This window comes from Ruegeria sp. HKCCA0370, from assembly GCF_013033705.1.
Classification (GTDB): domain Bacteria; phylum Pseudomonadota; class Alphaproteobacteria; order Rhodobacterales; family Rhodobacteraceae; genus Ruegeria.
In genome coordinates this window covers 57,672-104,651 of the sequence record NZ_WQEP01000012.1, presented here as the reverse complement: position 1 = coordinate 104,651, position 46,980 = coordinate 57,672, and the positions used below count along the sequence as shown (strand labels likewise).

General features: G+C 56.8%; 37 protein-coding genes and 3 pseudogenes (1 of these 40 cut by a window edge). 22 read left to right on the top strand and 18 right to left on the bottom strand.

What is annotated here, in order from left to right:
• Nucleotides 1–502 (top strand): annotated as a pseudogene (locus tag GOW31_RS21910) (hypothetical protein); the annotation flags it as partial.
• Between the two features lie 192 nt (nt 503–694).
• Here GOW31_RS21910 and GOW31_RS19715 read toward each other — a convergent pair.
• The 3 genes and pseudogenes from GOW31_RS19715 to GOW31_RS19705 form a co-directional block, all read right to left on the bottom strand.
• On the bottom strand, nt 695–1,837 hold the full coding sequence (locus GOW31_RS19715; RefSeq protein WP_171120520.1) for a cyclopropane-fatty-acyl-phospholipid synthase family protein: 1,143 nt from the start codon (nt 1,835–1,837) through the stop codon (nt 695–697).
• 21 nt (nt 1,838–1,858) lie between these two features.
• On the bottom strand, nt 1,859–3,391 hold the full coding sequence (locus tag GOW31_RS19710; RefSeq protein ID WP_171120518.1) for a glycosyltransferase: 1,533 nt from the start codon (nt 3,389–3,391) through the stop codon (nt 1,859–1,861).
• A 233-nt stretch (nt 3,392–3,624) separates the two neighbouring features.
• Nucleotides 3,625–3,757, bottom strand: a pseudogene (locus GOW31_RS19705) (IS5/IS1182 family transposase); the annotation flags it as partial.
• Between the two features lie 1,043 nt (nt 3,758–4,800).
• Between GOW31_RS19705 and GOW31_RS19700 the strand changes: the two are divergent.
• Entirely contained in the window at nt 4,801–5,367 is a 567-nt protein-coding gene (locus tag GOW31_RS19700; RefSeq protein WP_171120516.1) for a VPLPA-CTERM sorting domain-containing protein, read from the top strand.
• 59 nt (nt 5,368–5,426) lie between these two features.
• Here the strand turns inward: GOW31_RS19700 and GOW31_RS19695 are convergent, their stop codons facing one another.
• The 4 genes from GOW31_RS19695 to GOW31_RS19680 are packed head-to-tail and all read right to left on the bottom strand — an operon-like array spanning nt 5,427 to nt 9,551.
• Nucleotides 5,427–6,311 carry a glycosyltransferase family 2 protein gene (locus GOW31_RS19695; RefSeq protein WP_171120513.1) on the bottom strand — a complete coding sequence of 295 codons (885 nt, stop codon included), beginning with the start codon at nt 6,309–6,311 and terminating at the stop codon, nt 5,427–5,429.
• Nucleotides 6,292–7,119, bottom strand: coding sequence for a CpsD/CapB family tyrosine-protein kinase (locus GOW31_RS19690; RefSeq protein WP_171172442.1), 828 nt, complete (start codon nt 7,117–7,119; stop codon nt 6,292–6,294). Before GOW31_RS19690 ends, GOW31_RS19695 begins: the two co-directional genes overlap by 20 nt.
• Before the next feature lie 31 nt (nt 7,120–7,150).
• Entirely contained in the window at nt 7,151–8,692 is a 1,542-nt protein-coding gene (locus GOW31_RS19685) for a lipopolysaccharide biosynthesis (RefSeq protein ID WP_171120508.1), read from the bottom strand.
• 1 nt (nt 8,693) lies between these two features.
• Nucleotides 8,694–9,551: an ExeA family protein gene (locus tag GOW31_RS19680; RefSeq protein ID WP_171120590.1), complete on the bottom strand. Its 858-nt coding sequence runs from the start codon at nt 9,549–9,551 to the stop codon at nt 8,694–8,696.
• Between the two features lie 655 nt (nt 9,552–10,206).
• Here GOW31_RS19680 and GOW31_RS19675 point away from each other — a divergent pair.
• The 7 genes from GOW31_RS19675 (at nt 10,207) to GOW31_RS19645 (ending at nt 20,354) form a co-directional block, all read left to right on the top strand.
• On the top strand, nt 10,207–10,896 hold the full coding sequence (locus tag GOW31_RS19675) for a sugar transferase (protein WP_371807922.1): 690 nt from the start codon (nt 10,207–10,209) through the stop codon (nt 10,894–10,896).
• A 69-nt stretch (nt 10,897–10,965) separates the two neighbouring features.
• Nucleotides 10,966–13,419 carry a tetratricopeptide repeat protein gene (locus GOW31_RS19670; protein WP_171120506.1) on the top strand — a complete coding sequence of 818 codons (2,454 nt, stop codon included), beginning with the start codon at nt 10,966–10,968 and terminating at the stop codon, nt 13,417–13,419.
• Between the two features lie 122 nt (nt 13,420–13,541).
• Complete coding sequence (locus tag GOW31_RS19665) at nt 13,542–14,153, top strand: polysaccharide biosynthesis/export family protein (RefSeq protein ID WP_170346999.1); 612 nt, start codon at nt 13,542–13,544, stop codon at nt 14,151–14,153.
• 156 nt (nt 14,154–14,309) lie between these two features.
• On the top strand, nt 14,310–15,743 hold the full coding sequence (locus tag GOW31_RS19660) for a hypothetical protein (RefSeq protein WP_171120503.1): 1,434 nt from the start codon (nt 14,310–14,312) through the stop codon (nt 15,741–15,743).
• 201 nt (nt 15,744–15,944) lie between these two features.
• Nucleotides 15,945–17,495, top strand: a complete 1,551-nt coding sequence (gene xrtD, locus GOW31_RS19655; RefSeq protein ID WP_253284308.1) for a VPLPA-CTERM-specific exosortase XrtD — start codon at nt 15,945–15,947, stop codon at nt 17,493–17,495.
• A 168-nt stretch (nt 17,496–17,663) separates the two neighbouring features.
• A complete protein-coding gene (locus GOW31_RS19650) occupies nt 17,664–19,211 on the top strand; it encodes a hypothetical protein (RefSeq protein WP_171172440.1) in 1,548 nt (515 codons plus the stop codon).
• 42 nt (nt 19,212–19,253) lie between these two features.
• Nucleotides 19,254–20,354 carry an acyltransferase gene (locus tag GOW31_RS19645; protein WP_171172438.1) on the top strand — a complete coding sequence of 367 codons (1,101 nt, stop codon included), beginning with the start codon at nt 19,254–19,256 and terminating at the stop codon, nt 20,352–20,354.
• Between the two features lie 6 nt (nt 20,355–20,360).
• Here the strand turns inward: GOW31_RS19645 and GOW31_RS19640 are convergent, their stop codons facing one another.
• Nucleotides 20,361–21,617 carry a glycosyltransferase family 4 protein gene (locus GOW31_RS19640; RefSeq protein ID WP_253284307.1) on the bottom strand — a complete coding sequence of 419 codons (1,257 nt, stop codon included), beginning with the start codon at nt 21,615–21,617 and terminating at the stop codon, nt 20,361–20,363.
• Nucleotides 21,604–22,866, bottom strand: a complete 1,263-nt coding sequence (locus GOW31_RS19635; protein ID WP_171172436.1) for a nucleotide sugar dehydrogenase — start codon at nt 22,864–22,866, stop codon at nt 21,604–21,606. Before GOW31_RS19635 ends, GOW31_RS19640 begins: the two co-directional genes overlap by 14 nt.
• A 375-nt stretch (nt 22,867–23,241) precedes the next feature.
• On the opposite strand from GOW31_RS19635, the gene GOW31_RS19630 reads away from it, so the two are divergent.
• Entirely contained in the window at nt 23,242–24,789 is a 1,548-nt protein-coding gene (locus tag GOW31_RS19630) for an oligosaccharide flippase family protein (RefSeq protein WP_171120482.1), read from the top strand.
• A 7-nt stretch (nt 24,790–24,796) separates the two neighbouring features.
• Here the strand turns inward: GOW31_RS19630 and GOW31_RS19625 are convergent, their stop codons facing one another.
• Genes GOW31_RS19625 through GOW31_RS19615 form a run of 3 tightly spaced genes read right to left on the bottom strand, consistent with a single transcriptional unit; the run spans nt 24,797 to nt 27,654 of the window.
• Nucleotides 24,797–25,960 carry a DegT/DnrJ/EryC1/StrS family aminotransferase gene (locus GOW31_RS19625; RefSeq protein ID WP_171172434.1) on the bottom strand — a complete coding sequence of 388 codons (1,164 nt, stop codon included), beginning with the start codon at nt 25,958–25,960 and terminating at the stop codon, nt 24,797–24,799.
• Between the two features lie 14 nt (nt 25,961–25,974).
• Nucleotides 25,975–26,607 carry a GNAT family N-acetyltransferase gene (locus tag GOW31_RS19620; protein WP_171172432.1) on the bottom strand — a complete coding sequence of 211 codons (633 nt, stop codon included), beginning with the start codon at nt 26,605–26,607 and terminating at the stop codon, nt 25,975–25,977.
• Nucleotides 26,608–26,634: 27 nt separating this feature from the next.
• Nucleotides 26,635–27,654: a GNAT family N-acetyltransferase gene (locus GOW31_RS19615; protein ID WP_171172430.1), complete on the bottom strand. Its 1,020-nt coding sequence runs from the start codon at nt 27,652–27,654 to the stop codon at nt 26,635–26,637.
• 234 nt (nt 27,655–27,888) lie between these two features.
• On the opposite strand from GOW31_RS19615, the gene GOW31_RS19610 reads away from it, so the two are divergent.
• Genes GOW31_RS19610 through GOW31_RS19595 form a run of 4 tightly spaced genes read left to right on the top strand, consistent with a single transcriptional unit; the run spans nt 27,889 to nt 31,775 of the window.
• Nucleotides 27,889–28,848, top strand: a complete 960-nt coding sequence (locus tag GOW31_RS19610) for a glycosyltransferase family 2 protein (RefSeq protein ID WP_171172428.1) — start codon at nt 27,889–27,891, stop codon at nt 28,846–28,848.
• Complete coding sequence (locus tag GOW31_RS22325; RefSeq protein WP_171120470.1) at nt 28,845–30,047, top strand: GNAT family N-acetyltransferase; 1,203 nt, start codon at nt 28,845–28,847, stop codon at nt 30,045–30,047. The genes GOW31_RS19610 and GOW31_RS22325 overlap by 4 nt, the downstream gene beginning before the upstream one ends.
• 7 nt (nt 30,048–30,054) lie before the next feature.
• Nucleotides 30,055–31,098, top strand: a complete 1,044-nt coding sequence (locus tag GOW31_RS19600) for a GNAT family N-acetyltransferase (protein ID WP_171172425.1) — start codon at nt 30,055–30,057, stop codon at nt 31,096–31,098.
• Nucleotides 31,095–31,775 carry a polysaccharide deacetylase family protein gene (locus GOW31_RS19595; protein ID WP_171120466.1) on the top strand — a complete coding sequence of 227 codons (681 nt, stop codon included), beginning with the start codon at nt 31,095–31,097 and terminating at the stop codon, nt 31,773–31,775. Before GOW31_RS19600 ends, GOW31_RS19595 begins: the two co-directional genes overlap by 4 nt.
• On the opposite strand, the gene GOW31_RS19590 is transcribed toward GOW31_RS19595, so the two are convergent.
• On the bottom strand, nt 31,772–33,130 hold the full coding sequence (locus GOW31_RS19590) for an O-antigen ligase (protein ID WP_171172423.1): 1,359 nt from the start codon (nt 33,128–33,130) through the stop codon (nt 31,772–31,774). The genes GOW31_RS19595 and GOW31_RS19590 overlap by 4 nt on opposite strands.
• A gap of 115 nt (nt 33,131–33,245) precedes the next feature.
• Entirely contained in the window at nt 33,246–34,475 is a 1,230-nt protein-coding gene (locus GOW31_RS19585) for a right-handed parallel beta-helix repeat-containing protein (RefSeq protein WP_171172421.1), read from the bottom strand.
• 506 nt (nt 34,476–34,981) lie between these two features.
• On the opposite strand from GOW31_RS19585, the pseudogene GOW31_RS22320 reads away from it, so the two are divergent.
• Nucleotides 34,982–35,824: pseudogene (locus GOW31_RS22320) on the top strand (right-handed parallel beta-helix repeat-containing protein); the annotation flags it as partial.
• Nucleotides 35,825–36,051: 227 nt separating this feature from the next.
• Here the strand turns inward: GOW31_RS22320 and GOW31_RS22315 are convergent.
• Nucleotides 36,052–36,504, bottom strand: coding sequence for a hypothetical protein (locus GOW31_RS22315; RefSeq protein WP_371813790.1), 453 nt, complete (start codon nt 36,502–36,504; stop codon nt 36,052–36,054).
• Between the two features lie 903 nt (nt 36,505–37,407).
• On the opposite strand from GOW31_RS22315, the gene GOW31_RS19575 reads away from it, so the two are divergent.
• From GOW31_RS19575 to GOW31_RS19545, 7 genes are all read left to right on the top strand, one after another.
• Complete coding sequence (locus GOW31_RS19575) at nt 37,408–38,121, top strand: bifunctional 2-polyprenyl-6-hydroxyphenol methylase/3-demethylubiquinol 3-O-methyltransferase UbiG (RefSeq protein WP_171120457.1); 714 nt, start codon at nt 37,408–37,410, stop codon at nt 38,119–38,121.
• Between the two features lie 175 nt (nt 38,122–38,296).
• Complete coding sequence (locus tag GOW31_RS19570; RefSeq protein ID WP_254441766.1) at nt 38,297–39,124, top strand: class I SAM-dependent methyltransferase; 828 nt, start codon at nt 38,297–38,299, stop codon at nt 39,122–39,124.
• 286 nt (nt 39,125–39,410) lie between these two features.
• Complete coding sequence (locus tag GOW31_RS19565) at nt 39,411–39,905, top strand: glucosyltransferase domain-containing protein (RefSeq protein WP_171172416.1); 495 nt, start codon at nt 39,411–39,413, stop codon at nt 39,903–39,905.
• Nucleotides 39,906–40,424, top strand: a complete 519-nt coding sequence (locus GOW31_RS19560) for a hypothetical protein (RefSeq protein ID WP_171172414.1) — start codon at nt 39,906–39,908, stop codon at nt 40,422–40,424.
• A 210-nt stretch (nt 40,425–40,634) separates the two neighbouring features.
• Nucleotides 40,635–40,961, top strand: coding sequence for a hypothetical protein (locus tag GOW31_RS19555; RefSeq protein WP_171120452.1), 327 nt, complete (start codon nt 40,635–40,637; stop codon nt 40,959–40,961).
• Nucleotides 40,962–41,207: 246 nt separating this feature from the next.
• Nucleotides 41,208–42,827, top strand: a complete 1,620-nt coding sequence (locus tag GOW31_RS19550) for a glycosyltransferase family 39 protein (RefSeq protein ID WP_171172412.1) — start codon at nt 41,208–41,210, stop codon at nt 42,825–42,827.
• 52 nt (nt 42,828–42,879) lie between these two features.
• Nucleotides 42,880–43,878, top strand: coding sequence for a glycosyltransferase family 2 protein (locus GOW31_RS19545; protein ID WP_171120446.1), 999 nt, complete (start codon nt 42,880–42,882; stop codon nt 43,876–43,878).
• A gap of 10 nt (nt 43,879–43,888) precedes the next feature.
• Here the strand turns inward: GOW31_RS19545 and GOW31_RS19540 are convergent, their stop codons facing one another.
• From GOW31_RS19540 to GOW31_RS19530, 3 genes are all read right to left on the bottom strand, one after another.
• Nucleotides 43,889–45,352 (bottom strand): glycosyltransferase family 39 protein, encoded by a 1,464-nt coding sequence (locus GOW31_RS19540; protein ID WP_171120444.1) that lies wholly within the window; start codon nt 45,350–45,352, stop codon nt 43,889–43,891.
• Between the two features lie 214 nt (nt 45,353–45,566).
• Complete coding sequence (locus GOW31_RS19535; protein WP_171172410.1) at nt 45,567–46,754, bottom strand: glycosyltransferase family 4 protein; 1,188 nt, start codon at nt 46,752–46,754, stop codon at nt 45,567–45,569.
• Between the two features lie 70 nt (nt 46,755–46,824).
• Nucleotides 46,825–46,980 carry the 3' portion of a hypothetical protein gene (locus tag GOW31_RS19530; RefSeq protein ID WP_171172408.1) on the bottom strand. 36 nt of this gene lie beyond the right edge of the window, so 156 of the gene's 192 nt are visible here — the last part of the coding sequence; its start codon lies beyond the right edge, outside the window; it ends in the stop codon at nt 46,825–46,827.

Here is a 46,980-nt window from a genome sequence, read left to right as displayed (position 1 = left end):
TGCATGGGATCCTCTGCTTTTGGAGGCGGGATACCAATTCGCCTATTTCGACGGATTGAACCGCTACTATGTCGCGGAGGAAAAATCAGAGCTTGCGGAACGCTTCTTCCCGCCCCTGAATGTTGCCATCGACCAATACACGCCGAACAGCACGCGTCAGGCCTTGGCAGAAGTGGAACGGCACCGTCAGGTGCTGAACGACCTTTCGGCGCATTGCCGCGCTGTTGAGCAGCGCTATGAGGTCGTGTCCGACCTGATGAAACGGCGTCCGCGCCCTTGGTGGGAAATGCTGGTTTTTGACCGAACAGGCACACCGAAGAAGATCTTTCGGCGTATTCTGTTTCACACCAGTGGTGCGCCACGTGGCATGTTCCGCAACTGGGTCATGCAGGACGACGCAGTCCCACATTTGGTTTTCTACACATGGATGTGCAGCGAGGCTTATCAGGCGTTGCCAAAAGCCGTGCGCATCAAGGGCGCCCTGAACGGGGGCGCGGAATAGTGAACGGCAGTTGTGCCGGGTAGACGACCCCAAGCCCTGCGGCTGACAGATGGATGGCATGCGCAGACATCGTCATGGCGGCCGGGCTTTTATGGGGTGCAGAGTTGGGGTCAGGATTACGCAATCAATGCATCCTGACCCTGGTACTGCCCGCAGACACTCATGCGATGCCTGCGGGCCACAAGTTCAGGGCTATGCCTTCTTCTGTACGGCAAAGCCGAAGCAGGTTGACGGGAAACCATCAACGCTCGTTTTCAGGTGACCTTCGCGGTAACTGGAATCGTCGGGCTGGTAGTTCATGAATTTATCGAACTCGAAAGGCGGCAGGTCCACAAAGCAATCCAGCGGATCGTGACCTACGTCGAAGTTCAAAGGAGCAACCGTGTGCCCGGCTTCGTTCAGCCGTTTTGCCAGCGCTTCGAAGTCACGGCGGAGGAACAGGACGGTCTGCCAGTTATCCGTGGTGAGATCGATTTCGGTATAGTTGAATTCCGTCGTGTGCAGCGCGATCCCGCCCGGTTTGAGCGTGTTGAGCGATGCTTCGATGAAGTCGAGGCCGTTCTTGATCGAACCGAGGTGTTCCAGCGCGCAAATGGACCAGCAGAAATCGAACTGCCCGTCGTATTTTGCCGGGATGTCGTTCATGTCGACGTAATCAAGCGATACGTGACGGTCGAAGGCCTCGCGCGGGGCCAGTTTTGCCTCATAGATGGCATCCAGGCTCGCGGTGTGCTGGCCGGTTTCGGCCCAGCCGCGACCATGGACTTCCTCGGGGGCGAGATCGGTCGCAACAACGTCGATCCCCAGGTTGGCAAAGTAGGATGGAAATGGCTCTGTGCCACATCCGAACCCTAATGCGCGCTGTCCCGCAGTCAGTTTCCCGTGGCCGTGCAGATTCTGGAGAATCCAGGCGAATTCCCAAAGTTTGCGATGCGGCAGCGGGGCGGATTGCAACTGGTCCATCCAATAGAGGAACCAGGGTGATTGAACATCCGCCTGTGTGGAAGGCTTGCAGTCCAGCGTGAATGCCTCTGGCTTGTCGGGAACGGGCAGTGTCTTGGTATGCTCGAAAACCTGCCGTCCGATCGCGTAACCCTGCTGCTTGACCGACCACTTGATCGCGTTGAGCTCTTTGAGTTCGTGCCACAAGGCGTTGATGTTGGGCTGGCCGTCGGGCTTGACCATGGCCACCAGATCGTGAAGCACGGCATTCACCCTGTCCGGCTGTATGGCTTCGCTTGCAGCTTGTGTCGCCGCCTGCGAGGCTGCCGCGTCGATGGTCTTGTTGAAAGCAGCCTCAATGGCTGCGCGTTTTTTCTTCCGTGATTTAAACATGTCGATCTGCCTTTTTGAGGATTACTGTTGAGAGGGTTGCTGTTGAGGCAGGCGGGCTACCTGCACCTTGTCCGCTTCGACAAACCGCAGCAAGTCATCCGCAACATCGCTCCAACTGCGCAACGTTGCCTCAGAAATCCGCGCTTCGAGCGCTGCCCTATGATCGGCGTCCAGCAGGCGTCTGGCTGCATCGGCGATACTGTCTATGTCTTCGGTGTCGCAATATTCCACGAGATCCCCGCCGACCTCTGGCAAGGAAGAGGCACGCCCCACCAGCGCAGTGCGGCCATAGGCCAGGGATTCGCCCACAGGCAGCCCCCAGCCTTCGGCAAGGCTGACCTGAACGCTGAACAGGCAGTGCTGATACAGCAATTCGAGAAAATCGTCCGACGGTCCGGAAACAATGCGGATGTAGCCGTGGCACCCCCCGGTGCCTTCCATGAATTGCTTGAAATCCTTCGGCATGTGCGAGGTGTTTCCGACGAACACGAGAGTGGGTATTTCCCGTTTGCCGTCGCGCTCTCCTTCCTCGACCAATTGCTTCCAGGCCATGGCGATGCGCCAGATGTTCTTGCGCGCCTCGATGGTGCCGACGCAGATCACAAAGGGTCGGCAGAACAGCTCGGTTTCCTCGTGCCCCTTTCCGTGAAGCCGGCTGGCCAGAGGATACAATTCCGCCATCTGGCGAGAGACAGGATCGTCGTCTTCGTCTTTCGATGTGTTGGGCAAAGGCAGGCGGTCTTGCGCCAGGGGCAGGGTCGTGATGCGCCCGGGGCGTCCGGTCTTCTCCAGATATTCTTTCAACTTCGTATGCGAAAACTCGGAGATGACTAGGAAAGCGTCGACATGGTTTACCGCCTCGTCCAGCCAGGACAGGAAGTTGCGCGCCGCGTCCCCGCTGACCACTTGAGGGACGTCGAGCGGGATCAGATCGTAGATCAGCAGATGTTTCATCACCTCAAGCTGCCCCAGTTCGGCCAGGATTCGCATTTGCCAGTCCTGCACGGCCAGATCCAGTTGCAGCACATGATCGCCGGGGGCGTAGATATCGGCGAAAGGCTGGCCCGATTTGCGCAGATCCGCCGCCTGTTTCATTTTGGCGCGCAATTCTGCCCATTCCTTGAGGGTTGTGCCGCGCTTTTTAAAACTCCGTTCGTCCCCCCTGCGTGCAAGCAGGTCGAGACGCGCGATGTGATACCGCCGCTTGAGAGGGCGCTTGCTGTATTTTCCCAGCAGGGAGTCGAGGTCCTGGACCGCCAATTCCGGAAAGAAGTGCCTGCGCAGGATCGGGGCCGTCAGGATGCCGGTATCCTTCGACAGCGCATCATAACGGAGACAGTGGTACGTTTTCGTCTCTTTGTCGCACCAGGACAGATACAACTGCTCCGGAGGAAGCTTGGTTGCAAGCTGCGCTGCCACCGTCACCACCACTCGTTGAATGCCTGTCAGAAAATCGCTTCGTTTCGAATGTTCAAGGGTGCCGGAAATGTCCACAAAGTACTTTGGGCGCTGGACATTGACCACTTGGCTGTGGTGGGACGAAAGATGTTCCATGCAGCGGCTTTCATAACTTAAAAACAAGATCGCTTCTACTCATTTGTGCCGGGGTTTGCCAGATGCGTTGAAGGAGGTTGTGTTGCAAACTTTTGACCATTGACGCTCGCGCCGCCAGCGGGTGACTGATCTTCTGTTTTTTCAAGTCGAAAGCCAGTTCATGACCTCATTCAAAGGTGCACAATATCCGAGCGGCGTGATCCTGTTCGCAGTCGTCTTCTATGTCCGGTACCAAGCAAGGCAAGCACACCGACATAATCACTGACCTGTCCGGCGGTGATGATGTGGGTTCAGCGGACGCCCTTGGCTGTTGCAGATGGCGTGCAGTTTCGTGCTCATGCCACCCTTGGTGCGGCCTATCAGGCGCGCCATCTTCTCGTTGTGCGGCCAGACATGTTCACCGCTTGTTTTGGACGTGATGAATCATAGACAGCGGCTGAAATCAATGGGTCCTGATCCTAGGACGGCGCAGCACTTTCCCGGATTCTCGGACACTTTGTTACAGTTGATAAGGGAGACGTATGCGCCGCACGTGGCGCGCTGTCCAAAAAACCAGGCGTGAAATCGAGCGCGCTGAAACGCGCAGAAACTTCCATTATGAACTTTAGCGGGGCATGTGACGAACGCTATTCGGGCAACCCATGCGGCGCGTGATTGCCTTGCGCCGGTCCATCGGCACTTACGCCTGCTGGCTAAAAAAGGCGCGAGACCCTTTTTTCGGCCTCCTAGAGCAAAACTGTTCCGAGGACAATTTTAGAAAATACGGATTTCTAAAATCATCCCCGGCGTCCTATTGGAGAGTATGACAGGATAAGGTGGTTGTGTTACAAATTCGATCTACCGTGGGATGTTATAAATCCGTCAATGAGCCGCACCGTCGAAACACCACTTTTTTCTTTCGCTCGCAAGTAGATGCGTTGGTGCATCTGGAGGTTGCTGCGACTCTGTTCGAGGCCTGTCGATGTTGCCGCGGATGATGCGAAGGCATTGACACCCAGCATCTGCGCAAGGAATTTCGTAACGGCAGGCTTGTTGCGGCACGCTCATAGCCGGCAGGTCCTGCAAGCGAAATGCCAAAGGGCCTGCGTGATATTATCAGGGCTCGCATTTCGCCATTTGTCAGTATGACCTAAGTGGGGCTATCAGAACATCTTGGACTCCTTGAATATCCGCGATGTCTTCAAGACGTAGATTCGCCTTATTCGGGTGACTCCGGTTCACGATTGAGAAACAAACTGAATTTCAGCCATTTATTGTGCCCCCGAAAGTGGTCTTTCGCCCAGAAAAAGCCACAATCCAGCGAAAAATCCTTCGCAATCAAATAGAAATGAATTATTAATGATTGCAGTAGGTGCCCTGCCGAGATTTCGAGCGGGTTGTGTGTATAAAAATCAAAGGTGGGACTTTGTATGTTTAGAACTTTTAAAATGATGGCGGCGGGGCTTGCTACTGCTGTGATGATGGCCGGATCGGCCAGCGCTCTGACCTCGGTGTCAGCGGGTGGTGGTCCTCTGCCGGGGGGTGGATATGACATCACCTCCGACACGCTCTTCTCCGGTACCGTTTCCACGATGGGTGGACCCGGGGCTTACATGATCAACTTCCAGTCGCCGATTGATCCTCTTTTTGGTGTTGCGAACGCTTCGATCACCATCAATCTGCTGAGCACGTTCACAGGTCTGACAGTGAGCTGGGTCGACGCCTTGAATCCGGCCAACGTGCTGGCATCGACGTCGGTTCTGGGTGGTGTTCAGACGACACTCAGCACGCTGTTCAGCAGCGTCAGTCCGAACACCTTGAGCCAGAATTTGGTGTTTAGCTGGGCCAACTCTACAGGGGCAACCGATGCCAGTGGCAAGCCGGTGCCGGTTACGTTTGATTTCGACGTCGCACCAGTTCCGCTGCCCGCCGGTGGTCTGCTGCTTCTGACCGCGCTTGGTGGTCTGGCCCTGACGCGTCGCCGCAAGGCCGCCTAAGCGACACACAAACCTGACAAACAGGACAAGGGGCCGTTTCGCGGTCCCTTTTCTTTTGATCAGATGTTGCCACCTGCCGCCTGGCGCAACATCCAGATCATCCGCTGACATCTGAGCCGGAACAATGTGATGACCGCCCGACTGGTTTCGCCCGCCGAGGACAGCTTGTCGCTTCTGAGGATTTTCGGGGTGTGCACAATTGCACTGGCTGGCATGGCCAACCCACGGATCGCCCACCGCATGCGCGCGGCGGCGTTGGTGCCATGCAGCAGATATGCCTCTTGTGTCGTGCGCCGCCACTTGGCCTTGAGCGCGGGCCAATTCTGCCGGGATGGATGGCTGACACGAAAGTTGTCCCGGTAGATCAGGCTATAACCGCGCGCGACCGCGCGCATGGTCCATTCCCGATCTTCCGAGACACCGTTGATGAACCCGCCGATTGCATCGAACACATCGCGTCGGGTCAGCAGGTTGCCGGCGCCGGAAAACCCCTGAACCTCGATATACCTGCGGAAGTTGAATGCAAAAACAGCCTCGAACGCTTCTGCGCCGCTGCGCGGGGGTGGGGTTTCGTCAAAGACATCTACCCGGCCACCAATCAGATCGGCCTGATCCGCGACCTGACGCCCGACGCTCAACCAGTCCGGCGCGGGTACGCAATCGGCGTCAATGAAAAACAGTCGGGGCGCCCTGGTTTCTGCAACTCCGCGATTGCGGGCATGGGCCGCGCCCTTTTGGGTTTCCACCACGAAATGCACCTCGGGAAAGGCCTGGCGCATCGTATCCAGCGAAACCGGAGAGTTGTTGTCAACGACAACGATTTCAGTTGCCGTCAGATCATTCTCTCTCAGGGCAAGAAGACATCGTTCCAGCCGGGGCAAATCGTTGTAATGGGGAATGATCACTGCATCGGCCGGGGCCGTATCAGTAGGATCCGTACTCATTGCCAAACGTCCCGCTGATGTATCGGCATTTGTTCAGCACGATCCCCATGACGCTGGTCAGTTCCGCCAGTTGCTGTTCGGCAACGTCAATATGGTCAATGCTGGTTTCTTCGGCGGCCGCCAGAAGCAGGGCACAATCGACGTTCCTGAGAAAGCCGTGGCTGTCATCGCTCATCATCAGGGGGGGCGTGTCGAACAGAATGACGTCGGGTTTGTAATCCGCCTCAAGCTGTTCGAGAAATTCGATTGCCCGTCGGCTTTGCAAGATCTCCGCCGGATTGCGCGTGGGCGTGTAATTCAGCCCGAAGATCACGTTCTTGCCATACCGCAGCGCATGTTCGTGAAACGGCACCGACCCCTGAATGACGTCGGCCATACTGTGGTTGCCGGTTTGCTTCAGAATCTCGGCCAGCCCCCTGCGCCGCATGTCGAAATCGATCACGATCGTCCGCAGATCTTCCTGCCGCCCCAGGCTGAACGCCAGGTTGGCCGTCGTCGTGCTTTTGCCGCACCCGCTGTACGGGGAGGTCAATGCCACCCTGCGCCATTTGTTGGACAAGATCTGCTGCAGCATCTTGGTCCGCAACATGTCATAGGGGGTGGCGTCTCCGCCGCCAGCAAGCGATGCAAGCCGGTTGCGCACTGCGAGCTTTGGGTCGATCTGTATCTCGGGCACGCTTTGCCACCGGGCGTCACAAGCGTCTTCTGACGGGGCGTGACGGGGCGGTTGTTCCATGACCGGCGGCGGGCTTTCGCGGCTCTGCCGTTCCTCGCGCGCCTTTTGAATCGCTTTCTGAAGACGGTCCATCACACATTCACCAAATCAATCGAAACAATACTCACCAGTATGTCTCCAGTTTATCCATCACTCTCTCGGTAATAAGATCGAGGGGTAGGTAATAGGTATGCACCGCCCAGACCCCGGCTGGCACTCCGATTAGAATAGCCAGTATGATCCCACCCCATACCGCGCGCTGCATCAACACTTCACCGCGTGATGGAGCATAGGGAATAGTGGCGATCGGCCAGACCTCAAGCTTGTTGATCAGGTCTTCGGGCCGACGCACGGACCGATTCAGGACCTCCAGCAAAACCACCAGCCCCAGCCCCAGCAGGATACCAAAGGCCGATCCCCCTCCGGCAATCATCAGGCGGTTGGGTTTCGAAGGCTCGCTTGGCGTAGAGGGATGCTCAATGACGGAAATACGTTGCCCTTGGGACGTGACCTCAATCCGTTCCCCGGTCGAGGCTGCGGCCAGACGGCTGACTGCGGCATTGTACTGGGTTTGGATGTTGTCATGTTCGCGCTGCAGTTCAGACAGTGTGATGGCATTGGCCGGCGTCTGATCGATGGTCAACGTCAGAGCGTTAAGACGGTCTTCCATAACCCGTTTCTGATCCTCTAACGCCGAAATCTGCGAGTCGACCTGGGCCAGTTGCAGATCAAGAGCCGAGTTGCCTGTTTGTACATCAACCGGGGCTGGGTTTGTTGCCTGTTCGGCGGCAACCACTTCCTCGAGCTTTTCGATCCGGGCTTGCAACAGCTTAATCTGAGGGTTGTTTTCGGAATAAATCACACGCTGATTATCCAGTTGATTCCGCAACTGGCTCAGCTGTTGTTGCGCAGGGGACAGGTTCTGCTGGGAGACCCCGACAACCTGACCGGTTGAACTGAAGATATTCACCAGCTTTTCGCGCTGCGCTTTGAGCGAAAAGATCTGTTGGTCTGTTTGTTCAAGATTGGTCTGCAATGCCCCCTGCTGCGCCAGCCGAAATTGCAGGCTGTCGGGCAAGGCGCTGGAGTTTTCATTCTTGAACTCAAGGATACGGGCACTGCGCCGGCTCAACTCGTCGCTCAGCCGTTCTACTTCGAGCTCGAAGAAAGCCAGGGTATCTGTGGCCCGTTCCTTGCGATAGGTGACATCCAGCTTCTGGATTTCCGTCAGGTATCTGTTCAACACACCTGCCGCAATCTGGCCACTGCGCGCCTCGAAGGTGATTGTCATCAGATTGGCCTGATTGAGACCCCCGGTGATCCAGATCGAGGTGCTCTTGCGCATGGCGTTGACGATCTGATCGGGGGTTGCCTCGTCCTGATCAGGCAGAACCTCAAATTCATGGGCGATATCAAGAAGGACCGGCCGGGTCAGCAGGCGCTGTTCGATGATCTGCAGTTGCTCTGCTGCAGGTGTGGTCACAGTACTCGCGGCCAGGCTGCCTGGAATCTGGGGCGATTCCACGATCAGGCGCATCTGAGACAGGTAGGTCGGGGGCAGCGCCCGTGCTATGATGATTGATGCCACAGAGACAATGAGCGCGACGATCAGAAAATACGGAAACCGCCTCAGGAAAATGGAAAAGTAATAGCGAACCGGGCCCATATCAGACTGTCAGCTCCTTCTCGAGTGAGTTTCCGCCAAAGAACACGCCATCTTTGACCACTTGCTCCACAACCTCTTCATCCACTTTCTCGGCCTCATTCGTCCAGGCATAAAGCAGGGCAAAGTCGCAGAACTGATTTACAAGTCGCGGAACACCGCGCGTTTGTGTGAAAATCTGCTTGCAGGCCTCTTCGGTGAACTCATCGCCTGAACCGCCAGCCGTTTTCATCCTATGTCTGATATAGGCTTTGACCGAAGACTCATCCATCCGTTCAAGATGAAAACTTGCGGCAACGCGCTGTGTCAGCTGGCGCATCTTGGGATCAAGAACCATGTCGCGCAATTCAGGCTGACCAACCAGAACAAGCTGAATCAGCTCATCCGTATTCGAGTTGATATTGGTCAGCATCCGGATTTCTTCCAACCCTTCGACGGTCAGGTTCTGCGCTTCGTCAAAGATCAGAACCACCCGCCGGCCCTCGGCATATTCCGCGACCAGGAAATCCTGCAGCGCCCGGAATATCTGTACATAGCTTGCATCCGCCTCGATCGGCAGACCCAGCGCGTGCAGGACCCATTGCAGCAGCTCTCCGCGACCGCCCTGCGCATTCGAAATCAGCCCAACCGTGATCGACTGCTCCATCTCGCTGAGGAGATGCTGTATCAGGGTGGTTTTCCCGGCCCCGATTTCCCCGGTCAGCACGGTGATGGGCGCACAGCTCATGATGCCGAATTGCAGGACCGAGTAACCGCGCTTGTGCAGCGGCGACCAGTACATGAATCCGGGATCCGGAAGCAGCGTGAAGGGCCGTCGGTCAAGCCCGAAATAATCTAGATAAAACCCGTCGCTGGACGCCATTGCACCTCGGTTGCCTTCTGCCTTGTCAAACCTCGTACTGGCCCCCTGGAGATTATCCAAACTCATACTCTGAACCACCAGAAATCCCTTACACAACGAACACATCACATAAACAAAAAGTACTTGGGTACTAGTTTGTCACAAAATCAAGATAGCAGGCACCACTAAACTGCACACGCGGTGAATTGACCTTCCCGCTTTCTCAATCTGAAGTGATCGGTGCGATTGTTTCCGTTGTGTCCTTATTAGGTTGACCAAAAAAGAGGCGACCAGAACCTGATGTGATCACACATTAAAAAAGATTCTAAGGGCGGAAATCAAACCTAAAGGGTGAAATTTTCGCTCATTGTGTCCCGCGGGGAAACGAAAGTTCATGAATTTGCGGCCAATCAGCTGATCGCATCTTCACGATACTGTAAAAAAGCACCTGTATTCAGCGACCAGAGAACACGTTCGCCAGCATTAATGTTTTGCAAGGCAGGTGGAATTTGTTAACAGTTGGATACGGGAAAGCGGCCTCGCAAGTGAGTAAGTGCAGGGTCGAAGTGGTATAAAAATATAAGATTTTAAATATATGTGGTTGAGGTCGAGCGTGTTCGGTTCGTAAGTTTGGTGAGTGGTTCGTGAGTAATTGTGTGTGTTGGGGGTTTAAATAGTGACAAGTCATTCGAAAGAAGTGGCCAACGCTGGCGCGGGCTACTCCGGTATTTCTGTTGTACCCACTCCGTTGCCGTGTCGAGGGGTGTACAGAAGTGTGGGCAAGCGTCTTTTTGACATTGCGTTCGCTTTGCTCGCAGCACCTTTCGTTGTGCCTTTTGTTCTTATGCTGGCCGCATTTCTGGCATTCCAGGGCGTGACACCGTTTTATCGGCAGGAACGGCTGGGCAAGAACGGCAAAGCGTTCAAGATGATCAAGCTACGCACAATGGTGCATGACGCCGAAAACGTGCTGCAAGAACATCTGAAAGAAAACCCTGAAGCCCGTGAGGAATGGAATCGCGACCAGAAACTGCGGAATGATCCGCGCATCATCAAGTTCGGGACATTCCTGCGCAAATCCTCGATGGATGAGTTGCCGCAATTCTGGAATGTTTTCGTTGGCGAAATGTCCGTGGTTGGCCCCCGCCCCATGATGGTTTGCCAGAAAGAGCTTTATCCAAACAACATGTACTACAGAATGCGCCCTGGGATTACCGGCTCATGGCAGGTCTCCAACCGGAACAACTCGACATTCGCCGAGCGCGCGCAGCATGATGTGGAATACTGGAAGGATATGTCGCTCAAGACGGACATGCATATCCTGTTTCGGACAATTTTTGCGGTTCTGCGCGGGACCGGTTGCTGAAACGGTCATTTTGTAGCCTTTTGGGATGGCTGTATCCTTGTTGCGCCCAGATCGTGTGGAAACCTACCCATGAACCAGTCCGTCTTTTCCCATCTCCCACGTCTTGCATCGCTTCTGTGTGCTGCGTTCCTGTTCCTGAGTGCCTGTGACACCGCTGAAGAGCGGGCCGAGAAACATTACCAGGCCGGGCTGGCCTTGCTGGAAGAGGGCGACGTCGAGCGCGCTCTGGTCGAATTCCGCAACGTCTTCAAACTGAACGGCCAGCACAAAGAGGCGCGCCTGACCTATGCCCGGCTTGAGCGTGATCGAGAGAACATCCCAGTCGCATTCGGCCAGTACCTGTTGTTGGTCGAACAATACCCGGACAATTTCGAAAGCCACTTCGCACTGGCCGAGATGGCGTTTGACTTGGGCAACTGGGACGCTGTCAGACGCCATGGTGCGATAGCCGCCGAACTGGAACCCGATAATATAGAGGTCGAGTCCATCAATAACAGCCTGGCCTATACCGACTCGATCCGTAACGGGGATGTGGCCAGAACGGATTCCATCATTCGGACCGCACGCGAAATGATCGACCAAAAACCCGATCTGATGAGCGCGCGGAAAATCGTGATCGACTGGCTTGTCCGCAACGAACTCTGGGATGATGCGGTCAACGAGATTGATGCCGCACTGGCCGTAGTGCCGAAGCAGGACAATTTGTACGCGATCCGACTGCGTGCCCTACAGGCTCAGAACAAACACGAAGAGATAGCTTTGCAGCTCAAAGGCATGCTTCAGCTTTACCCCGAGGATGAGGGCGTCGAGGCGATGCTGGTTCAGCATTACATCGACTGGAACGAGTTGGATGCGGCTGAGGATATTCTGCGCGGGAAGATCGACCCTCAGGCCGAAGATCACATGCCAACTCAACGCCTTATTGCATTCCTGAACGACCATCGCGGTCCCCAAGCCGCTATCAACGAAATTGATGCAATCATCGCGCAGGATAGTACAAACGCCGCAAAGCTCCGCGCATGGCGGGCCACTTTGAAATTTCACAGCGGGGACACGCAAACCGCGCTTTCTGAAATGCGCAATCTTCTGGCAGATGCAGAGCGAACCGCACAAACCCGGGAAAACGAAGTAGAATTTGCCCGGATGCTGTTCAGCGAGGGGGAATCTGAAGAAGCTCGCGCTTTGGTCGAAAAGATTCTTGAAGAAGATCCGAAACAGGTGGGGGCGCTCAAGTTCAAGGCTGCCTGGTTGATTGAGGATAATCAGACCGGTGATGCGATTATCCTGCTGCGCGAAGCCCTGAGCCAGACCCCCCGCGATCCGCAATTGATGACCCTTATGGCCAATGCTCACGAGCGCAACGGCGATCGCGAACTGATGGGCGAAATGCTTGCCCTGGCTGCGGAGATGTCCCAGAACGCAGGAACCGAGGCTGCGCGCTATGGTCAATATCTGCTGTCAAAAAATGACTTGGAAATTGCCCAGAGCGTGTTGCTGGATGCCTTGCGCAAAAGCCCGCAAAATCCGGACCTGCTGTCTCTGCTTGCCCAAACCTATATGCGTCAGCAGGATTGGGACCGCCTTGAAGCTGTTCTGAAGTCGCTCGAAGCGCTGACAGACCCCAACGCGCAACGCCTTTCGAACGAGCTCAGGGCATACATGCTGGCCTCCCAGAACCGCTCTGACGACCTGATGGAATTTCTCAACGAATTGGCCGCAGATCCCCAATTCGGCTTGCCCGCTGATATCGCGGTTATCCGACTGATGCTGGCTCAGGACAAACACGAAGAAGCCTTTGCCCGGATCGATCAGAAACTTACGGAAACCCCGGATTCCCTGCCATTGCGCTTTGTAAAGGCACGTGCGCTGGCGGAAGAAGGGGAACTTGACAAGGCCGAACAGATTTATCGCGCGATCATCGATGAGCGCCCTGACATAACACGGGCATGGGTCGCGCTTCACATGCTGGAAGCCGAGCGTGGCAATATCGAAAAAGCCCAGGATGTCCTGGCCGAGGCACTGATTGCCCTGCCCGAAAATCCCGATCTGCTATTTGTGCAGGCAGCGCTTCACGAACAGGCCGGCGATATGGAGCAGGCCATTGCCGTTTACGAAAAGCTCTACCCCCTCAGTGGCCAGTCGATTTTGGTTGCCAACAACCTTGCCAGCCTGCTGACAACCCAGCGCAACGATGCCGAAAGCCTGCAACGAGCGCATGTTTTGGCGCAGCGTCTGCGGGGCACGCAAGAGCCCGCCTTTCAAGATACCTATGGCTGGGTGGCGTATCAGGTCGGCAATTATGAAGAGGCCGTCCAGTACCTGGAATCTGCGGCACAGGTTTTCTCTGGGCATCCTCTGGTCTTGTACCATCTGGGCAAAACATACGCCGCTCTGGACCGGCACGAAGAAGCTTTGCGCAGTTTTCGTGCAGCTGAAGCGACCGGGGCAGCCTCGGCTGAGATTGCCTCATCCATAGAGGCCGAGATCGAACGGCTGGTCACGATGAGCAACGCAGGTCAGTAAGCGCACAGAGTGCACGCGCGCCGCCGCTGCATTTCTGCCGCATCTTGTATGTATCAGACTCCCTGCTGATTGTTTTGCAGCTTGTGAGAAGGCATAAGTAGGAAAAAGTGAGAGATTTGAATATGCGTACAGTCATCGGGTCCTTGACCGCACTTGTCATTACCATGATCGTGGCCACCGCATCATGGGCGCAATCCTATCAAATCCAACCGGGTGATGCGCTGCAGGTTGAAGTTCTCGAAGATCCCACCCTGAATCGGACCATTCTGGTTCTGCCGGACGGGTCCATCAACTTTCCGCTTGCCGGCTCGATCCGTGCGGCCGGTCAGTCGACCAGCGGATTAAGCGCGTCGCTCTCATCGGCGTTGGCCTCGAATTTCAATACGCCGCCGACAGTCTTTATTTCAGTGGCGTCGCTGGCTCCGCCGCCGCTTCTGGGCGGACAGGCCGCATCCGGACCAACCATCGATGTTTTCATCATGGGTGAGGTCAATGTGCCCGGCAAGCATCTGGCAACCGAAGGCACAACAATTCTCCAGGTTTTGGCTCAGGCCGGTGGCCTGACCAATTTCGCGGCTCGCAAGCGCATCGAATTGCGCCGGGCTGACAGTAAAACAGGCGTGATGAGAAAATACACCTATAACTACAAAGGCTCGGGCGGTGGCATCCAAGGCAATACAGTGCTTAGACCCGGAGACGTTGTTGTCGTACCAGCACGCCGCTTGTTCGAATAGGGGCTGATACAGGTGGGGAAATCCAGGAGCAGGCTGTCCACCATTCTGGGGGGCGGGATCGCTGTCATAAGTTCGTTTACACCAGCTGTCGGGCAGCAGGCCTCGACACAGCAAACGACTGCGCAGCAAACACAAACCTCGACACAGCAAACATCCGTGCAGCAGACAACCGTCGCACCGACGGTTGTGCAGCAGACACCCAGCCAGCAACTGATCGCACAACGGGCACAACGAAACCCGGCCCGAAGGGTCGGCCTGCCGACCGGTCAGCAGATTGGGACCGGGACCGGCCTGAGTGTGACCCTAGATTATCTCTCGTCGCTCAGACATGACAGCAATCTTCGCCTGACCGATCCTTCGCTTGGGTCCACGACCTGGTGGGAGAATACGCTGGCATTGGGTATTCTGAAGCAGACCTCGGATTCGAGATTGGCTCTTGACCTTTCCGGACTGTACCGGATCGCCAATGAGCCGATTATCGGGACGGATTCCAGCTTTGCGGACCCGTCTGCCCGCCTGTCGTATCAGCGGTCGCGCCAGAACAGCCAGCTTGACCTGCTATTGGATTACCGCGAACAGGATCTGGCTTTTAATCGTTCACTGACCGACACCAATCTGGATGGCAGAATTGATGCCGCCGATGTGATCGGAACCATCGGGGATCAGGTCAACTCCTTGGGCAACCTGAATTGGCAAACCGGCCTGAATGATCCAATCGGGTTCCAATTCATCTACAGCTATAGCGAACGCACTTATACAAACACAATCGATCCGAACCTGTTCGACAACAAGTCAAGCAATTACACGGCGATCACGACATTGCGGGTGTCACCGGTTTTTCAGGCCAACTTGCGTCTCGGCTACACTGATTTCTCGGCAGAGGACAACGTGCGAACCGATGAGCAAACAACGGTTGTGACAGTTGGCGGGACCTATGACGTATCCCCTGTCACCACCGTCAGTGCGAATATCGGTTACAGTCAGGTGGATGACACGCAGCGCACAACCAATACCAACACCGTAACCGAGGATTTCGTCTGGGATTTCGCATGGAGCAAAACCCTGCCAGACGGCTCGGCGGATTTTCAGATTGACCAGACATTCGGGGTTAACGGGTCACGGATAAACGCAACGGCCGGCCGCAGTTTTCAGCGCGCCAACGGCGTGTTGAGCTTCAACGTGGGCCTGACCAGAGGACCATTCGACGAAGTCACACCGATCGGGCAGCTCGACTACAGCTATCAGCTGGCCAGTTCCCGGATCGGGGCAACGGTGCAACGCCGGGTCGGCACCAGTACGCAGAGCATAGAAACACGCGAAACACTGGTGTTTCTGACATATGACTATTTCATCAACCCGGTATCGGGGCTGTCTTTCAGTATCGATTACATCGACCAGGAAGACGAGGGAACCGGTCAACCCAACCCGCGCCAGCGCGGTACGTTCAGTGCGTCCTATACACGGGCGGTCACGAAAGACTGGGCCGTAAACGTGGGGTACCAATATGAAATGGACGATCAGAACGGCTTTAAGGCAACTTCAAACTCGGTCTTTCTGACTTTGGGCCGGCGCTTTTCTCTCAAACCCTGACGTTCATTCACGCGGTTCATGATATCGACAATCAGGACATCCCGCGCCCAATGTCCCGAAAACGGATCAAAATAGCGGGAGCTTGAGCCGTCATAATTTCAGGCCGCACCTTATTGTGCATGATGGACCGTGATGCATCACCTCGATTCGAAAAACAGCCGCAGTAGTATCCTTGAAGCGGCCAGAAGAGGCTTGCCGGTCATGAACACCGTCGGGCTGTTCTGGTTTGTCCTGCTGCTGCTTGGATCGGTACCCGTCTTCTGGATCGGGATCGTGTCTCTGGGCGCCGCCTGGAGCACCCCCGAATACAGCCATGGCCCGCTGATCCCGATCATCTCGCTGTATCTGTTCCTGCGTGAATTGCGGGATATGCCGCCCCCCAACCCGGTTGTGCATGATCGCTGGCCGGGCGTGCTTGTGATTGCCGCGGCCCTGCTCATTGCCATTCTGGGCAACCTGGCCCGTATTCCCGATATCGTCACCTATGCCATGATCATCTGGGTGGGCGGCGTCATGCTGACCGTGTTCGGCTGGCAGCGGGGCAAATACCACCAGCTTCCCGTGCTGCATCTGGTGTTTATGCTGCCACTGCCGCAGTTCGTCTATTGGAAGCTCACGATCTTCCTGCAATGGATTTCGTCCGAGCTGGGCGTCTGGTTCGTGCAGATGGCCGGTGTTTCGGTTTTCATCGAAGGCAACATCATCGATCTGGGGGTCTACAAACTGCAGGTGGCCGAGGCCTGTTCCGGGCTGCGCTATCTGTTCCCGATCCTGAGCTTCTCGTATCTCTTTGCCCTGCTTTACCGTGGCCCGATCTGGCACAAGGTGGTTTTGCTGGTTTCGGCCGCCCCTCTGACCGTGCTGATGAACTCGATCCGCATTGGCGTGATCGGCGTGCTGGTCAATCAGCACGGCATAGAGCAGGCTGAAGGCTTCATGCATTTCTTTGAAGGCTGGATCATCTTCCTGCTCTGCGTCGCCATTCTGTTCCTGATGGCCATCGGCTTGCAGCGCCTGGCGCCGAATCCGCAACCCTTTGCCGAGACCATTGATCTGGATACCCAGGGGCTGGGTTCTGTTGCCTTGCGTATCTTTGGCATTCGCGCATCGGTGGCGCTGGCGGTTGCGGCCCTTCTGACGCTTGCGGTTTCAACCGCCTGGACCCTGCGGCCCGCTTCCGAAGTGCGGCCTGTGGAACGTGACCCGTTTGTTCTCTATCCACGGCAGCTTGGCCCCTGGTCCGGGTCGCCCACCACGTTGGATCCACAGGTTGAACAGGTTCTGGGGGCCAGCGATTACCTCAATGCCACCTATATCAATACCGGATCGGGCGACTTCGTGAACATGTTCGTGGCCTTTTACGACAAGCAGACCGACGGCGACGGCATCCATTCGCCCGAAGTGTGCCTGCCGGTGGGCGGCTGGGAAATCTTCAGCCTTGAACCTTATGAGATCAACCCGGGCAACACGCCTTATGGCAGCTTTACGGTCAACCGCGCCGTGATCCAGAAAGAGCTGTCAAAACAGCTGGTCTATTACTGGTTCGAGCAGCGCGGCAAGCGTATGGTCAATGATTTCCGCGCCAAGATGAGCGTCATTCAGGACGGCTTCACCATGGGGCGCACCGATGGCGCTCTGGTCCGGTTTGTGACCCCCATCCTGCCCGGTGAAACCGAAGCGGATGCGGATGCAAGGTTGCAGAGGTTCATGGAACCAAGCCTGAACCGTCTGCCGCGTTTTGTACCATTTTAAGAAGGGAGGTCAGTGTTTGGGCTTCCAAGCCTTTGACGCCAGATCGTCGTGGACGGGTTCCGAGGGACTGCGGCAAGAAAAATAGATTGCATAATGATGTGTTATTGATACCTGATGAAACAGTTTTTTAGTTTTTAGTGTATGGTTGGAAAAGTGCCTGCGGCAGAAATGATTACGACATCCCAAAGCCGTTCTCTGCGACCAGTTCTGGCACTGACTCTGCTTGCCAGCCTCATTCCTCTATGCGTGACACCCGTTCTGCCATTGACGGATTTCTACGCCCATATCGCCCGCTATTACATTCTGGCCAATCTTCCGGACTCGGCCATACTGCAACAGAACTATGAGGCCGCCTGGCAATTGCTGCCCAATCTCGGGCTGGATGTTCTGGGTACAGGTGTCATGAAAGTGCTGCCCCCGCTTTTGGGTGCTAAGCTGATCGCCGGTCTGATCATTGCGGCCCCGTTTGCGGGTATCCTGTATTTGTCACGTGTTCTGCATGGGCATCTCTCGGTGCTGACCGTGTTTCTGGCCGGTCTGGTCGCGTATAACCACATCCTGATCTGGGGGTTTTCGAATTTTCTGCTTGGATTGGGGGTTCTGCTGGGCGCAACCGGCTATTGGATTGCGGCACAGGACCGGCCCGTCCGGCAACTGACCATTACAGCCTGTCTGGGGCTGCTTCTTTTCTTTATTCACGGTCTGGCCTTTGCGCTGTGGGGGCTGCTGCTGGGCATGGTCGAACTGTCGCTTGCGCTCAGATCAGGCTATCCGGGGCTGTCGGTTTTGATGCGCAAAGCCGCAAGGCTTGTATTGATCGCCGTCGCACCGGCCGTGATCTTCCTGCAAACGAAAACCGCAAGTGGAGGCGTCGCCACGCCTGTCTCGAACCTACTGGCTCATGCCGAGCAAGGAACATTATGGGCGCGTCTGAGCACCGAGGCCTATCTGCGCGTCGACGGGTTCCTGCGCGTGGCTGAATCCACATGGCGCACATTCGACTGGGGTTTTGGCCTCCTGTTATGGGGTGTGCTGATCGGTGGCCTTATCACCGGGATATGGCGGATCGACCGGCGTATGAAGCTTGCCGTGGCGCTGTGCGGTTTGCTGATCTTGATAATCCCTCCGAACTTGTTCGGCGTCGGACATCTGAGTGAACGGATCCCGCTTCTGATGCTGGCCCTTCTGGCCGCCAGCTTGTCGCTGAATCCCAGTGCCAGGCTGCGATCACAACAAACAGCTGTTGCGGTGATCGCCGGACTGTTTCTGTTGCGCAATCTAATGTTGACCGTCGGGTGGTATCAGGATGGCAAAATTTACGCCTCTTATCTTGAGGCGTTGAATCTCCACGACACGCGCAGCCTGGGCGCCGGGGCTTATGTGGAAGATGCCAAGGACTCGTGGGTTTTCAAGCCCAGTTGCAGACCCTTGTCCTTTCTTATGATCTTCAACGGTACGGCAGTTCCGACCTTTGCCAACCCCACACAGCAACCGCTGCGCATAGTTGGTTCGTTAGCCGGCGTGCAAGGCGCAGTTCAACAGATTGCACTGGAAACCAATCATACATTACCATCCGCTGCGGCCGTGCTATCAAAGGCCAAAGCCGATACAATCGTCGTTTGTTCGAAGGAATCGTTTCCACCCGAAATTCAAGGTTTCAATATACTTGCGTCAACTGCGCCGTGGGCCTTGTATCAAAGATCAGCCTCTAAATAATTGCGTGTAGTATGAATATGCCATCAGCCCAAGGACCCGCAGATGAAAGAACATGATGCGCGTGCAACCTCGGGGAAGCCTGCGCCGCTTATCGCGGACCGGTCAGACGGGCGCGACAACAATTTCAACCTGATCCGCATCCTGGCTGCTGGTGGGGTGCTGGTATCACATGCCTATCCGCTGAGCTGGGGCGGCGCGGTCGGCCAGCCATTCGAATCCACGCTGCACGGATTGTCGCTTGGCATGGTCTGCGTCTGGATATTCTTTGCGATCTCGGGCTTTTTCATCACGCGCAGCTTCGATCGGAAACGATCCGCGACCTCGTTTTTGACCGCACGCGCGCTGCGCCTGTTTCCCGCCCTTGCGATGGTGACCGTGATTACCCTTCTGGTTGCCGGTTTTCTGCTGACACAGGCGCCACCTGCCGTTTTCTGGTCGCAGGCGGGGGAGTTCTTCGTTCGCAACATGCTGCTGTTCAGAATCCAGTACGTGCTGCCTGGTGTTTTTGAATCCAACCCCTACGGACCCGCAGTCAACGGTTCACTCTGGTCGCTGTCTTACGAGGTCACCTGCTATACCGGCGTCCTGATCTGCGGGGTTCTTGGCCTGCTGGGCCGGAAGAAGATATTCGCCACAATGGCGCTGCTGTTCCTGGCTGTCTATGCGGTGGCGATGGTTGTCGAGCTGAACCCGCGCATCGAGCAGCTCACACGGCTTGGACTGCCGTTCCTGACAGGGATGGTGTTCTATATCTGGCGCCAGTACATCCCGCTGTCCTGGACCCTGCTGGCCGCCTCTGCAGCGCTGGCCGTTATGGCCTGGTTCACGCCGCTGTTTCTGCCGGTCTTCGCCGTCAGCTTGTCTTATGCAACGTTCTTTGCAGGCTACGCCGAAACCCCGCTGCTTTTGCGCTATAACAAACTGGGCGACTATTCCTATGGCGTCTACATCTACGCCTTTCCGATCCAGCAGCTGGTGGCGCAGGCGGGGGTCACGACACCTGTTGTCAACATGGCGATATCGCTTCCTTTCACGCTGATTTGCGCTGTGCTGTCATGGCATTTCATTGAAGCTCCGGCCATGCGCTTGCGTCGCCGGACCAAAGTGCCAAAACCCATCGAAACCAAGCAAGCTGCCGAATAACGAACCTCAGCCCTTCCAGATCCGCTTATAAGCCGCGATCAGTGCAGGCACCTGATGGGGCCAGGCCATTTCCGCCTCGACCCGGGCGCGGCCATAGCGGCCCATGGCGGCACGACGTTCGTCATCGGCCAGCAAGTCGGTGATCTTGTCGGCCATATCCACCGGATCGTTGGCCTTGGCGTAAAGCGAGGCCTCCTGCGCCGAGAACCGCCCTTCGGTCACGTCGAACTGAACGATGGGTTTTTCGAAGGCCATGTATTCGAGGATCTTGTTCATGGTGGATTTGTCGTTCATCTCGTTCACCCGATCCGGGTTCACGCAGACATCGGCGGTTGACAGGATCTCGAACAGATCCCGATCCGGGGCACGGCCGGTGAAGGTGACATAGTCCGACAGGCCCATTTCAGCAGATTGTTCGCGCAGCTTGTCCAGGCTGGGACCCCCGCCCACAAGGCAGAACTGGATATCGTCGCGGCCCTGAACCTTGACCAGATGCGCCACGGATTCCAGCAGCAGGTCGATCCCTTCCTGATCACCCATGACGCCGACATAACCCACCATGTATTTCCGCCCGTTGCGCCAGGCCGGGTTCGGCGGCAGGTGCTGCAGCCGACTCAGATCAGGGCCGGACCGGACGATAAACACATCCTCGGGCGCCATGCCGCCGCGTTCGATGGCGATCTTGCGATAGCTTTCATTGGTGGCAATCGACACCCGGGCCGAGGCGAAGGTCAGCCGCTCGAACGTCTTCATCAGCTTCCAGAAAAAGCCGCGCTTGTCGAACTTGGCCTCGTAAAGCTCGGGGTTGATGTCGTGGTGATCGAACAGATAGCGCACGCCAAACAGCTTGAAGGGCAGCGCCACCAGAAAGATCAGATCGGGCGGGTTGCAGCCATGGATGACGTGAAAGCCACGGGTGAATTTGATCTTCAGCGACAGCCAGCTTTCCCAGAACAGCGCCGCGCCATATTCCAGTAGATACCCCAGCGCCCCGCTGGCATCCAGCGGCAGCGGGTGGCGATAGACCTTGATGCCTTCATCTTCCCACACGCGTTCCTCATGGCCCTTGCCGGTGGGGCAGATGACCGAGACCAACGCGCCGGCCGCGGCCAGCGTGCGCGCCTCCATCCAGACGCGGCGGTCAAAGGGGACGGGCAGGTTTTCCACCACGATCAGAACCTTGAGGCCCTTCAGGGGCTGGCTCTGGCGCAGCTCTTCGAACGAAATCGGCTGAACGGCGGGCACAGGGCTAGTCATATTCATAGGTTCTTACCACCTCTGCATCACCCAGGTTCAGATCATTCACGATCCGGTTTGAACCGACCACCAGATCCCAGGGCCCGGCCTCGGCCGTGGCGCGGTCCACCAGCAGGCTGCCCACGTTGGGCAGGTGGGTAAAGGCATAACCAAGGTTCTGCCCCCGCAGATCGGCCGGTTTGATCGCAGGATCATAGACCGACAGCTGATAGCCCGCCTGCAACAGCCGCCGGGCGATATCGACATTGGGGCTTTCCCGCAGATCATCGGTTCCGGCCTTGAAGGCCAGCCCCGCCATCAGCACCCGGCCCCCATCAGGCAGCCGCGCCATGATGTCCTGCGCCTGATAGGTCTTGTGCGCCTGATTGGTCTGCAACAGGCTGTCGATCAGATGGGTGTGCGCGCCCACCTCGCCCGCGATATGCTGCAGCGCGCGGACATCCTTGGGCAGGCATGACCCCCCAAACGCGCCCCCCGGACGGGTGTAATAGGCCGAGATGTTCAGCTTGGTGTCCGAGACGAAAATCTCGTGCATGGTTTTGGCCGACACGCCCATGCTGTGACAGATGCGGCCGATCTCATTGGCGAAGGCCACCTTGGTGGCGTGCCAGGTGTTGTCGACGAATTTGGTGATCTCGGCCTCTTCAAAAGCGGTGTAGAACACCGGCGCATCCAGCCCCTCGTGCATTTCATCCATCACTGCGGATCGGTTTCCATCGACCGTGCCCACAACGATCTTGGGCGGGTTGAAGAAATCATCCACCGCCGAAGCCTCGCGCAGGAATTCGGGGTTATAGACGATCTCGACCGCCTGACCCGTCCGATCGCCCAGATAGCTGTGAAAGATCGGCTCGATCAGCTGCCGCACCGTGCCCGGCCGGAAGGTGGATCGGTACGCCACGGTCAGCGGTCGCGCGCGGTCGGGCGAAATGGCCTTGGCAATCTGCCGCGTCACCTCGGCCACGAAATTCATGTTGTGCGAGCCGTCAGTGGAACTGGGCGTGCCGACGCAAACGATGGCCAGATCCACATCCGACAGGTCGGGGATTTCAACCGTGGCGCGGATCAGGTTCTTTGCAAGTGCCTCGGTCAGCAGCTCGGCCACCTTGGGTTCCTTGATCGGAGGCTGCCCGGCATTGATTTCCGAGACCTTGTCGGCATTCACATCGACGCCGATCACCTCATGCCCCTCACGGGTCAGACAGCATGCTGCCGTGAACCCCACATAACCCAGACCAAAAATCGCAATCTTCATACCATTACACCGTTTTGAACCCCGGCTTCTGGGCACTGGCCGCCACCGGACACATATCAGGCATCACATACTTGACGCGCTTGCCCATGAGGAGCCTGATCTGAGACACTGGGCCAGAAATTCTCCTTGAAACAGCAGATAACTTTCGGACACTAGACCCGCAGGTATCACCGAGTATGAAACAACCTTCTGACATTGAAAGAAAATCATGTGATTTCGACATAAAAAAGTGCGGTTTTCCTTGAGTAACAGCGACCCCGCCCAATTGCCAGAACGGCACTTCTCTATCCGGTTGGAATACTTGATAGAGGAGATAAAAAGGAAACACTAACCCGGTATTCTGTTGTTTGTTTTGAATGTGGAAAGACAAAGCTGTTGAAGCCTTCGCCTAAATCCGAACCGACCGGTGCCGCAGTCCCGCGCGGCTCACCCCTTGTCGTCGGGGCCGCAGCACTGTTTGCGTCGGGTGTTTTCAGCCAGATTCTTGGCCTGCTGACACTTATCGTCACTGCCCGCCTGCTGACCCCGACGGATTTCGGTGTAATCGCCTATTTCGTCATCGCAGTGGCCTTGCTTGAAATCGCGCAGCGGGCGATTTCCATGACCCTGATCCGGCAACCCGAGGTAACCGAAGCGCACCTCAATACAGTTTTCACGATGCAGCTGCTGCTGGGTACTTCCGCCGCTGGTCTGATCTGGATCAGTGCACCCCTGATGGGGTTTCTGGGCTTGCCTGCCCTGACCGAGCTGATACCCGCCTTATGTCTGATCGCCATCGTCAGTTCGCTCAAAAGCACACGGTTTCCCTTGCTGGAAAGGGATCTCAGGTTTGGATTCGTGGCTGGTGAAGAAGCCATCAGCCGCATCACATATACGTTGTTCGCAGTATGCCTTGCCTGGTTCTGGCGCGATTTCTGGGCCATTGTGGCAGCCAATTTCCTGACCCAGGTCGCACGCGTCATCTGGTCCTTTTCCGTCGCGCCGATGCGGCCCCGGCTGACGCTCAGATGCTGGCATGACTGTATCGACGTATCATCATGGTCACTGGGCGCACAGATCACGCAATTCCTGACGACCAACATGCCGCAAATCATTATCGGAGCCACGTTGGGGCTGGCGGATGCGGGTATTTTCAGAATCGGCTTTCGCCTTGTGTCACTGTTCACCAGCCAGGTCATCGGGCCACTTGAGCGGGTGATCTATCCCGGGCTTGCCAGCATCTCCAGAACTCAGGGCAACGACCGCGAAGCCTTTGAACAGGCCAATGCCATTCTGCTGGGCATCATCATTCCCGTCAGTGTCGGAATGGCGCTGGTTGCAAATCACCTGATCGTCGTGGTGGCCGGATATGAATGGCTGGCAGCCTCTCAGGTCATCTGGGTGCTCGCCCCGCTCAAGGCCATTGAAACGCTACAGGCCAATGTCCGTTCGGCAAGCTATGTGCAGGGCGACACGAAACGGCTGTTCCTGCGCAACAGTATCCTGCTGGTCGTAACAACCATACTGGTGCTGCTGGGATCCAACTATGGATTTGTGGGCGCGATCCTCGGATCCGGCGCTGCCAGCCTGTTCGCGATTGGGCTGGCGCTGGTCATGGCCAAGGATTTTGGAACCGGGGGGCTTCTTACACCCATTCTCATGGCCTGGCGCACCTTCGCCGCGGCCATCGCAATGGTCACCGCGGTTCTCATCGTCAGCAGCGCCTATGGCAGTGGCGACGCAATCGGCTGGGCTTACGATTCAGCCGAAGACCTGCCCCTGCTGCGCATCCGCTTTGCCGTCAAGGTCATCGTCGGCGTGTTCACCTATATCGCGACCCATCTGTTGCTTTGGCAGCTGTCGGGGCGCCCAAAAGGATTTGAAAGCCTGACGCTCGAACTCGCATCGAAACTGCGCAACAGGATTGTCGCCAGGGTGTCCTGAGTCACACTCACCCCTGCAATGCCCGCTTCAGTTCCGAGACGATGTAATCGACATGCGCCTCGGAAAGATACTGGTGCAGCGGCAGTGACACGGCGTCATTCTTAAGCGCCATCGCTTCGGCCTGTCCGGTCCAGTCGAGATTACGGTTGAATCCCGCCCACCAAGGTGTTGCCCCGATCCCGCCGTGTTGCAAAGCCTGCACGACACGGTCGCGCTCCTCCACCAACACCGGCATGTTCAGCGGGCAGGTGTCGACCGTCAGCTCGGGCACAAGCATGCGCACACCCGCGACATCAGTCAGAAGTTCACGGTACCTTTCCCAGTTTGCCCGGCGCGTTGCGATGGCCTCGGATACGGAAAACGCCCGCAAGGGGCGGGCCGCAAACGCGCTCATGCGAGTGCTGCGCAGAGCCGGATCAAAGTAGTAATGGCTTGGAATATCTTCCAGTTCTCTCTCAGGGCACATGTCCACGGGGATTTGTCCACCGCCCCGCAACGCCTGCACCAGCCCTTTCAGGCGCGCTGTACCAAGCACATTGCCCAGCCCGGCCCGCAGCAGCATCTTGGTGACCATCTTGCGGGGGGGCGGGCGTGTAAACGGATGCTCAGCATGCAGATCCGGCGCGTTGATCACCAAGGCGCCGCCGCCCAAAACCGGAACAAACTTGTAAAAACAGAAGACCGAAACGTCACCCACCCGGCCTTCGGCGGGGGTCTGACCACTCAGCAGGCTCAGCGCGCAATCCTCGATCAACCGCAACCCGTGCCGGTCACACAGCGCCCGCAGCCCGGTCAGTGAGGGTTGGATCACGCCGAAGTAATGCGTCACGTAAATCGCCCGCGTGCGCTCCGTGATAAGCGGTGCAATGCGATCCGGATCAGCCAGTAAATTGTCCGAGACAGGATACAGCCGGACCGAAAGACCCGCGTCAATCAGCGGGTCAACCTCTGAGCCGCAATTATAGGCTGGCACCAAAACCTCGTCCCCGGGCTGCAAGGCCAAAAGATCACATGCCGCCCGGATCGCCACGCGGGTATTGAAACTCCAGAAAACCGGGCGTTTCCGAAACAGGGCCGTATATCCGCCTGCCGGGTCCCGGCGAAACAGATTGGCAAACTGCATGGGTGGGTCGCCGCAATAAAGCGCGGTCTCATGTGTGTCGCTGCTCATGCCACCCCCGCATTTCAGTACTGCCGCCAAGTCCGATGATGTGTCAGGCGGTATTCATTGCAGTGCCCAACCGGTGAAAACCCCGTTTTCAGGATATTGAGCCTAGAAGGTAAATTGTAATCCCGGCAATTGGTATAAAACCCGTCGATTCCCGCGGATATTTTGTTGGCAACAATCGTGTCCCAAAGCCGGCCCTGCAAATTTCTGCCGCGGTATTCTGGCAGGACATAAACATGCCAGAACAGCTCTTCTGTGTCGGTGAGGGGCACAAAGAAATCGCGGCTATGCGCGGCATCCCTAACCCAGGCCACCGCCTGGATGCGCCCCTCTTCCGTCAGCACCCAAAGCTGCCACCCGGCGTCCAGCCATTCCAGCATTCCCCAGTCATGCGCCGCCTCAGGGTCCATCAGGCTGGCCAGTTCGACACTGGTAAGGTCTTCGCGTGATCGGATTTCCCGCACCTGTTGCGCGTCCTGCCCGGCTTGTGATTGGGCAGCACAACTGGTCGCGCCCAGCCGGAATACCAGATGGCGTTTGCGCACAAAGCTGTCCATCAGGGCCAGCCAAAGCTGCCGGACAAGAACAACCGGCCCACGTCGCGCGGCCCCCCGGATCAGTTGCAATTTGCCTTTCTTAGCCAGATTCATACTTCGCCTTACCAATCGTTCAGGGACCTAACCCGCAGCTGCCCTCTTGAGCTTTTTCAACTGCCCCCGGATCAGATCACGCGCATTTCCCGTCAGGTACACAGACCGGTTCAACACCTTTTCACGTGCTGAAATCCGCTGCACGACGCGCGGATTGAACTCTGACTTGTACTTGTGAATGTTGAACTTCTTCTCGCCCGAAACCGGTACGTGATAGCCCTCGACATCCAAGGTGCTACAGCCCTTGCCCTTGGCCCATCTCATGGCCTCCAACCACAAGGCCGGGGCGATACGCAGATTGCCCGCCGCCCGCAGATGATCCGGCTCGGTGGTGAAATGCCGGCCGTGCACAATGTCCCTGCTGCGATACACCAAAAGCCCGGCAAGAAAGGCCTCTTGCTGCCAGGCCATGATCACGGTGCCAATCTCATCGGGCCGCAATACATCTTCAAACATCGCCTCATATGCAGGAAGGCTCAGCTCGGGCAGCCTGCGCGAAACGCGCAACCGGTTCATGCTCTCGAGAAAAATGCGGAACTCTTCCGGGGTCTGCGCGCTTCGGAACGTCACGCCCTGCCGTTCGGCGCGCCTGACCTCGCGACGGGCGCTTTTGGAAAACGCCGCCATGATCTCTTCGCTCGTGACCGATATGTCGACCCATCCGGTTTCACGAAACTGATCTTCTTCAGCCACGCGCCAACCCGCACAAGACAGAGCGGCATCCAGTGTGTCGGCCTCTTCTTCGGTCCAGAACGGGGTGACAGTCAGGCTGCCGACCCTTGAAAACCCCGGCTGTCGGCACAGGCCATCCAGAAACGCCACCATGTCGGCGGCATCGTCGCAAACCGGGCCGCTCAGGCAGTGGGCCCGGGCCCAGGCGCCGGGCAGATACGGGTGCGGTTCAAGTGAGATCAGAGCGACACCCACAAGCGCCCCATCCCGGCGCGCCGAGGCATAAATCACCTTGCGATTCAATCTTTGTTCCGAATTCGTAAACAACGGAGATTGCCGCGGATGCTGATGCCGGGCCGCATTCAGAAACGTCATCCATTCGGCATTCCGGTCTGCGGTCAGGGTTTCAGTGCATTCAATCGCAACACTATCTTGCCCTTCAAGTTCCTGCACAGCCAAACTAATACCTCAATATACCGGTTTATTCGCTCTGAATTTCACAGCTACTATTTAACAACAGCCGTCGCTTAATGACGTTGAGTGTATTCATAGATCAGAACAATGGCTAAACAATTTGAAAATGTAAGTGAGTAACGAGAACAGGGTTTCATGACTTCACCGTCACACGGCACGCAGAGCGAATGCGCTGTTTCCATTGTCATCGTGAACTGGAATACCCGGGACATTCTTCGGGACTGCCTGATGTCCATTTCCCGGCAGACCCGGAAGCCGCATGAGGTCATCGTCGTCGATAATGCATCAAGCGACGGATCCGTCGATCTTGTCCGTGACGAATTCCCTGATGTTCGGTTGATCGCCAATGACACGAACCGGGGATTTTCCGCCGCCAACAATCAGGGTCTGGAAATCGCACGGGGTGACAATCTGCTGTTGCTCAATCCCGATACCATCATTCTGGATGATGCGATCGATACCATGCTGGACTGGCTGGATCAGCACCCGGATGTCGGCTGCGCTGGATGTCAGGTCCTGGAAGATGAAACCACCATTCAGCGCACCTGTTTTGCCGACCCGGGTCCGGGAAACCTGGCGCTGATCGAGTTTGGGTTGCACCGCCTGTCTCGGCGCAATCCGCTTCTGGCCCGCGCCGAGTACGGAGACTGGGATCGGCGTTCGCAACGCGAGGTCGACGTCGTCTCGGGCATGTTCATGCTTGTGCCCCGTCATGTCTTCGAGGCCGTGGGTCTTCTGGACGAGGCATTCTTCGTCTACTCGGAAGAGGCCGACTGGTGCCGTCGCATCCGCGATGCAGGCTGGAAATGCGTGTTCACCCCCACAGCGCGCATCCTGCACCTTGAGGGAGGCGGCAAAAGCACCGCCCAGATCCGCTCGCGGATGTACGTACAGATGCAGAAAAGCAAGATGATCTATCTGCGCAAACATTATGGCCTTTGGGGTCTGTTCCGCGGCCGGATGGTATTTGTGGGGTCATCCGTATTGCGCTTTGTCATGTCGGTCGCAAATCAGCGGGAAGAAGCTGCCGCGCGGCGGCGTCTGGCCCGGGCCTCGCTGCGCTATCACCTGACCAGCCAGGAGCCGACAGAGTGACCGACACAGACGTCCGGCTGACATTCAAATGGGTTGATGGGGTCAAGGGCCTTGAACACATGACCGATGCGTGGGCCGCACTGGCCCGACAGACCGGCGCGGACATCTATGCCGCTCCGGTCTGGGTCCTGACCTGGTGGGCTCATTTCGGGCGCGGTAAAACGCTCCGGACCCTTGTGGCATATGACGCCCAGGGGCAGTTGGTCGCTTTGCTGCCGTTCATGATCTATCCGGTTTGGCTGGGGCCTGTGAGGATCCGTATCGCCAAATTGGCCGCAACCGATCCCAACACGGTGATTTTCCAACTGGCCGCCACGGAAACCGCGCTAAAGAACAGCTGCGCCGAGGCCCTGAACGGCCTTCTCGACGATGGCCGGGCGCATCTGGTCAGTTTCACCCCCGCCTCGGAACACGGCACCATGCTGGCAGCCGTCCGCAATGGGGTGGCACCGGGGCTGGCGCTGATCGACACGCCGGCTGGCACCCATACGGTTTTTGAACTGCCCGATACGTTTGAGGGCTATCTTGCCAACCTGTCCAAGAAACGGCGGGGTCAGTATCGGCGGGATCTGAAACACCTACAGAATGACCACGGCCTGACAACACGGATGGTCCATCCTGATGCGCATCAATTCGGGGATTTCGTCGACTTCCACAACCGGCAATGGCAGGAGGTTGGAAAAGGAGGCCATTTCGTGGATTGGCCTGGCAGCGCCGCCTTCTACTGCGATCTGGCAGACGCCACCCAGCAGGGGCAGGAAACCTGGTTTGTCGAACAGCAGGGCCAGGACGGCCCCCTTGCCACCCAATTCTGCCTGGTCAAGGGGCAGACCTGCCATTGGCGGTTGCCCGCCAGATCGACCGACCCGGAACTGGAACGCCTCAGCCTTGGGAAAATCGGCCTGGTTCAGATGATCGAACAGCTGATCGCCGCAGGCGTGACGCGGATCGAAGCCGGGGTTGGCGCATATGGTTACAAGCTGGTCTATGGCGGTGAATCGGTGCCCACTCATCGCCTGATCGTCTCAAGGCGATCAGGAATATCCCCTGTCTTGCTGAAGCTCTGCCTTGGTTGGGCGCGTGTGTTGCACCTGGTCTATTACAGGCTCTGGTTCGGGCGGGTTGCACCCCGGCTGAGGGCCGTGATCCCGCTGAAAAACAAATCGCTGTGGTCCAGCTGGATCAAAACAAGAATATGAGGCGGATATGATCGCATATCAGCTCTCCGCACGGGTTCTGCCTGAAGAAAAGTGGCCCGCCCTCAGCGCGTCGTTCCGCGACCTGACCCTTGAACACAGCCTGACCTATGCCCGCGCGGCGGCCCGCCGGATCGGGGCAGACGTACAGTTCCTGATGCTCACCACCCCGGACGGGCAGCCTGTTGCCGCCGCATGTCTGCGCATCAAACATGTTCCCGGCCTGCGGCGTGGCATTGCATGGCTTGCCGCCGGACCGCTGGTGCAGCATGTCGATCGGCCTGATCCCGACGCTGCAACACTGCGTGCCGTGCTGGCCGCACTGCGTACGTATGCTCAGGAGAGCGGGCATATCCTGCGCCTGCGGTTTCCGGCCACACCCTGGCATGATGTTGCATTGCTGGATCAGCTGGCCCGTAGCGAAGCGTTTTTGCCCACCGATCGATCCCCGACCTATCGAACCGTGGTCGTGGATTGTACCCAGGACGAAGACACGCTGATGCGTGCTCTGCACGGAAAATGGCGCAACCCCCTGCGCAATGCGCTGAAAGCCGGTCTTGATCTGGATATCGTGCCGATTGCACAGGCAGCCGACCGGTTTCATCCAATGTACACCGAGGTTCAGGCAGCCAAAGGCTTTCGGCCGGATATCCCGCCAGAATTCTACTATGCCCTTGAGGGGGCTGATTTTGCCCATGAGGTTCTGTTTGCCCGCAAGGACGGGACCGACATTGCCGCGATGACGCTGGGACGGGCTGGGTCCAATGCCGTCTATCTGTTCGGGGCCACTCTGGACACCGGGCGGCGCCTGAATGCCGGGCATTATCTGATGTGGCATTCCATGCTGCGCTGTCGCGACCTGGGCCTGAAGTATTTCGACCTGGGCGGGATAGATCCTGAAGCCAACCCTTCCGTCACACGTTACAAGCTGCGCACGGGCGGCACAGAGCTGCGCGCAGCGGGCCCGTACGAGTTCCGCCCTGCCGGCGCCAGCTCTGCCCTGATCAGCATCGCCGAAACCATTCACGCCCGCCTGAAGAAACTGCGCTCATGACAAAGCCCATCGGTATCAACTTTCACGGCATCGGAACACCAAAACGCCCTCTGGAACCGGGCGAGGCCCCCTATTGGCTTTCGGTTGAGCAATTCGAACGGGTTCTGGACCGGATCGCCGCAGACCCTGATCCGAACCGGTTCACCATCACCTTCGATGACAGCAATCTTTCGGATCATGACATCGCCCTGCCAGCGCTGTCGGCCCGGGGGCTTCGGGCACGGTTCTTTGTCCTGACCGGGCGGATCGGACAGGCCGGATCACTGAATGCAGACCATCTGCATCGCTTGCAGGATGCGGATATGACAATCGGCAGCCATGGGATTGACCATCTTGCCTGGCCGACACTGGATGACGCCGCACTGGTCCGAGAACTCAGCGAATCCCGCGCGCAGTTGGAAATGATATGCGCACTCCCGGTAACCGAGGCAGGCATACCCTTTGGACGGTATGATGCTCGTGTACTGCGCGCCCTGCGCATGGCCGGATACACGGCCGCCTGGTCAAGCGATGGCGGAACCTGGCAAAAGAACGCTTTCCTGCGCCCCCGAACATCCTTGCGCGAGGATATGACTGATCACCAGATACAAGCGGTCCTGTCTGGCAGGGTCGCGCCCTTACGCCGCCTTCGGCGTGCATTGGGAATGGCCAGACGGCGCTGGACGACGACCGGCTAGCGGGTGCGTGCAACGCGCCCGATAGACAGTTCTCCGGGCAGGGCCCTGGGAAACCGGGTATACCGCATCTTTCGCCCTCCTTCCTCGGCCTGGGCCTGGTCCCCATCCTGACCGGACCCGTCATCTGCATCCAGAAACCAAACCCCTGCCCCCAGCAGAAACATCAAAAAACAGAACGTGGCATCCCAAAGGTGGACGGTGACGGCCGACACGCAAAGGCCCAGCAGCGAAATCAGGTATCCAAGGCGCGCATCTGCCGTTGCCCCGGTCAAATTTCTGCTGCCCAGTTGAAAGAACGTGACGATGACGGCCCCCACCAGCAGAAACAAGGCTGGAAAGCCGTGCCGCAATGTGACCACGAGCCAGAAATTGTCGACGCTGCTCAGCAGCACCATCCAGTGGGGGCGGGTCCAGTCATGCAGGCCGATCCCGAATATCGGGTTCCGTAAAATATCGTCAGACGCAAAGTTGAATGTGTGGATTCGCGCCCATGCCGTACCGGGGGTCAGCGTGAAATGGGTTGCAAAGATCTGGAACATACTCCGGTTCGAACCGATTTCGGCAATGAAATACAGGACGCAAAATATGCTCAGCAGAACTTTCCATTTTTTCCTGAGGAACTGAAAGACCCAATTCCATCCCATCAGCGCCAACTGAATGACGACATTCAGAAACGCACCCGATGAAAGGGAAAAGAACACCGCCCCCCCTACTACCGAGGTCAGGCCAACCTTCTTGAAGAACGATTTATGCCATCCCAGCACATACCAGGTCAGCGCGAAGGCCGGCGCACAGAACACGCCGAACAGGATAGGATGCGGCATCGTTGTCTGCGCCCGCAGCAATCCAAGCCGAGGTTCGAAAATCCACTTCTGATAGACGCTTAAAACCTTGCCGAACAGGTTCAACAGCGGGGTCTTGCCCGTAAAGGATTCGAACAGAGCAAAAGGCAGAAGAATAAGGATGAGCAGGAACAGGCATTTCACAAAATACCGAAACGATTCCAGATTGCGGATATAGGTGCGGGCAATGAAATAAGGCACCAGAGTTTCGATCATGAACATTCCGATGAACTGCCACATCGATGCCAAACCATGATTGACTGAAAAGGACAGAGCCGACCAGAAGCTGAATGAAATCACCAAAATATCAATCGGCCTGATCTTTCCAGCCTTGCCGCTCAGCCATCCGATAATCGCAGGAAACATGAACAACAGCAGGATCACCCGATACCCGCTGAGCTTGAGCCCCCCCAAGTGGAAATAAAACGGCATCGCAAAGGAGAAAATGAGCAAGGCGAGAACGATCGGCTTGGTCGCCGGGGCGCTGGCTTTCGCTGACAAAACGGCTGTCATCTAAAATTCCTGCCTTTAAACGGATAACACATTACAGATTGCACTAACATATTGTCAGTATTCTGGCCGTGCGCTCGAAGCCAATCACTTTTCCACAACATTGCCCGCAATGTCCTCATCGCGAGGGGTAGGATTGCGACAAGCTGGACCCCGCATTCAGGCGATCAATCTGGCTGCCGGGGCGCACGCCGTATTCGTTGTATCCGTCTTTCCTGCCTTGCGCGTAATAGATGAACTGGCTGTCATAATGCCCACCCTGAGAGGGGGTCTGATCCTGAATCAACGCATTGTTGAGCACAACCCAATCGCGCTGGTTCTCGTGCCCGATGATATTGGCCACCGCATTCTGCTCAATGACCACCGAGGTCGAATCCGGAGAAATGTTGATGACCGGAACCGAATGACCGCCGGGCACATGGATCACCGAGTTCTTTCTGATCGAGATATTGTCCGAGCCATGGATCGAAATGCCGTGAATATGACCATTGTAGATCATGTTGTTTTCAACCAGCACATTGCGGTGTCGCATGACTGGGTTGCCGAGGTCCTTGCCGTCTCCGCCAGCCCAGATGGTCTGGGTGAAATCGCCACCGGCCATGTCGAATATATTGTCACGGATAACTATGTCCGAAGACCCCCGGGGCGATACCCGCATAATCTGGATCATGTCGCGGTGATCCTGGGATCCAGCCGCACCGCCAAAATCGTGAAACCGGTTCCGCTCGATTGTCAGGCCATCTGCGGCATCCACATCAACCCCATCGGACCGAATCGTGTGAATGTTGTTGCCCGTAAAGACAAACTGCCGCGATTGCACGGACAGAACTGCTGTCCACCATCTGCGAAACTCGTTGCCTGAAAGGGTCAGGTTCCCGCCCCGCTCGATTTTCAGGCCGATCCCGATACTGTACCCGTCCGCCTCGGACCCTGTTCCCCTTGCAGTCCCACCGTCGAACACGGAATTCGATATCACAATGTCCGTACTGTTCAGGATGACGAAATAGGCAATGAAATGCGGGTCGCCCGCATTGTAGGTGTAATCGAAATAGACACCATCCAGATGCACATTCCTGGCTCCTTCCAGAACCAGACGGGTAAAACAGGCCGGCGCGGCAGGATCGGCGGACCGGATCACCACGGGTGACCGGTATGCTGTGTTCATCCTAAGGGTTCCATAATTCCCCGGCGCCAGAAGAAAGATTTCCCCGCCCTGGGCATTTTGCAGGGCTGCGCCAAGATCGGCGGCATTTGCGACCGGCTGCCCCTTGGTCTGAGTTGCGGGAAGGTGCGTTCGCACGTCTCGCCCCTGACAGGGGGTCTGGGCCGCCACATCAAAACCCAACATGAGCAGTAGCGCCCCTGCCAAGACGAGAATCCGGGACCCGGCCATAACGCACCTTTCTGATAACCACACTTGCAGGAAAGTGTAGGCAAGGCGGGTTCCACTGTCTATCGCGCCTGCTTGCCCGTCTGGCGCCATGGCACGTCCGAATGGCCCTTGCAACGCCCAGGTTTCCCTTACGGCACCGGGCAATTCATTGCCGATGCCTATCGCCCATACGCAAGGACACGCCTGAATGATGGCTATTTTGTGGCCATTGTTGCCCTGGAGGAATCAATTCGCCAAACCCTAGGCAACCGCTAAGGGAAGTGGAACAATTCCCGGTATCGAGTATCGAGTTCACTCGGAAATGACTGCAAAAGGGCAAAATTGTCCTCATACAGGCAACAGTTTCCAAACATAGCCATATTCCGGCCAATCTGTCGCCCTTGTGCGACTGTTCCATACCCCTTGGGTGAGCGGGATCTTCAGCGCTTTGGGATAAGCGCATTTGGAAACACAGGTGAAAGATGTCGACGACTATCATTGTAACTTCCGCCGCAGAGCTGAACCAGGCTTTGTCACAGGCCAGCGGTGGTGAGACGATCCTCCTTACTGCAGGTGACTACGGGTCACTGAACCTCCACAATACCAATTTCGCATCGAACGTGACGATCCAGTCCGCGGATCCGAATGCGAAAGCCAGCTTCTCGGATGTGCACCTCAAGCAATCTTCGAACATCACGTTCGACAGCATCAAGTTTGACTACAGCTTCAGTGGTGGCGACCACCACTTTCAAAGCAAATTCGGCGTCTACGACAGCCAGAACATTACGTTCAACAACTCGATCTTCGACGGCGATGTTGCCAGCGGCACCGGAACATCGGCAGACGGTACCGGCTATGGCACAGGTCTGAACATCGCCGGCTCGACCAATATCAACATCAACAACACCGAATTCTCACAATGGTGGAAGGCTGTCATTGCGGTGAATTCCGACGGGATCAATGTCACCGGCAACGACATCCACACGATCCGCTCCGATGGTCTGGTCTTTGACAATGTCGACAACATCCTGGTCGAGAACAACCACCTGCACGATTTCGGCGGCGCGGCTGGCTCGGGCGATCACCGTGACATGATCCAGATTCAGCGCGCCTATGGCAGCGGCAGCGACAACATCACCATCCGCAACAACCTCTTTGACATGGCCAACGGGGATTTCACTCAGACCATCTGGGCTGGCGGTGACGGCAAGAACATCGACGATCCCAGCGTGATCCACCACAACGTGTTGATCGAAGGGAACACGATCTACAACGGTCACTTCCACGGGATCTCTCTTTATGGTGTGGATGGGCTGACGATCACCAAAAATTCGGTCCTGCACGTAGACGAAAAGACGCTGACAGGCGGGATCGAAATCCCGGCCATCAACGTTTCCGCCGGTTCCAAAAACGTCACCATCGATCAGAACATTACGTCTCAGATCGTGGGGTATAACGGGCAGGCTGACTGGAACGTAGCCAACAACGCCCTGATCCAGCCCAGTGAGTACGGCCAGAACTTCACCTATCAGGCAACGGCACAGGGGAATGGCTACAACCAATATGTCGTCATCCCGGGCAGCCTGGCTGACACACTGAACGCCGGCTCTGCCGTCTCGCACGGTGCCACGGGATCCACCCCCCCGCAGCAGGTTACCCCCGGGGGATCACAACCCAACACCAACCCCACACCACCGGACAGCGGGTCCGGGCAACCCGATACCGGATCCGGGCAACCCGATACCGGGTCCGGGCAGCCTGACACCGGGTCCGAGCAGCCTGACACCGGGTCCGAGCAGCCCGATACCGGGTCCGAGCAACCCGATACCGGGTCCGAGCAGCCCGATACCGGGTCCGAGCAGCCCGACACTGGGTCCGAGCAGCCCGATACCGGGTCCGAGCAGCCCGACGCCGAGTCCGAGCAGCCCGACGCCGAGTCCGAGCCTGTTCTTGGTGCCGACCCGCAGGGCGAACTGGACCCGCAGGGCGAACTGATGATCGACATAACCCATCAGGACAGCCCGGAGACTATCGGACGCCTGGACGAGGTTTCTTACGTTGGTAAAACCCATGTTCCGGCCGATGAGACGCAGGCCGAAGGCGATACAAGCGCCGAGCAGCCTGACACCGGCTCTGAACCTGCCCATGGTGGCGGCTGGCAAAGCGAGTTGTCGATGATCGACATATCCAATCAGAATAGCCGGGGGAACATCGGAACCCTGGACGGAATTTCTGACGCGTCGCAGGTTAGCTTCTCGGTCGACATAACCCGTGACGAAGGTGAAACGGGTGCTGAACGGCTTGTATGGAACCACTCGAATTTCGGCCTGAAGCTGAATAAGAAAGGGCATCTGGTCGCAAAAGTCGACAACAATGATGACGGGTTCCGTAAAGGCTTCAAGATCAAGGATGTCGACCTGGACGACGGTGAAACACATCAGGTCACCCTGATGGTTGATCAGGACACCGACCGCCTTCAGATTATGGTCGATGGTGCCGTTGTCCTGGACGAAACCAATACGGATTTCGATTTCGCCGGCGGACAGGAAAGAGACTGGTACGTTGGTGACAGCGTTGACACCTTTGCGATCGGCGAAGAAGCCCCGTTTGTCGAGCCGTATTCTGATTTGTTCGCGTAACGGCAAAGATCGCTGAAAATACAGCCTATTGATTACCACTGCATGGGCGGGTGCCGAAAATTCGGACCCGCCCATATCTATTCCGCCCCCTGGCATTGCCAGTCATGTAAACTTGGGTGCATACGTTCTTTGAATGCTGCCAGCATTCATCTAAAGATTGGTCAAACAGCCATGTCACTGCCTTAATAGGCGTATTGCAAAAAGTCTTTTTATCGCGATTGGCCCCGTTTCAAATGCCGCGCAAGGTTACGGGTTTTTTGGGAGAGTAAATGGTACAGTCAGAAATACGCTGGCACACGGATTGCAGACAGGATTATCTGGATACGGTCTGGAACATCATAACAGATGAAAAACCGGCCCGGATCATGGAAATCGGTGGCACGACCAGCCGATCGACCGGCGACAAGACACTGCCCGATCATGTCACATCCTTCACGATCAGTGACATAAGTGCCGAAGAACTTTCCCATGTTTCCGATGAGTTCGACACCCTTCAGATCAACGCCTGCGGCGATGTCAGCCATGTGGATCAGAGGTTCGATCTGATCATGTCCAAGTTTTGTGGCGAGCATATGCCCGACGGCAAGCAGTTCCACAAAAACATGCATCACCTTCTGGCGGATGGTGGCGTTGCTGTTCACTTGGTGCCGACCATTTTCGCCTCACCGTTCCTGATCAACTGGCTGTTTCCCGAACAACTGACACGCAAGGCGGTTCAACTGTTGCAGCCCCGGCGCTTTGATGGCCAGAATACCGGCAAATTCCCCGCCTATTACTCACTGTGTCGCGGCTCGACACCGTACATGCGAAAGGCGTTGGCGGATGTCGGGTTTTCGAGCATCGAAGTACACGAATATTACGGGCACCATTACTATGATAAGATTTTCGGCCTGCGGCAGCTGGATAACGGGCTGGCGCGTCTGTGCGCCCGGCACGAATGGGCGGTTTATTCTTCCTATGCCATCATCATAACGCGCAAGTAAGTGCCCCAGACCGGGCCCACGGCGTTTGACAGGAAACCAGCAAGACCGGAGGCTGTGGAAAGAGCGGAGCCACAAAACAGCCAAACAGACGAAGTAATGGAATTGACGCCCCAGTTTATGAATACCCGCTTCGACAGGTGGAGCGCATGACAAGTTGAGATCCGAGGACGTAGAGATGTTAGAGTCAAAAAGTTATCAGGCCTATATGAACAGCCCATACAAAAGCAGTAAGCATTCCACTTACTTCGATGTGTATGACAAACTTTTTTCTCCTTACATCGGAAAGGATATCACGTTTGTTGAGATCGGCGTTCTGGGTGGTGGATCTCTTTTCATGTGGCGGGAGTTCTTTGGCCCTCAGGCCCGCATCATCGGCGTTGAACTGAACCCCGATGCAAAGCGCTGGGAACAGGAAGGGTTCGAGATTTTCATCGGCAGCCAGAGCGATCCGGATTTCCTTGAAAAAATTGTAAGGGAAGTCGGTGATATCGACATCGTTCTGGATGATGGCGGCCACACCTATGAACAACAGATCATTACGACGGAATGCCTGTTGCCACACATCAAGGATGGCGGGATGCTTGTGGTCGAAGACACGCATACCTCTTACATGGAAGGGTTCGGGCTTCGGAACCGATCCTTTATCAAATATGCCATGAACATGGTTGATCGTATCAACCACCGTTTCGCAAGGTTGACACCGAATGCTGCAGAAAAACGCGCCTGGGGGATCAGTTTCTTTGAATCCTTTGTGGTGTTTGACGTTAACCGCAAAGCGACCTCGGTTGTGTCTGCCCCGACCGAGAACAACGGTGAAGATTTGCACGCCAAGGATTTCAGGCATGCAGATAATCAGACCTACGAAACCCTGCTGAAAACATCCAAGGGGCTTTCCGCGCTCAAGGCGGTTCCGGGCATGCGTGCAGTGGCGAAACTGGTTCGGGCGACGGTGTCTCTGCCGTCCAACATTAAACGCGCCCGCAAGTTGAAAGAGTATTTCTGAGCGGGTGATGGGCACTCGTGCGCCATGTATCTGCAGAAAACGAGTAACATGAGCTTCGCGCTACCAGTCAAATTCCGTCAGCCTACTTGTTTATGCGTTCACGACCGCACCGGGCTTGGTCAAGGATGGCAGAAACCCGGATGACTGGCGCACCCGAAGATGGGATGCCTCTTAACTGGACGACCGAGGAAGGTCGCTGGGCGATGGAGGTTCTCTATTTCATGTTTTACAGGAACGTTTTCTGCCTGTCTCGCAGGCCAGTCTGGCGGCAGGTGTCTTCCTTCTGTTGTCATGGATGCTGGCGCGGCAATCCAGCGATCGTGATAACCGACCCTTTGCGACCTTCCTGATTTTCACGCTTGGCGTTCATCACATCTACATGATCAACGCCCTTACTTTTTCGAGCCACGTGTTTGCTTTCCCGCTGGCGTTGCTGCTTTCCGTTGCGGGGTTTAAGTGTTTTGAACGGGGCATTTTGCAAGGTTTTGGCGCGCGGGTGATCTGGCTTTTGATCGGTGCGCAATGCATTGCGCTTTGCGCAGCGCTCTATCAGCCTTTCGCCCCTTTTGGCGCCGTGATCCTGTTTCTCGCACTGATCCAAACCCACCATTACAAGACCAGGGATGTAGGCATATTCATCCTGCTGTCGGCAATTGGATCATGCCTTGGCCTTCTGATCTATTTTGCGCAGGCCCAGCTGCGTGACCACGTCCCCACGACCAACCGTATCGCGATGCCCTCTCTCCACGAGTTGCAGGGCAAGCTTGAAACGGTCCTTTAATTGCTTGGCCAAATCTGGCGGGGGTCGCTACAAAGAATACCCTGGGCAATCAAGATCCTGAACACCGCCTATATCGGAATCGGGTTCTTGCTGGGCGTTGGGCTGAGCATTTCAGTCCTTATACGGAACCCGCACAACTGGGTGAATGTCCTGCGTATCCTGACGGGCATGACCGGTATTCTCTTGCTGCCCTTACTGATCTGGTTCTCCTACGTTGGGCAGTGGATACCGTCACGGGCCGTCGCCTATGTAGGTTTACCGGCTACGGTTTTCTACTTGGCTGTTGGTGCAGGAATACGGGTACAGGGATTAAAGTCACCGGCCATTTTGGGTCTGCCCCTGATCGTTGCGCTTACATACGCGGTCATGGCGCGGTTCGTCTGGTACGATCAGTCCGAAATGGGAGGCCGTGATGAGGCGCTTGCCGAACAAATCATGACACGGCTCTCAGACCTGGAAGGTTACGACGGTGCGCCATTCCGCATCGTCGGGCATACAGACTATCCCGATCTGGATTGAGGAGACATGATCGGCTGGACCGTATTTCACGCCGGAAACTTTCGTCCCGGTATCTTCAAGAACATGTATGATCTGGACTGGTAAGCTGACGGCGGGCTGTATGAAGGTCCCAAAGCCTGTGACGCCTTCCCGGCCGCAAATTCCGTCTATCTGTATCATGGTGCCGCCTATATCTGCCTGTCACAAAGCCCCGGCTTTTCCGGCAACTTCATGTGCGCTGACAGCGACAAGCCCGAAATCGGTCGTGTCTGTGTCACGCCCACAGCAGTTCTGCGGTTCTCGGAAATCTGCGTGCGCCCTATTCGCGGGGACCGAATTGACGTGATACATGTCGCGATGCCAACCGTCCGCAGCGCATTTCACGACGTCGAGAGCCGCGGCTACACTATACATGGCGGGTGTTTCTATACCGCAGGCTGGAACGGTGAAGTGCCGGACGTGACCGACGTGTCGATGGTCGGCGGGGATGGTGCCGTCATCTGGTCCGAAAAGCTGACGCTCAGCGCGGTACGATATCCATTCGATAGCGCAGAATAAGGCGTGCCCGAGCCAGGCCACGCAACGCGCCAGAGTGACTTGAGCCACATCCTGTAGTATCATTCCCGGATTATCGGTCCGAGTAGATGTGTTTCAGAGTGGCTGTTTTTTGCAATGATATCATCAGATGAGAAAAGCGTTTTTCTAATCGGGCGTGAATACCGCACATATGCTGTCCTGTGTGTCCTGTGTGTTGCTCTTATATGTGTTGTCCTGCTGCGGCTCTGGGGGATTGAGCAACGCAGCATGTCCCATCCGGAAATCTATATCCCCGGTATCGAGCTGGTTCCGGGTATTTCCGAGCCACCGCCCCGCCATGATCTTGCCGGAACGATCTGGTGGCATTTCCATGACGAACCGCATCCCATGGGGTGGTATGTCAGCATGCTGGGCTGGACAAAGCTGTTCGGAACGTCACATCTGTCACTGCGGTTTCCGGGCGTCCTGTTTGCCATGGGATCGGTGCCGCTGATTTTTCTGATTGCGCGCAGCATATTCGGATCGTCCATCGGCTGCCTGGCCGCATTGCTGTTGTCGCTTCACGGCTTCCACATCTTCTGGAGCCAAATGGCACGTATGTATGTCGCCGGTGCCTTCCTCTCCCTGCTGGCGACTTGGCTTTTGCTCTGCCTGGTGAGAACACCCAGACCACGGCCCTGGCTTGAGCTTGCTTATGTCGCGTCAGTTGTGGCCGGAGTGCTGACAGTCGAGTTTTTCTGGCCCCTGATCATGATCCACCTGTTGTGGACTGCATTGGTTCTGCCCCGGTCCGAGTTGGTACCGACCCGCTTTTCACACAGGATCGGCCTGTGGCAGGGTGCCCGGTTGTTTCAGATACAATCCCTTGCCTTCATCCTTGCCGCCCCTGCGCTGCTGCATGCCGTCTATCGCGCGCGCAAAGGCGCAACGTTTGATCCATACCCGGGTTTTCTGGTCGAGTACTTCTCTTTCGGATTTCTGTTTGCCAAAGACGCATTCTCCATTCCACAGCTACAGATCAATGTGATCTGGAGCTGGTTACTTCTGGCCTTTGCCCTGCTGTTGCTGACAGCCAGCCTGAAAGCCCCCAAGCGCGAGGCACCGATTTTCGCCACGACCCCTCGGGTTCCCGTCTGGATTCCGGGCCTGCTGGCTGTTTGCTCAGCCAGCTTCATATTCTGGCTCGCCTCAATCGCACACCGTCGGAACGAAGCCCTGATGGCAATGACCATCTTGCCGTTTTTGGCATTGCTCATCCCTGCCTTGGGCGCGGTCTGGGGCAGGTTTGTCCCCCGCCTTCCATCGCGCACCCTGCATCACCCTCAGGAACGGGCACTGCTTTTGTGGCTGCTGGCGGTTGCCGCACCGTTGATCCTATTTGCAGCGTCCCATGTGGTATCCGTCCTTGCCTCGCGGGCTTTTCTGGTTTTTGTGCCTTACCTGCTGATCCTCTGCGCAGCAGGGGCAGTCTGGCTGTTTCAGAACATTCGCTTCAGGCTGGCAACGACAAGCCTGTGCCTGCTCGTCTTTGCTGCCAGCGTACCCTACGCCACCCGAAAGCCCGGCGCGCCCAACGATTATCAAGGCATTGCGCAAGCCGTGCTATCTGAAATGCAGCCCAGCGATCTTGTTTTTCTGAGGAACCGGGATTGGGTCGATACACCGCTGTTCTATTACATCAATGATGCGAATTTCGTCGTCTCCGAATACGATATCTCTTTGCGCACCAACCCCACATCCCGCGTCTGGCTGATCACGTGGCCCCACGAAGGAGAGCTTGTCATCACCGATGCACGGCGTGAGGCGTTGAGTGACTATGAAAAGACACAGAAATTCGAAAAACTACGCGCGCAGGCAGAACTTTTTGAGCCTAAGGTAAAACCATGATCACCTGTGCTCAAACGAACGAAAAAAGGCCTGCGTCATGGTGACGTTAAACATGAGTACCCCCACATTTCTATCTCGGGGGACAGCCCCGGACCAAAACGTCCCGACACTCAGCATCATTGTGCCTATGTTCAATGAGGAAGAAGTTCTGCCGGTTCTGTTCGAACGTTTGGGGCAATTCCTCGATCAGCTTGGGGAAAGCCACGAGATCATCTGCGTCAACGACGGCAGCACAGACGCGACCGCCAGGATTCTGGCTGCGGCGCATGAGCGCGATGATCGTATCAAGGTGCTGAACTTTTCACGTAATTTCGGCAAGGAAATCGCATTGACGGCGGGGCTGGATGCAGCTGCGGGTGAAGCCGTTGTTCCGATAGACGCGGATTTGCAGGATCCGCCCGAACTGATCGAGACATTTCTGGAAAAATGGCGCGAAGGGTTCGATGTCGTCTATGCCGTCCGGCGCCACCGCGACAGCGACACCGCGATGAAACGCTGGACAGCGCGGAAGTTCTATCAGGTCATCAACCGGCTTTCGGGGGTACCGATACCCGCCAATACCGGCGATTTCCGCCTTATGGACCGGCGCGTGGTTCAGGCTGTAGGGCAGCTGCGCGAGCACAACCGCTTTATGAAGGGCCTTTTTGCCTGGGTCGGGTTTCGGCACACCGAGGTGGCGTATGACCGCCCCGAGCGTGCGGCGGGGCAGACCAAATTCAACTACTGGCGCCTTTGGAACTTTGCGCTGGACGGTATTACCGGGTTCAGCACCGTGCCTCTCAGGATTGCGGGCTATGTCGGCATGCTGACTGCGTTGGCCGCGATCATCTATGGTGTTTTCCTGATCTCACGCACCCTTGTCTACGGGGTGGATGTACCCGGCTATGCCTCATTGATGGTTGCAGTGCTGTTGATCGGTGGCCTGCAACTTGTCGTGCTGGGCGTCATCGGGGAATATCTGGGGCGGCTTTATGCAGAGGCTCAGAAACGCCCGCTTTACATTGTCGAAAGCAGCCTGGGGTTTGAGCCCCTGGACGGTCATTCATCCTGACCCCTCGGCCTCATCTGCGCCGGTAGACAAGAACCTGCCCGTCCCCCAGTGTCCCGGCAAACGCATGCACGCGTTCCAGCCGCCCTTCCGCATCACGTTGCAGATCAGGAATGGCACGGAACATCCGGTCTGGGAACAGAACAACCAGCGTCACAGGGCCAGGTTGGGCCATGGCCTCGGAATAGTCCTGCGCATCCCCGATGGTTCCCCAGTCGGCATCGAAGTGGTCTTCGAAAAGGGGGCCGCCCGGGTTGATCGCATATACCCGTTCTGACGGGCTGCGGGTTTCTTCCACAAGCGCAAAAGCCCCCGCCAGATCCTGTTTCGGAGCAGAATAGTTCCGCTGCACCAAGAACACGGACACCACGATCATCGCCAGAACGCCCAACGCAAAGAGCGGCGATCCAAACCGGGGCTGTTGAGCCCACCGTGCCACCGCATCAGCACCGTATCGACACCCCACAACGGCCAGAATAATGATCAGCCCGATATCGACGAAAAAGAACCTCGGCCAGATCCGCATCTCAAGCGACAGCAGAAGCAGCAGCGTCACGGCGATATGCATGGCGATGGACGGGAAAAACAACGGCTGCGCCGCATGCGCCCCCACGGCACCGAAGACGATGACGGCCAGCCCACCGATCGCGATGAACAACATCAGCGGGCCGGTATCCCCAACCGCGGTCCGCAAACCTTCGACAATTGTCCAGAGCGGGTTCTGGTATTCCTGCATGGGGTCCACGGCGGATGTCGCCGAAACCTCGCTCACCGTGCCCGCTATGCTTGGCAAGATCGGCAGATACGCGAACAGGACCAGAACCAGCGCAACCGCAACACCCACCAGCGGATGCAGCACCCATTCGCGGGTCAAAGTGCCCCGGCCGAACCCGGTCACAAGGGAAAGCAGCCAGATGAGACCCAGTGCAACAAAGAAAAATGCACCGGTCAGATGGGTGAAAACAGCGGCCGCGGCGGTAAAGCCGAATGCAACCCAGGTGCCGGTCGCTGGCTGGCGCATCCCCCGCAGAAAGAAAATGAAGCCAAGCGTGCTCCAGAATGCAAGCTCGGTATATCCGCGCGCGTTCTGAGAGAACCAGACCTGATGATAGGACAGGGCCACCAGCAAGGCAGAAACATGCGCAATCGTGCTGTCTGCAACCTCTTTTGCCAGCCACCAGATTACCCCGACTAGACCGACGCCAAACAGGACGGCCGGAAACCGGTATGCCCAGGCCTGATCTCCGAAGATCTGGGAAACCAGCTTTGCCTTCATGCTGAAAAAGTAATGATGGTTCATCGAATATTCGCGCATCATCTCATTCCACGGAAGGCTGACATGCGTATCGACGGTCCGGATTTCGTCATACCACAGGGGCGCGTTCAGCCCGGCGCTTCTGAGGACTGCGGCAAGAAGAAGAATGAACAGGAGTATTGCCAGATCGTTGCGGTCAAGCGCGGGGGAAGGCTGTTTCATGGGCTTCTCCAGTCCACTCGGTTCAGGTCAGGCACCCGGCAAAATCGTCGGCCTGGACACGGCGCATGCAGGTGCCGGTCCTTCTTTCGCATCCCACCGTATCCGGGGCGCATACTGACACAAGGCTCGGATGCAGGCGGTTTCACCTCAAAGCAGCCCAAATACTCGATAATATACAAAACATCCCCTTATTGTTTCCACTTCCTGCGCTCTGTCAGGCCACCCCATCCAGCATCTGCCGATAAATCTGTTCGATCCGTTCATGCACATGGGTTGGGTCGAAACGGTCCTCACGTGCCAATGCGCGGGCGTTGGCCCCCAAGGTTTTACGCAGCCCCTCGTCCCCTGCCAGTTCCAGAACGGCAGCGGTCAGCCCTTCGACATCACCGACAGGGCAAAGCCGCCCAACCCGGTCCGACACAAGCTCACTCACACCGCCGCAATCTGTCGCTATCACGGGCAAACCGGCGTGAAAGGCCTCGACGATTGAAATCGGCAGAGCCTCCCACCGGGACGTGAGCAGCATGAAATCCGCGGCGGCCATATGCAGGGGGACGGTATCGATCGGCCCCAGAACCCGGATGTTGTCACGCACCCCGGCCGAAGCAATCCAGTCCGAAAGCACGTCCGCCAAAGGACCGTGACCAGCCAATGCGATCACGATATCGCGCCGGACCTTCACCAGCCGGGCCAAAACATCGATCATCACGTCGATACCTTTTTGCGGATCCAACCGGGCCGGGCTGAATATCAGCACACCTTCCTGGTCGCGCAAAAGCTTCTGTCTCAGCGCCAGAACGGCGGCGGGGTCCTGATCTGGCGGTGCCGGCACACCAAGCCCAAGCTGGGCTGTGCGCGCCCGGGGCAGGCCACGAGCAATCAATGCATCAAGGGTTTTACGGCTGGGACAAGCGGTGACATGGGCAGAGAACTGAGCGCTGCGCGTCACCCCACCATATCGTTCGGGCGTCGAGCCGTGAAAGGTAAAGAGACGGCGTGCCGGCTGACCGGCAAGCGCCAACCGGGCCACAAGCGCAGGGGCAGTTTCGTGAGAGTGAACAAGGTCGAAACGACCGCGGGCGGCGATCTTTCGCAGTTTTTGCGCGCAGCCCATGGCGGTTCCGAGCCGCCTCATCATACTGAGACCTTCATCTTCCGACACATGTTTCAGGTTCAACGCATGAAACCCGATATCGCGCCCTTCCTGGCCCCATGGACCAGGCGATCCCCCCAACTCGACATGATGTCCCCGATCCCGCAGGTAACTCGTCAGGTCGAGAATATGGCGCTGAATTCCACCTCGTTCGAATGCTGGCCCCAATTGCAGAACGCGTAGCGGCCGGGTGGAACGTCCGGTTGCAATATCCAGATCCTGCTCTGGTTGCCCTGAAACATAGGCCATGGACGAAACCCCTTACCCCCTTGTCCGGGGCACATGCGGACGTCATACAAACCCGCCACCCGGAAAGGTTTTACCAAATCGATTGCAGGTTCAGCACCGTTGATCTGATATGGTACGAGGCCGAGCAATGTTGAAACACAGCCATCATATGGCAGGTGCGCAATACGTCAAAGGTATCGTCGGCATTGGGGACGTCGATAAAGGGGAATGAATGCAGCAGCGCCCG

Coding starts and splice junctions, on each gene's coding strand:
- GOW31_RS19695 (WP_171120513.1), bottom strand. CDS start 6,311: ATGAGTACGGATCCTACTGATACGGCCCCGGCCGATGCAGTGATCATT.
- GOW31_RS19545 (WP_171120446.1), top strand. CDS start 42,880: ATGAGTACCCCCACATTTCTATCTCGGGGGACAGCCCCGGACCAAAAC.
- GOW31_RS19650 (WP_171172440.1), top strand. CDS start 17,664: ATGATTACGACATCCCAAAGCCGTTCTCTGCGACCAGTTCTGGCACTG.
- GOW31_RS22315 (WP_371813790.1), bottom strand. CDS start 36,504: ATGTCGATCATCAGTTCGCCCTGCGGGTCCAGTTCGCCCTGCGGGTCG.
- GOW31_RS19610 (WP_171172428.1), top strand. CDS start 27,889: ATGACTTCACCGTCACACGGCACGCAGAGCGAATGCGCTGTTTCCATT.
- GOW31_RS19590 (WP_171172423.1), bottom strand. CDS start 33,130: ATGACAGCCGTTTTGTCAGCGAAAGCCAGCGCCCCGGCGACCAAGCCG.
- xrtD (WP_253284308.1), top strand. CDS start 15,945: ATGAACACCGTCGGGCTGTTCTGGTTTGTCCTGCTGCTGCTTGGATCG.
- GOW31_RS19625 (WP_171172434.1), bottom strand. CDS start 25,960: ATGAGCAGCGACACACATGAGACCGCGCTTTATTGCGGCGACCCACCC.
- GOW31_RS19715 (WP_171120520.1), bottom strand. CDS start 1,837: ATGTTTAAATCACGGAAGAAAAAACGCGCAGCCATTGAGGCTGCTTTC.
- GOW31_RS19555 (WP_171120452.1), top strand. CDS start 40,635: ATGTGCGCTGACAGCGACAAGCCCGAAATCGGTCGTGTCTGTGTCACG.
- GOW31_RS19710 (WP_171120518.1), bottom strand. CDS start 3,391: ATGGAACATCTTTCGTCCCACCACAGCCAAGTGGTCAATGTCCAGCGC.
- GOW31_RS19600 (WP_171172425.1), top strand. CDS start 30,055: ATGATCGCATATCAGCTCTCCGCACGGGTTCTGCCTGAAGAAAAGTGG.
- GOW31_RS19540 (WP_171120444.1), bottom strand. CDS start 45,352: ATGAAACAGCCTTCCCCCGCGCTTGACCGCAACGATCTGGCAATACTC.
- GOW31_RS19585 (WP_171172421.1), bottom strand. CDS start 34,475: ATGTTGGGTTTTGATGTGGCGGCCCAGACCCCCTGTCAGGGGCGAGAC.
- GOW31_RS19665 (WP_170346999.1), top strand. CDS start 13,542: ATGCGTACAGTCATCGGGTCCTTGACCGCACTTGTCATTACCATGATC.
- GOW31_RS19690 (WP_171172442.1), bottom strand. CDS start 7,119: ATGGACCGTCTTCAGAAAGCGATTCAAAAGGCGCGCGAGGAACGGCAG.
- GOW31_RS19615 (WP_171172430.1), bottom strand. CDS start 27,654: ATGACGTTTCTGAATGCGGCCCGGCATCAGCATCCGCGGCAATCTCCG.
- GOW31_RS19645 (WP_171172438.1), top strand. CDS start 19,254: ATGAAAGAACATGATGCGCGTGCAACCTCGGGGAAGCCTGCGCCGCTT.
- GOW31_RS19670 (WP_171120506.1), top strand. CDS start 10,966: ATGAACCAGTCCGTCTTTTCCCATCTCCCACGTCTTGCATCGCTTCTG.
- GOW31_RS19575 (WP_171120457.1), top strand. CDS start 37,408: ATGGTACAGTCAGAAATACGCTGGCACACGGATTGCAGACAGGATTAT.
- GOW31_RS19635 (WP_171172436.1), bottom strand. CDS start 22,866: ATGAAGATTGCGATTTTTGGTCTGGGTTATGTGGGGTTCACGGCAGCA.
- GOW31_RS19685 (WP_171120508.1), bottom strand. CDS start 8,692: ATGGGCCCGGTTCGCTATTACTTTTCCATTTTCCTGAGGCGGTTTCCG.
- GOW31_RS19700 (WP_171120516.1), top strand. CDS start 4,801: ATGTTTAGAACTTTTAAAATGATGGCGGCGGGGCTTGCTACTGCTGTG.
- GOW31_RS19595 (WP_171120466.1), top strand. CDS start 31,095: ATGACAAAGCCCATCGGTATCAACTTTCACGGCATCGGAACACCAAAA.
- GOW31_RS19680 (WP_171120590.1), bottom strand. CDS start 9,551: ATGGCGTCCAGCGACGGGTTTTATCTAGATTATTTCGGGCTTGACCGA.
- GOW31_RS19640 (WP_253284307.1), bottom strand. CDS start 21,617: ATGAATATGACTAGCCCTGTGCCCGCCGTTCAGCCGATTTCGTTCGAA.
- GOW31_RS19620 (WP_171172432.1), bottom strand. CDS start 26,607: ATGAATCTGGCTAAGAAAGGCAAATTGCAACTGATCCGGGGGGCCGCG.
- GOW31_RS19570 (WP_254441766.1), top strand. CDS start 38,297: ATGTTAGAGTCAAAAAGTTATCAGGCCTATATGAACAGCCCATACAAA.
- GOW31_RS19550 (WP_171172412.1), top strand. CDS start 41,208: ATGTCCCATCCGGAAATCTATATCCCCGGTATCGAGCTGGTTCCGGGT.
- GOW31_RS19535 (WP_171172410.1), bottom strand. CDS start 46,754: ATGGCCTATGTTTCAGGGCAACCAGAGCAGGATCTGGATATTGCAACC.